At 64.4% G+C, this 57671-nt stretch carries 49 protein-coding genes (2 of these 49 running past the window's edge); 21 read left to right on the top strand and 28 right to left on the bottom strand.

Annotation, left to right across the window (positions count from 1 at the left end):
- The 12 genes from H5P29_RS21570 to H5P29_RS21515 form a co-directional block, all read right to left on the bottom strand.
- Nucleotides 1-540: the 5' portion of a carbohydrate ABC transporter permease gene (locus H5P29_RS21570; protein WP_115733878.1), read on the bottom strand. It extends 279 nt beyond the left edge of the window; only the first 540 of its 819 coding nucleotides appear in the window; the start codon lies at nt 538-540; its stop codon lies beyond the left edge, outside the window.
- Between the two features lie 118 nt (nt 541-658).
- Nucleotides 659-1525 (bottom strand): carbohydrate ABC transporter permease, encoded by an 867-nt coding sequence (locus H5P29_RS21565; RefSeq protein ID WP_067963210.1) that lies wholly within the window; start codon nt 1523-1525, stop codon nt 659-661.
- A gap of 3 nt (nt 1526-1528) precedes the next feature.
- Entirely contained in the window at nt 1529-2596 is a 1068-nt protein-coding gene (locus H5P29_RS21560) for an ABC transporter ATP-binding protein (RefSeq protein WP_067963207.1), read from the bottom strand.
- A 9-nt stretch (nt 2597-2605) separates the two neighbouring features.
- Nucleotides 2606-3688, bottom strand: a complete 1083-nt coding sequence (locus tag H5P29_RS21555) for an ABC transporter ATP-binding protein (protein ID WP_067963204.1) — start codon at nt 3686-3688, stop codon at nt 2606-2608.
- A 37-nt stretch (nt 3689-3725) separates the two neighbouring features.
- Nucleotides 3726-5255 carry a glycerol-3-phosphate dehydrogenase gene (gene glpD, locus H5P29_RS21550; RefSeq protein ID WP_067966742.1) on the bottom strand — a complete coding sequence of 510 codons (1530 nt, stop codon included), beginning with the start codon at nt 5253-5255 and terminating at the stop codon, nt 3726-3728.
- 406 nt (nt 5256-5661) lie between these two features.
- Nucleotides 5662-6954: an NCS2 family permease gene (locus tag H5P29_RS21545; RefSeq protein WP_067963201.1), complete on the bottom strand. Its 1293-nt coding sequence runs from the start codon at nt 6952-6954 to the stop codon at nt 5662-5664.
- Nucleotides 6955-7257: 303 nt separating this feature from the next.
- Nucleotides 7258-8367, bottom strand: a complete 1110-nt coding sequence (locus H5P29_RS21540; RefSeq protein WP_154385418.1) for an ABC transporter ATP-binding protein — start codon at nt 8365-8367, stop codon at nt 7258-7260.
- Entirely contained in the window at nt 8364-9293 is a 930-nt protein-coding gene (locus H5P29_RS21535) for a PfkB family carbohydrate kinase (RefSeq protein ID WP_154385417.1), read from the bottom strand. Before H5P29_RS21535 ends, H5P29_RS21540 begins: the two co-directional genes overlap by 4 nt.
- A complete protein-coding gene (locus tag H5P29_RS21530) occupies nt 9294-10310 on the bottom strand; it encodes an SIS domain-containing protein (RefSeq protein WP_154385416.1) in 1017 nt (338 codons plus the stop codon).
- A gap of 5 nt (nt 10311-10315) precedes the next feature.
- On the bottom strand, nt 10316-11161 hold the full coding sequence (locus tag H5P29_RS21525) for a carbohydrate ABC transporter permease (RefSeq protein WP_154385415.1): 846 nt from the start codon (nt 11159-11161) through the stop codon (nt 10316-10318).
- Nucleotides 11161-12045, bottom strand: a complete 885-nt coding sequence (locus H5P29_RS21520) for a carbohydrate ABC transporter permease (protein WP_154385414.1) — start codon at nt 12043-12045, stop codon at nt 11161-11163. Before H5P29_RS21520 ends, H5P29_RS21525 begins: the two co-directional genes overlap by 1 nt.
- Before the next feature lie 70 nt (nt 12046-12115).
- Nucleotides 12116-13351 (bottom strand): extracellular solute-binding protein, encoded by a 1236-nt coding sequence (locus H5P29_RS21515; RefSeq protein ID WP_154385413.1) that lies wholly within the window; start codon nt 13349-13351, stop codon nt 12116-12118.
- 239 nt (nt 13352-13590) lie between these two features.
- Here H5P29_RS21515 and H5P29_RS21510 point away from each other — a divergent pair, with 239 nt between their 5' ends.
- The 3 genes from H5P29_RS21510 (at nt 13591) to H5P29_RS21500 (ending at nt 17836) form a co-directional block, all read left to right on the top strand.
- Nucleotides 13591-14805: an ROK family transcriptional regulator gene (locus H5P29_RS21510; protein WP_154385412.1), complete on the top strand. Its 1215-nt coding sequence runs from the start codon at nt 13591-13593 to the stop codon at nt 14803-14805.
- 278 nt (nt 14806-15083) lie between these two features.
- Nucleotides 15084-16436, top strand: coding sequence for an 8-oxoguanine deaminase (locus H5P29_RS21505; protein ID WP_154385411.1), 1353 nt, complete (start codon nt 15084-15086; stop codon nt 16434-16436).
- Between the two features lie 65 nt (nt 16437-16501).
- Nucleotides 16502-17836, top strand: coding sequence for a uracil-xanthine permease family protein (locus tag H5P29_RS21500; protein ID WP_246670784.1), 1335 nt, complete (start codon nt 16502-16504; stop codon nt 17834-17836).
- 74 nt (nt 17837-17910) lie between these two features.
- Here H5P29_RS21500 and H5P29_RS21495 read toward each other — a convergent pair whose 3' ends face one another.
- Together H5P29_RS21495 and gabT are read right to left on the bottom strand one after the other, a co-directional pair.
- Nucleotides 17911-19368, bottom strand: coding sequence for an NAD-dependent succinate-semialdehyde dehydrogenase (locus H5P29_RS21495; protein WP_154385410.1), 1458 nt, complete (start codon nt 19366-19368; stop codon nt 17911-17913).
- 8 nt (nt 19369-19376) lie between these two features.
- Entirely contained in the window at nt 19377-20663 is a 1287-nt protein-coding gene (gene gabT / locus H5P29_RS21490; protein WP_154385409.1) for a 4-aminobutyrate--2-oxoglutarate transaminase, read from the bottom strand.
- A gap of 171 nt (nt 20664-20834) precedes the next feature.
- Between gabT and H5P29_RS21485 the strand changes: the two genes are divergently transcribed.
- Entirely contained in the window at nt 20835-21767 is a 933-nt protein-coding gene (locus tag H5P29_RS21485; protein ID WP_154385408.1) for a LysR substrate-binding domain-containing protein, read from the top strand.
- A gap of 185 nt (nt 21768-21952) precedes the next feature.
- Here the strand turns inward: H5P29_RS21485 and H5P29_RS21480 are convergent, their stop codons facing one another.
- The 5 genes from H5P29_RS21480 to H5P29_RS21460 all read right to left on the bottom strand — a co-directional run bounded on the left by H5P29_RS21480 (nt 21953) and on the right by H5P29_RS21460 (nt 27563).
- The gene (locus H5P29_RS21480; protein ID WP_154385407.1) at nt 21953-24187 is read right to left on the bottom strand and encodes an arylsulfatase; all 2235 of its coding nucleotides are present in this window, start codon (nt 24185-24187) and stop codon (nt 21953-21955) included.
- A gap of 64 nt (nt 24188-24251) precedes the next feature.
- Nucleotides 24252-25010: an ABC transporter permease gene (locus tag H5P29_RS21475; protein WP_067963167.1), complete on the bottom strand. Its 759-nt coding sequence runs from the start codon at nt 25008-25010 to the stop codon at nt 24252-24254.
- Nucleotides 25010-25834, bottom strand: a complete 825-nt coding sequence (locus H5P29_RS21470) for an ABC transporter ATP-binding protein (protein ID WP_154385406.1) — start codon at nt 25832-25834, stop codon at nt 25010-25012. The genes H5P29_RS21475 and H5P29_RS21470 overlap by 1 nt, the downstream gene beginning before the upstream one ends.
- 11 nt (nt 25835-25845) lie before the next feature.
- Nucleotides 25846-26817 carry an ABC transporter substrate-binding protein gene (locus H5P29_RS21465; RefSeq protein ID WP_154385405.1) on the bottom strand — a complete coding sequence of 324 codons (972 nt, stop codon included), beginning with the start codon at nt 26815-26817 and terminating at the stop codon, nt 25846-25848.
- Entirely contained in the window at nt 26814-27563 is a 750-nt protein-coding gene (locus tag H5P29_RS21460; RefSeq protein WP_185910159.1) for a GntR family transcriptional regulator, read from the bottom strand. The genes H5P29_RS21465 and H5P29_RS21460 overlap by 4 nt, the downstream gene beginning before the upstream one ends.
- Nucleotides 27564-27656: 93 nt before the next feature.
- Here H5P29_RS21460 and H5P29_RS21455 point away from each other — a divergent pair, with 93 nt between their 5' ends.
- The 5 genes from H5P29_RS21455 (at nt 27657) to H5P29_RS21435 (ending at nt 33732) form a co-directional block, all read left to right on the top strand.
- Nucleotides 27657-28562: a formylglycine-generating enzyme family protein gene (locus tag H5P29_RS21455; protein ID WP_348640617.1), complete on the top strand. Its 906-nt coding sequence runs from the start codon at nt 27657-27659 to the stop codon at nt 28560-28562.
- A 138-nt stretch (nt 28563-28700) separates the two neighbouring features.
- Nucleotides 28701-29705 (top strand): ABC transporter substrate-binding protein, encoded by a 1005-nt coding sequence (locus H5P29_RS21450; RefSeq protein WP_154385403.1) that lies wholly within the window; start codon nt 28701-28703, stop codon nt 29703-29705.
- Entirely contained in the window at nt 29702-30550 is an 849-nt protein-coding gene (locus tag H5P29_RS21445; protein WP_185910158.1) for an ABC transporter ATP-binding protein, read from the top strand. The genes H5P29_RS21450 and H5P29_RS21445 overlap by 4 nt, the downstream gene beginning before the upstream one ends.
- Before the next feature lie 3 nt (nt 30551-30553).
- Nucleotides 30554-31378 carry an ABC transporter permease gene (locus tag H5P29_RS21440; RefSeq protein ID WP_154385401.1) on the top strand — a complete coding sequence of 275 codons (825 nt, stop codon included), beginning with the start codon at nt 30554-30556 and terminating at the stop codon, nt 31376-31378.
- A gap of 122 nt (nt 31379-31500) precedes the next feature.
- Nucleotides 31501-33732, top strand: a complete 2232-nt coding sequence (locus H5P29_RS21435; protein WP_154385400.1) for an arylsulfatase — start codon at nt 31501-31503, stop codon at nt 33730-33732.
- A 111-nt stretch (nt 33733-33843) separates the two neighbouring features.
- Here the strand turns inward: H5P29_RS21435 and H5P29_RS21430 are convergent, their stop codons facing one another.
- Nucleotides 33844-34788: a LysR family transcriptional regulator gene (locus tag H5P29_RS21430; protein WP_169808341.1), complete on the bottom strand. Its 945-nt coding sequence runs from the start codon at nt 34786-34788 to the stop codon at nt 33844-33846.
- A gap of 237 nt (nt 34789-35025) precedes the next feature.
- Here H5P29_RS21430 and H5P29_RS21425 point away from each other — a divergent pair, with 237 nt between their 5' ends.
- The 3 genes from H5P29_RS21425 to H5P29_RS21415 are packed head-to-tail and all read left to right on the top strand — an operon-like array spanning nt 35026 to nt 39067.
- On the top strand, nt 35026-35856 hold the full coding sequence (locus H5P29_RS21425; RefSeq protein ID WP_067963137.1) for a formylglycine-generating enzyme family protein: 831 nt from the start codon (nt 35026-35028) through the stop codon (nt 35854-35856).
- A gap of 15 nt (nt 35857-35871) precedes the next feature.
- Complete coding sequence (locus H5P29_RS21420; protein ID WP_154385399.1) at nt 35872-38091, top strand: arylsulfatase; 2220 nt, start codon at nt 35872-35874, stop codon at nt 38089-38091.
- Nucleotide 38092: 1 nt separating this feature from the next.
- A complete protein-coding gene (locus H5P29_RS21415) occupies nt 38093-39067 on the top strand; it encodes a nucleoside hydrolase (RefSeq protein ID WP_067963131.1) in 975 nt (324 codons plus the stop codon).
- 67 nt (nt 39068-39134) lie between these two features.
- On the opposite strand, the gene H5P29_RS21410 is transcribed toward H5P29_RS21415, so the two are convergent.
- Nucleotides 39135-39881, bottom strand: a complete 747-nt coding sequence (locus tag H5P29_RS21410) for a DeoR/GlpR family DNA-binding transcription regulator (protein ID WP_246786993.1) — start codon at nt 39879-39881, stop codon at nt 39135-39137.
- A 266-nt stretch (nt 39882-40147) separates the two neighbouring features.
- Between H5P29_RS21410 and deoC the strand changes: the two genes are divergently transcribed.
- From deoC to rbsK, 4 genes are all read left to right on the top strand, one after another.
- A complete protein-coding gene (gene deoC / locus H5P29_RS21405) occupies nt 40148-41137 on the top strand; it encodes a deoxyribose-phosphate aldolase (protein WP_169808387.1) in 990 nt (329 codons plus the stop codon).
- 268 nt (nt 41138-41405) lie between these two features.
- Nucleotides 41406-43775: an aldehyde dehydrogenase family protein gene (locus H5P29_RS21400; RefSeq protein ID WP_067963125.1), complete on the top strand. Its 2370-nt coding sequence runs from the start codon at nt 41406-41408 to the stop codon at nt 43773-43775.
- 154 nt (nt 43776-43929) lie between these two features.
- Nucleotides 43930-44496, top strand: a complete 567-nt coding sequence (locus H5P29_RS21395) for a nucleoside 2-deoxyribosyltransferase (RefSeq protein ID WP_067963122.1) — start codon at nt 43930-43932, stop codon at nt 44494-44496.
- 29 nt (nt 44497-44525) lie between these two features.
- Nucleotides 44526-45458: a ribokinase gene (gene rbsK / locus H5P29_RS21390; protein ID WP_067966732.1), complete on the top strand. Its 933-nt coding sequence runs from the start codon at nt 44526-44528 to the stop codon at nt 45456-45458.
- A 119-nt stretch (nt 45459-45577) separates the two neighbouring features.
- On the opposite strand, the gene H5P29_RS21385 is transcribed toward rbsK, so the two are convergent.
- The 3 genes from H5P29_RS21385 to H5P29_RS21375 form a co-directional block, all read right to left on the bottom strand.
- Nucleotides 45578-46360 (bottom strand): TIGR02186 family protein, encoded by a 783-nt coding sequence (locus H5P29_RS21385; protein ID WP_067963119.1) that lies wholly within the window; start codon nt 46358-46360, stop codon nt 45578-45580.
- Complete coding sequence (locus tag H5P29_RS21380; protein ID WP_067963116.1) at nt 46360-47286, bottom strand: sulfite exporter TauE/SafE family protein; 927 nt, start codon at nt 47284-47286, stop codon at nt 46360-46362. Before H5P29_RS21380 ends, H5P29_RS21385 begins: the two co-directional genes overlap by 1 nt.
- Before the next feature lie 62 nt (nt 47287-47348).
- The gene (locus H5P29_RS21375; RefSeq protein ID WP_067963113.1) at nt 47349-47534 is read right to left on the bottom strand and encodes a hypothetical protein; all 186 of its coding nucleotides are present in this window, start codon (nt 47532-47534) and stop codon (nt 47349-47351) included.
- Between the two features lie 290 nt (nt 47535-47824).
- Here H5P29_RS21375 and recQ point away from each other — a divergent pair, with 290 nt between their 5' ends.
- The gene (recQ, locus tag H5P29_RS21370) at nt 47825-49624 is read left to right on the top strand and encodes a DNA helicase RecQ (protein WP_154385607.1); all 1800 of its coding nucleotides are present in this window, start codon (nt 47825-47827) and stop codon (nt 49622-49624) included.
- A 47-nt stretch (nt 49625-49671) separates the two neighbouring features.
- Here the strand turns inward: recQ and H5P29_RS21365 are convergent, their stop codons facing one another.
- The 4 genes from H5P29_RS21365 to H5P29_RS21350 form a co-directional block, all read right to left on the bottom strand.
- The gene (locus H5P29_RS21365; RefSeq protein WP_185910415.1) at nt 49672-50160 is read right to left on the bottom strand and encodes an SRPBCC family protein; all 489 of its coding nucleotides are present in this window, start codon (nt 50158-50160) and stop codon (nt 49672-49674) included.
- On the bottom strand, nt 50160-50489 hold the full coding sequence (locus H5P29_RS21360) for a helix-turn-helix transcriptional regulator (RefSeq protein ID WP_115732507.1): 330 nt from the start codon (nt 50487-50489) through the stop codon (nt 50160-50162). Before H5P29_RS21360 ends, H5P29_RS21365 begins: the two co-directional genes overlap by 1 nt.
- 239 nt (nt 50490-50728) lie before the next feature.
- A complete protein-coding gene (locus H5P29_RS21355) occupies nt 50729-51763 on the bottom strand; it encodes a porin (RefSeq protein ID WP_154385605.1) in 1035 nt (344 codons plus the stop codon).
- 287 nt (nt 51764-52050) lie between these two features.
- Nucleotides 52051-52887 carry a helix-turn-helix transcriptional regulator gene (locus tag H5P29_RS21350; protein ID WP_154385604.1) on the bottom strand — a complete coding sequence of 279 codons (837 nt, stop codon included), beginning with the start codon at nt 52885-52887 and terminating at the stop codon, nt 52051-52053.
- 156 nt (nt 52888-53043) lie between these two features.
- Between H5P29_RS21350 and H5P29_RS21345 the strand changes: the two genes are divergently transcribed.
- The 4 genes from H5P29_RS21345 to H5P29_RS21330 form a co-directional block, all read left to right on the top strand.
- Nucleotides 53044-54258: an aminomethyltransferase family protein gene (locus H5P29_RS21345; protein WP_185910157.1), complete on the top strand. Its 1215-nt coding sequence runs from the start codon at nt 53044-53046 to the stop codon at nt 54256-54258.
- A gap of 73 nt (nt 54259-54331) precedes the next feature.
- Complete coding sequence (locus H5P29_RS21340) at nt 54332-55345, top strand: BMP family protein (RefSeq protein WP_246670792.1); 1014 nt, start codon at nt 54332-54334, stop codon at nt 55343-55345.
- Nucleotides 55346-55426: 81 nt separating this feature from the next.
- The gene (locus H5P29_RS21335; protein WP_154385601.1) at nt 55427-56953 is read left to right on the top strand and encodes an ABC transporter ATP-binding protein; all 1527 of its coding nucleotides are present in this window, start codon (nt 55427-55429) and stop codon (nt 56951-56953) included.
- Nucleotides 56943-57671, top strand: the 5' portion of a protein-coding gene (locus H5P29_RS21330) for an ABC transporter permease (protein ID WP_067963092.1). Its footprint extends 336 nt past the window's final position; only the first 729 of its 1065 coding nucleotides appear in the window; the start codon lies at nt 56943-56945; its stop codon lies beyond the right edge, outside the window. The genes H5P29_RS21335 and H5P29_RS21330 overlap by 11 nt, the downstream gene beginning before the upstream one ends.

Raw genomic sequence — 57671 nt, 5'->3', positions numbered from 1 at the left:
GCGCGGGAACGAGTAGCCGTCGATATAGGCGGTCTCGTCGATCTCCTTCGGCACGCCCGACATGAAGCCTTCGAGGATCCACACCGCCAGCGGCACGTTGAACAGGCAGTGCGCCAGTGCGACGGCAATGTGGGTGTCGATCAGGCCGAAGGCCGAATAGAGCTGGAAGAAGGGCAGGGCGAACACCGCCGGCGGCGCCATGCGGTTGGTCAGCAGCCAGAAGAACAGGTGCTTGTCGCCCAGGAACCTGTAGCGCGAGAAGGCGTAAGCCGCGGGCAGGGCGACGGCGATCGAAATCACCGTGTTCATCACCACGTAGATGATCGAGTTGATGTAGCCCTTGTACCAGGACGGATCGGTGAAGATCACGCCGTAATTGCGCAGTGTCGGGTTCTGCGGCCAGAGCGAAAATGTGCCCAGGATCTCCTGGTTCGACTTAAAGCTCATATTGATCAGCCAGTAGATCGGCAGCATCAGGAAGATGATGTAGACCGTCGGCACCACCCACCAGAAGCGCGATTCCTCGCCGCGCCGCCGCATCCTGCGCGCCAGAGCCTCGTCTGGAGCACCGCTATGGACAACGCCCGTCGTGGTCCCGGCATTGCGCATCATCTTGTCCTTGTCGGTGTCCGCCACTGCTTGCCTTGTCCCCGCCATCTCACTTCTCCACGTCGTAATTTGTCATGACGGTGTAGAAGACCCATGACAGCAGCAGCACGATAAGGAAGTAGATGATCGACATCGCCGCCGCCGGGCCGAGGTCGAACTGGCCGACAGCCATCTTGACGAGGTCGATCGACAGGAAGGTCGTGGAATTGCCGGGGCCACCGCCGGTGACGACGAAGGGTTCGGTGTAGATCATGAAACTGTCCATGAAGCGCAGCAGCACGGCGATCAAAAGCACGCGCTGCATCTTGGGCAGTTGGATGTAGCGGAACACCGCCCAGCGCGAGGCGCCGTCGATCTTGGCCGCCTGGTAGAAGGCATCGGGGATCGACACCAGGCCGGCATAGCAGAGCAGCACGACAAGGCTGGTCCAGTGCCAGACATCCATGACGATGACCGTCACCCAGGCGTCGAACGGGTCGTTGACGTAGTTGTAGTCGAAGCCGAGCGCGTGCAGCGTGTAGCCGAGCAGGCCGATGTCGATGCGCCCGAAAACCTGCCAGATGGTGCCGACGACATTCCACGGAATGAGCAGCGGCAGCGCCATCAGCACCAGGCAGACGGGTACGCCCCAGCCTTTCCTCGGCATGTTGAGCGCAATGAAGATGCCGAGCGGAATCTGGATCGCCAGGATGATCGCCGAAAAGATCAGGTTACGGCCCATCGCCGCCCAGAAGCGGTCGGAGTGCAACATCTCCTCGAACCATTCGGCGCCGGCCCAGAAGAACTGGTTGCCGCCGAACGTGTCCTGCACCGAGTAATTGACCACTGTCATCAGCGGGATGACCGCCGAGAAGGCCACCAGCACCAGCACCGGCAGCACCATGAACCAGGCCTTGTTGTTCCAGGTCTTTTCCACGGGTTACGCTCCCATCTCGACGCGCCAGGACTTGTCGTAGAGGTTGATGCCGGCAGGATCGAAGCTGACATGCGGATCGGCCGGCACGTGATCGTCCTCGCCGAGGATCGCCGCGATCTCGCGGCCTTCGAGGCTGGCGCGCACCACCTTGTGGCGGCCGATATCCTCGACCTTGCGTATGGTGACGGGCATGCCCTTGGCGCCGAGCCTGACATATTCGGGCCGGATGCCGAGTTCGATGCTTGCGCCTTCGGCCTTGGGCGTGCCGGGCAGCTCGATGGTCTGGCCGCCGAGCCGGGCGCGCCGGCCTTCGACCGCCACCGGCATGACGTTCATGCCGGGCGAGCCGATGAAATAGCCGACGAAGGTGTGCTTGGGGCGCTCGAACAGCTCGGCCGGCGTGCCGATCTGGACGATCTCGCCGTCATACATCACCACCACCTTCTCGGCGAAGGTCAAAGCCTCCGTCTGGTCGTGGGTGACATAGATCATGGTGTAGCCGAAGCGCCGGTGAAGCTGCTTGAGCTGCGAGCGCAGCACCCATTTCATATGCGGGTCGATGACGGTCAGCGGCTCGTCGAACAGGATCGCATTGACGTCGGAGCGGACGAGGCCGCGGCCGAGCGAGATCTTCTGCTTCTGGTCGGCGGTGAGCCCCCGCGCCTTGCGTTTGGCCCAGCTGGCGAGGTCGATCATGTCGAGCGTCTCGCGCACCTTGCGGTCGACATCGGCTTCTCCGACGCCGCGGTTGCGCAGCGGGAAGGCGAGATTGTCGTAGACCGTCATGGTGTCGTAGATGACCGGGAACTGGAACACCTGGGCGATGTTGCGCTCCTGGGTGGACAGCCGGGTCACGTCCTTGCCGTCGAACAGAAGCTGGCCGTGCGAGGCATGCAGCAGGCCGGAAATGATGTTGAGCAGCGTGGTCTTGCCGCAGCCGGACGGGCCGAGCAGGGCATAGGCGCCGCCGTCCTCGAAGCCGTAATGGACTTCGCGCAGCGCATAGTCCTTGTCGGACTTCGGGTTGGCGCCATAGGCGTGGCGGATGTGGTTCAGGTCGATGCGTGCCATCTTCCCCTCCTATGCGGCGCGTGACGAGGGTGCGCCAGCGGCGCGACCGGTGGCATCGAAGACCATGACGTGGCGCGGATCGATGAACACCTCGATGGTCTCGTCCGGCTCGAACTGCCGGATGCCATGGGTCAGCATCACCCAGCGCGCGTCGGCGTAGTTGAGGTGGACAAAGCTCTCCGAGCCGGTGATCTCGGTGACCGACACCTTGGCCTTGACGCCGACGGCGTCGGTCGTGCGCTTCTCAAAAGAAAGATGGTGGGGCTGGAAGCCGATCGTATAGCTGGCGTCGGCAATGCCGGCGAGGTCCGCCGGCACCGGGAGGTCCACCCCACCATCAAGCTGGAAATTGCGGCCGCTCTTCTTCAACACGATGGTGTTGAGCGGCGGGTCGGCGAAGGTCCGCGCCGTGATCAGGTCGTCCGGCTTGCGGAACACCTCGATCGTCGGGCCGAACTGGGTGATGCGGCCTTCCGACAGCGTGGCGACATTGCCGCCAAGCAGAAGCGCTTCATGCGGCTCGGTCGTGGCATAGACGAAGATCGCGCCGGTTTCGGCGAAGATCCTCGGCAGTTCGGCGCGCAGTTCCTCGCGCAATTTGTAATCGAGATTGGCGAGCGGCTCGTCGAGCAGCACGAGCCGGGCATTCTTGACGATGGCACGGGCGAGCGCTGTGCGCTGCTGCTGGCCGCCCGACAGGTTGAGCGGGGTGCGGTCGAGATAGGGTGTCAGCTTGAGCAGGTCGGCGGCGCGCTTGACCTCCTGTTCGATCCTGGCCTTGTCGGCGCCGGCGACACGCAGCGGCGATGCGATGTTCTCATAGACCGTCATCGCCGGGTAGTTGATGAACTGCTGGTAGACCATGGCGATGTTGCGCTTCTGCACCGGCACGCCGGTGACGTCGACACCGTCGAACCAGACCGAGCCCGCGGTTGGCTTGTCGAGCCCGGCCATCAGCCGCATCAGGCTGGTCTTGCCCGACAGCGTCGGTCCCAGAAGGACATTGAGGCTGCCGTGCTGAAGCGCCAGCGAGACGTCGCGGATATGATCCGTGCCGGCCACCGTCTTGGTTACGTTGCGCAGTTCGAGCATAAATCCTCCTCCCAGAGGCAGATGCAGGCGGGCAGGCCTATTCTGCCGCGGCGTTGTGCACGCCTGGGCTCATTCCATGCAGAAATTCGTCGAGTGCCGCGGCCTGCTCTTTGCTGAGCTTCAGCCCCCGCTTGGTGCGCCGCCACAACACGTCCTCGCCGCTCACCGCCCATTCATGGGCGACGAGATAGCGGACCTCGGCCTCGTAGAGATCGGCGCCGAAATTGCGCCCGAGATCGGCTTCCGACTTCGCCAGGCCGAGCAGCGTCCTGGCGCGTGTGCCGTAGAGCCTGGTCAGGCGGCGGGCGAGGCGCATATCGAGGAAGGGGTAGGCAGCCTTGAGCTTGACCACTTCGGCGTCGAAGCCGGTCGCCTCGAACTCGCCGCCCGGCAGGGCGGCGGTTGCCGTCCAGGCCTTGCCCCTCTTGCCCAGCTGCTTCTCGATGATCTCGAGCATGGATTCGGCAAGGCGGCGATAGGTGGTGATCTTTCCGCCGAAGATATTGACGATCGGCGCGCGGCCTTCGCCGCCATCTGATTTCAGCACATAGTCGCGTGTCGCTTCCTGGGCCTTGCTGGCGCCGTCGTCATAAAGCGGGCGGACGCCGGAATAGGTCCAGACGATGTGTTCGGGTTTCACCGGCTCGGCGAAATATTCGCTTGCCGCCTCGCAGAGATAGGTGATCTCGGCCTGGCTGATCCTGGCGGTGTGGGGGTCGCCTTGATAATCCTGGTCGGTGGTGCCGATCAGGGTGAAGTCTTCCTCGTAAGGAATGGCGAAGATGATGCGCCCGTCCTTGTTCTGGAAGAAATAGGCGCGCGGATCGTCGAACTTCTTCGCCACCACGATGTGGCTGCCCTGGACGAGGCGGACATTGTGGACGTTGTTCTGGCCGACGGTTTCGGTCAGCACATGGTCGATCCAGGGTCCGGCGGCATTGACGATGAGCCGCGCCTTGACCTCTTCGACCTGGCCGCTGCGCAGGTCCTCGACGCGGATGTTCCAATGGCCGTTGTCGCGGCGCGCGCTCGTCACCTTGGCCCGGGTGCGGATGACGGCACCCCTGTCGGCGGCGTCGCGGGCATTGAGCACGACCAGCCGTGCATCGTTGACCCAGCCGTCGGAATATTCGAAGGCGCGCGCAAACATCGGCTTCAGCGGCTTGCCGGCGACGTCGCTGTGCATGTCGAGCGTGCGTGTCGGCGGCAACAGCTTGCGGCCGCCAATATGGTCGTAGAGGAACAGGCCGAGCCGGATCAGCCATGCCGGGCGCAGGCCCTTGGCATAGGGCAACACGAAGCGCATCGGCCAGATGATGTGAGGCGCGTTCTTCCACAGCACCTCGCGTTCCATCAGCGCTTCGCGCACCAGGCGGAATTCGTAATGCTCGAGATAGCGCAGCCCGCCATGGATCAGCTTGGTCGAATAGGACGAGGTGCCGGAGGCGAGATCGTTCATTTCGGCAAGGTAGACGGAGTAGCCGCGGCCGACCGCGTCGCGGGCGATTCCGCAGCCATTGATGCCGCCGCCGATAACGAAGATGTCGTGGATTTCTGGTCTGCTCACGCCTTCGCCGCCTTTTCGCACTGCAGCAATTTAAGCACCATTCGAAGCTCGATTTGGATTATTTCGAACTGAAAGTGAATGTCAAACGAAATATATCGCTGATCGCAGGCTGACGTGCTGACGTTGTGTCAGGGGCAGGGGCTTGGCGTGTATCCGTCAGTTTAGACGGCTAAAAGCCTACAAATGGGCGGAATCTTCTGTTTTTTGCCAGGCGAAACACTGTTGCCTCGGGCAATACAGGACAATTCCCGGTTGTGATCTTCGTTTTCAGCCTTCATTGACCAAAACGAAGGCGGAATTTCCGGTGCATGTCGCGGCGGCAGGCGGCGTCTGTGCGGCCGGCTGTGGACAACAAAAAAGCCGGGGCCGCGTCGGCGGCCCCGGCTGCAGATGGGGTTCGGGAAAGTCAGTGGGGGAAGAAGGCGAAGCGAATGACGAACAGGATCGCCACCAGCCAGGTCGCGGCATGGACTTCACCGGGACGGCCGGTGAGCAGCTTGAGCGCGGCATAGCTGATGAAGCCGAAGGCAAGGCCGTTGGCGATCGAGTAGGTGAAGGGCATCATCAGCGCGGTCAGCGCCGCCGGTGCTGCCTCGGTGATATCGGCCCATTCGACCTCGACCAGCTCGCGCATCATCAGGCCGGCGACATAGAGCAGGGCAGGCGCCGTCGCATAGGCAGGCACCGAGCCGGCCAGCGGCGAGAAGAACAGCGCGGCGAGGAAGAGCACGCCGATGACCAAAGCGGTCAGGCCGGTGCGGCCGCCTGCCTGCACGCCCGAGGCGCTTTCGACATAGGCCGTCGTGCTCGAGGTGCCGAGCAGGGAGCCCGCGACGATGGCCGTGCTGTCGGCCAGAAGGGCGCGGCCGAGGCGGTTGGGCTTGCCCGGCTCGATCAGCCCGGCGCGCTTGGCGACGCCGATCAGCGTGCCGGTGGCGTCGAAGACCTCGACCAGCACGAACACCAGGATGACATGGACCAGGCCGGCATGCAGGGCGCCGAAGACGTCGAGCTGCAGGAAGGTCGGCAGGATCGACGGCGGCATCGAGACGATGCCGTTGAACTGGCTGACGCCGAGCGCCATCGAGGCGATGGTGATCACCAGAATGCCGATCAGGATCGCGCCGCGCACCTTGAGCGCGTCAAGGGCCGCGATGATGAAGAAGCCGGCGATGGCAAGCAGCGTCCCGGTCTGGCTGACGTCGCCCAGCGTCACCAGCGTTGCCGGGCTGGCCACGACGATACCGGAGCTTTTCAGCGCGATGATGCCGAGGAACAGGCCGATACCGGCGGCAATGGCGCTGCGCATCGAGTGCGGGATGCCGGCGATCAGCCAGCTGCGCACGCCGCTGACGGTCAGGATCAGGAAGATCACGCCTGAAATGAACACCGCGCCCAGCGCCTGCTGCCAGGAAAAGCCCATGGCGCCGACGACGGTAAAGGCGAAGAAGGCGTTCAGGCCCATGCCCGGCGCCATGCCGATCGGCCATTTCGCCACCAGGCCCATGACCAGCGAGCCGATCGCTGCGGCAAGGCAGGTGGCAACGAACACGGCGTTGCGGTCCATGCCCGTCGACGACAGGATCTCCGGGTTGACGAAGATGATGTAGGCCATGGTCAGGAAGGTCGTGACACCGGCGATCACTTCGGTCCGGACCGATGTCCCTTGTTCCTTCAGGTTGAAATACTTCTCAAGCACTCTTTGCTTCCTCCCAGACGGTTAGGGGGCAGCCTGGTCCTGGCGCAGGCTTGCCGACGCACCCATGCTTTCCCCGCATGGCCGCCGGCGTTTTCCTGCCGAACTCCTGCTGCCCTCTCGTGCCGACCCAGGACGCGTCTTGCGTCTCCACCCCGGACCGGCTTCCGCCAACAAATGGCGCAAGGCATGATTGCCTGCGCAAACGTGGCCTAAATTCTGCCTGATGCAGCCATCGCACAAGTGGCGGTTGCTTTAAGCAGTTTCGCGTTTTTGTTGATGGATTGCGCCCGTTCGGACGATGCCTCAGGCGAGCAGCGCCTGGCCGGTTGCCGGGTCGAACAGGTGCAGCGCGTCGTCGTCGACGGCAAATGCCGCCACGTCACCCTGGCCGACCCTGGCTCTTGGCGCAAGACATGCGGTGAGCTTTTGCGGGCCGATGCGGGCGGTGGCTACCAGTTCGGGTCCGGTCAGTTCGACGACCTCGATTCGCACCGGCAGGGCATGGCTGCCGGCCCGGTCGCCAGCCTTGTCGCCAGCGCCGTCGAGGGAGGCCAGCCGCAGCGCCTCCGGCCTGATGCCGAGCGCCAGCCGCGCCTTGTTTTGGACAAGCGGCCTGAAGCGGTCGGGCAAAGGCAGGCGAACCTCGGATCCGACGATTCGTAGCGCGCCATTGTCGACCTCGACGTCGAGGATGTTCATCGGCGGCGCGCCGACGAAGCCCGCGACATAGAGCGTGGCGGGCTGGTTGTAGATCTCTTCCGGCGTGCCGAGCTGCTCGATACGCCCGTCCTTCATGACAGCGATGCGTGTCGCCAGTGTCATCGCCTCGATCTGGTCGTGGGTGACATAGACCACTGTCGTCTTTAGCATCTGGTGCAGGCGCTTGAGTTCGGTGCGCATTTCGAGCCTGAGCTTGGCATCGAGATTGGACAGAGGCTCGTCGAACAGGAACACCTGAGGCTTGCGCACCAAGGCCCGGCCGATGGCGACGCGCTGGCGCTGGCCGCCCGAGAGCTGGCTCGGCTTGCGGTCGAGCAAGGGCTCGATCTGCAGCAGCCGCGACGCCTCCGCGACGGCTTTCTCACGTTCGGCAAGCGGCACCTTGCGCATCTCCAGGCCGAAGCCGATGTTCCGGCGCACGCTGAGATTGGGATAGAGCGCATAGGACTGGAACACCATGGCGATGTCTCGGTCCTTGGGATGGATGCCGAGGATAGATTTGCCGGCGATGCGGATGTCGCCGCTGGTCGCCTCGGCAAGCCCGGCGATGATGTTGAGCAGCGTCGACTTCCCGCAACCCGACGAGCCGAGCAGCACCAGGAACTCGCCGCTCTGCAAGGCGATGTCGATGCCTTTCAGCGTCTCGACCGCGCCGTAGCTCTTGCGGATGTTCTGGATGTCGAGCGCACTCATGCAAATTCGTCCCTGATCTCGGGCAGCCCGCCATAGAGGCGGGGCAAGGTGGAAATGGCGCGCGAGGCAACCTGCACGCCGGCCGTCAGGCAGGCAGCGAGCGGCCGGTCGCCGGCAAGGGCCGCCAGGAAGGCGGCATTGAAGACGTCGCCGGCGCCGATCGTGTCGATGACAGTGACGACGGGGGCTGCCACCGACACCAGGGCGCCGTCGGGACCGATGGCGACCGCGCCGTCCGGACCGCATTTGATGACAAGGATGGCGCCTTTGGGCATGCTGCGCCACAGGGCGACGGCGGCTGCGGCCGGACTGTCGAGGCCGGCAAGCGTCGTTGCCTCGACTTCGTTCAGCAGCGCACAGTCGCAATGCGCAAGCCATGTCCGCGTCAGGGCGCAGTTCTCGTCCGTCCAGCCGGCGGGCGGCCAGCCGGTGTCGAGCACGACCGAAATGCCGTGGCCATGCGCCCAGTCGAAGAAGGCGTCGTAGTCGCGCGTGAAATCGGTGGTCAGGAACGCGCCGCACAACAAGGCATAGCCGCCGGAAAGCTGCGCCCCGTCGAGCACCGAAAGCACATCGGCCAGGCTGAAGCGGGGCAGGTGGCCATGAGTGGTGAAGAAGGTGCGTTCGCCGTCAGGATGGGTGATGCCGACTGACAGAGTCGTGCTCTCGGCAGCGATGGGCCATCTGGCTGCACGATCGCCGAAGGCATCGCGCAGCCACAGGCCGAACTGGTCGTTGCCGACATTGGCTGCGATCTCGAAGTCGACGCCGAGCGCCTCCCAGGCAAGGGCGCTGTTGCCGGCCTGGCCGCCGACACGCAATTCGTCATGGTCGACGATGATCTCCGTTCCCGCCCTCGGCCAGGGTGCTGTCGGCCCGAGGATGAGGTCGACATTGACGTTGCCGATGACAGCAAGCGGCCGCATTCATTCGCTCCGCGTGATCTTGGTCGAACGCACCGGCGTGCCGGCGTCGTCGACACGGGCATCGGCAAAGGCGATCATCAGGCGCTGGGCTGTCGGCAGCATGGCAAAAATGGCATCCATGCCGGTTGCAGGCCTGAAGCCAAGCGTGGTTGCTCCCGCCACCGGCGCCGCGCCGGAGGAATCGAAGATCACGACGGCAGCACCGGTCTCGACGGCCGAGACCGCCATGGCGGTGACGAGCGCCGCCGTCGGGTCCTTGCCGCGGAACAGCACGACCCCGATTCTGGGTCCGAGCATCTCCATCGGCCCATGCCGCAGTTGCCCGCCTTCGAGCGAAAAGCACGGGCGCCGCGACAGCTCGGTCAGGCCGAGCGCCAGCGCCTCGGCAACACCCTGCAGGCGCCGCCCCGAGGTGACGACGGTGTCGACATCGGCCAAAGCCTTGAGTGCTGGCCCGACATCGACGATTTCGGGCATCTGCAGGGCGACAAGCGCCCCACCAGGATGTTCGCCAAGGGCGGCGAGAATGGCGAGGTGAAGCGAAAGCGTCACCGTCAGGCTGCGGGTCGCGGCAAAAGCCAGCTCGGTGCCGCCGACGCCGACCAGCGAGGGTGCCGTCCGGGCGAGGAACGAGCCGGCCTCCAGCGTCAGCCCGAAGGTCTCGCCATTGCCGCCCGTCTCGGTGAACCAGCGCAGCACCTCGGCGCTTTCGCCCGACTGCGACGTCATGATGACAGTGCGGCCATCGAGTGAAAGCCCCTGGCCGAGCTGCTCCGACAGCGGCAGGGCAATGGCGTCGATGCCCAGTGCGCGATAGAGCGGCTCGACCGCCCGGCCGACCGCGTGCGAGCCGCCCATGCCGAGGAGTAGCAGCCTGCCGGTCCTTTCAAGCGAGGCGGCGACCCGGGCCGCCATGCCTGCGTTTTCGGCAAAGGAGGCCAGTGCGTCGCCATTCTGCCGTGCCATTTCGCGGTCGATGGCCACGAGGCCTAGAGGTCTGGGCTTCGGTGAGGTCATTGTCGTCATCCTTTCACGCCGCCGCTGGTCAGGCCTGAAATCAAAGCGCGCTGCATGACGAGCCCGATCAAAACAGGCGGCAGGGCCGCCAGCACGCCCGCGGTGGCAATCAGACCGTAATCCGAGACGCGGCCTCCGGCGAGGTCGGCGATGGCGACCGTCAGGGTCTTGGCGCGCAGGTCGGAGGTAAACAGAAGCGCATAGAAGAACTCGTCCCAGGCCAAGAGCAGCGCAAACAGGGCCGACGTCGCGACAACGGGTGCTGCCAGCGGCAAGGTGATGATGCGCAGCGTCTGGAACAGGCTGGCGCCGTCGATCATCGCGGCTGCTTCGATCTCGCGCGGGATGGCGTCGAAGCCCGATTTCATCAGCCAGGTGGTGAAGGGGGCGAGGATGGTGAGATAGACCAGCGCCAGGCCGAAGATGTTGTTGAGCATGCCGAAATAGGCCAGGCCCATATAGAGCGGCACGGCGAGCGCCACCGGCGGCAACATGTAGGTGGCGATCACCACCGACAGCGACCAGCCGATCTGAGGCGTGCGCGACACCGCCCAGCCGGCCGGGATGGCCAGCGCGATCGCCGCAATCGTCGCCATGGCGGCGATCCTCAGGCTGTTCCACAGCGAGGCCGTGAAGGCAGCACCCGCGCTGTTTTCGACGGTCGACAGCAGCAAGGCGTAGCGTGAAAAGTCGACCTGTTGCGGCCACCAGCGCAACGGCTTGGCGGAGAGGTCGGCGGCGGGCGAGATGCTCATGACGAACAGCCACAGCACCGGAGCCATGATGACGAGCGCCAGAAGCAGTGCGGCGGCATGGATGAAGATGGTGAAAGCCAGGCTCCTGCGTTCCATCAGCTTGTGCTCCCCGCGGCTTTGCTGACAAGGGCCGCATAGGCGACGGCCAGCACGGTGACCAGCAAGGTGACGATCAGCGCCAGCGAGGCGCCCGAGCCGGCGCGCTGGAACGAAAACGCTTCCTGGTAGACCAGGATCGACAGTGTCCTGGTCGAATTGGCCGGCCCGCCACGGGTCATCACCCAGATCAGGTCGAACACCTTGAACGCCTCGATGGTGCGCAGCACCAGCGCCACCAGAAGTGGGCCGACGAGATAGGGCAGGATGACGAAGCGGAAGCGCGCGAGCGGTCCGGCGCCGTCGACCATCGACGCCGCGGTGATGTCGCGCGGCACGGCCTGCAGGGCGGCAAGGGCAATGAGGGCGACGAGCGGAAAGTTCTTCCAGCAGTCGGCGACGATCAGCGCCGCAAGTGCGGCGTTGGGCTCGCCGAGCCAGGAGCGGTAGGCGTCGAGCAGGCCGGCCTGGGTCAGTGCCGCGTTCAACGCGCCATATTCAGGATTGTAGATCAGCCGCCACAGCGTGGCGTTGACGACCGTCGGCAGCGCCCAGGGCAGGATCATCAGCGCGCGCAGCATGGTTCGGCCGTAGAACTGCTGGTTCAACAGCAGCGCCGCAAGCACGCCGAGCACCATCTCGGCTGCCACCGAGACGACCGCGAACCATGTCGTGGTGACAAGCGTGCGCTGGAAGTTCGCGCCGGTCAGAATCTTCACGTAGTTGTCGAGGCCGACGAAACTGCCCTCGGTGCCGACGAGTTTGGCGTCGGTAAACGACAGGCGGATCGTGTCGACGAGGGGCCAGCCGATGACTGATATCATGACCGCGAGCAGCGGCAGCATCAGCAGCCATGCCCGGGTCGTCATCCATGAGCCCGACATGAGGCGCCTTTTGACTTGATACGACGGGGCCGGGCGGCCGCAGCCGCCCGGAAAATTGGGGCAGTAAAGCTTAGAGACCGCTGTTTTCGGCAGCGCTCTTGAGCGCGTCTTCGGGTTTTGCCTGGCCGAGCAGCGATTCCTGGATCGCCTGCTGCAGCGCCGTCGACAGCTCCTGGTATTTCGGCGTGGTCGGGCGCGGATACATCGCGGCGAGCCCGAGTTTGGCGGCGGCGATCAGCTCTTCCTGGCCCTTGGTCACAGCTGGATCGTCATAGGACGAGGCCCAGATCGGCAGGGAGAGCTTGGCATACTGGTTCTGGGTTTGCTGCGAGGTCATGAAGGTGATGAACTTCCAGGCTTCCTCGGGATGCTTGCTGGCCGTGGTGATGCCGAGGCCCATCGAGCCGTTGACCGCCGAGACCTCGCTCTTGCCCGCAACGCCAGGTGCCGGCACGACGCCGACCTTGCCCGCGACCTTGCTGTCCTTGGGGTCGTTGGCCATGTTGTACATGTAGGTCCAGTTGAGCGCGAAAGCCGCTTCGCCGTTCTGGAACACCTTGCGCACGTCTTCTTCGAGGAACTCCTTGGAGTTCGGGTTGGTCAGGCCCGAACTGTAGCTCGTCACCATGTAGTTCAGCGCGTCGAGACCGCCGCCGCTCTGGAAGGCCGGCTTGCCGTCCTTGATGAACTCGCCGCCATAGGCGCTGACCAAGGTGGTGTAGTCGCAGATCGCTGCTTCCGCCTGCGACCAGCTCCACGAGATCGGCGTTGCCAGCAGCCCCTTGTCCTTGATGATCTTGGCCTGCTCGGCCAGTTCGTCCCAGGTCTTGGGCGGGCTCTTGATGCCCGCCTTCTCGAGGATTTCCTTGTTGTAGAACAGGTATTTGGTGTCGAGAATCCAGGGCATGCCGTAAGACTTGCCGTCATAGGTGACGGTGGTCCAGGCGCCTGGAAGCACGCCCTTCTTCATGTCGTCGGTGATGCGCGCGGAGACGTCGACGAGCACGTTGTTGGAGGCATATTCGGCCGGCCAGATGACGTCGAACAGCACCACGTCGTAGCCGCCCGAACCCTGGGCCAGCACTGTCTTGTCGTGCAGGCCTTCGTAAGGCACGAATTCGAGATTGACCTTGATGTCGGGATTGGCCTTGGTGAAGGCTTCAGTCATCGCCCGCACGTCGGCCTCGCTATAGGCGGCCTGGGCCATGAACAGCGCGTTGATCGAGGTTTCGGCAAAGGCATGAGGCATGAAGGCGCCACTGATGAAAGCCGCGCCGAGCAATGTCCTGCTAATCGATTTCAACATTTGATCCTCCATTTCTAGCTTATGCAAATCCGTCCGGCGGCGCGCTTCACGCTGCCGTCTCGCCTGGGAAAGGCACGGGGCCTCGGCCTCGCGATCTGTCGCAAGCGGCTGTCCTGATCGAAAAATGCGGCGGCTCCAGCCGCCGTTGGTTCCCTGGAACTCTCGCGGCTCCTTATTAAGTCAACTGACTTGACTTATTACTTCTGCAATTATCTAGTGGAGTCAAGAGGGGAAAACAGTTGAGCGACATCAGCCCGATCCGCGCCACCAGCGGCACCAACCAGGAGGGCACCAGCGCCCACAACCGCCGTGTGATGATGGACGCGTTGCGGCTCAACGGGGCGCTGTCGCGGGCCGACCTGGCGCGGGCGACACAGCTGACCAAGCAGGCTGTGTCCAACATCGTCGAGGAACTGGAGCGCGACGGTTTCGTCGTCTCGCTCGACGCGGTGAGAAAGGGCAGGGGCCAGCCCTCGACGCCCTACCGTCTGGTGCCCGAAGGCGCCTTTGCCATCGGCCTGCAGATCGACCGCCACCTGACCCGCGCCGTCGCCGTCGACCTCGTCGGCACCGTCCTGGTGCGCGCCGAGGCCAAGCTGCCGCCCGACGATCCGCATGGCGGCGTGAAGATCATTCTCGGCGTGGTCGAGGGCATCAGGCGCGACCTCGCCGCGATCTCGCAGCAGTCGGAAAAGCGCATCGTCGGCCTTGGCGTCGCCATGCCCGGCCCGTTCGGGCTGGAGGAGTTCGGCGACAACAAATGGATGATGCCGGCCTGGCAGAAATATCCGCTGCTGGAGACGCTGGCCGCTGGCACCGGCCTCGACGTCAGCCTGCAGAACGACTCTGCCGCCTGTGCCATCGCCGAGCGCATGGTGGGGGCGGCGCACGGGCTCGATCACGCCGTCTGCCTCTATGTCGGCTACGGCATCGGCGCCGGCCTCATCCTCAATGGCGAGCTCTACCGGGGCGGCAACGGCAATTCAGGCGAAATCGGCATGGCGCTGCTGTCGCCGCGCGGCAGTGATGGTGCCGTGCTCGAGCACCGAGCCTCGCTGGCCTCGCTCTACCAGCACCTCGAACTCGACCCCTCCGAAACGGGCCTCTACCAGCATGTCGAGGCGCTGGCCCTGGCCGAAGACCCGGCACTGATCGCCTGGGTCAGGGACGCCGCCATGGACTTGCGCTGGAGCGTCCAGCTCATCGAGACGCTTTTCGACCCTGAGACCGTGATCCTGACCAGCGGCGCGCCCGAGGCGCTGGCGCGGCTGATCCTCGCGGCGATGCTGCCGCTGCCGCTGTCGATCGCCAACCGGCCGGGACGGACCTTGCCGCGCCTGCAGCTCGGCATCACCGACCCCTGGTCGATCGCCCTTGGCGCTGCCGCCGAGCCGATCGGCCGCGCCTTCGACCCGCGCTTTTCGGCGATCCTCAAGACGCGTTCGGGCGGCTAGCGATTTCGCGCGTCGGTTCCTGATGTGAAAATAATTTGACAGAGAGGCAAAACTGCGTTTGCATCGGCAGGCCTGATGATGCGAGCGCGAGCTTTCGCTCAGGCGGGGAGAGATGCCGTGACAAGGCCGATCTCCCGCACAGCAATGATCAGAGCAGCCCGCTCAACCTACCAGTCGATGACGATCCGGAACTCGCAATTCCAGGGACAGGGCTCATAGCGCGACGAAGCTGAAACCAGCTGCGTCGGAGTGAATGAGAACCGACCTGGAGAAGCTGCATGTCCGTAGACCTGCTCGTCCGTGACGCATATGTGTATGTCGATCGCGGCTGGGAAATCGCCGACGGCTGGATCGCCGTCAAAGACAAGAGAGTTCATTCCCTGGGCAAGGCCGGCGACGAGCCGGTCGCCGCAAGGACCATCTCGGCGCATGGCCGGCTGGTCACGCCGGGACTGATCAACGCCCACCACCACATGTACCAGAACCTGACGCGGTCCTACGCGCCGGTGACCAACGGTTCGCTGTTCGAGTGGCTGACCGGGCTCTACCCGATGTGGGCCGGACTGACCGAGGACTCGGTCTATGCCTCCACCTATGTCGCGATGACCGAGCTTTTGATGGGCGGCTGCACCACCTCGATGGACCACATGTATGTCCATCCCAGGCCGAGGCTGATCGACGCCCAGATCCGCGCCAGCACCGACATCGGCTTCCGTTTTTATGCGACACGCGGTTCGATGACGCGTTCGGTCGAGCATGGCGGCCTGCCACCGGCCTCGGTCGTGCAGCGCGAGGACGACATCCTCGAAGACAGCGTGCGGCTGGTGGAGCGCTACCATGATGCCGGGCCGGGCGCGATGACGCGCGTGGCGCTGGCGCCGTGCTCGCTGTTCTCGGTGACCGAGCGGATCATGTCGGAATCGGCTGGGCTTGCCGACAAATACGATCTCAGGCTGCACACCCACCTCGCCGAGGACCCCGAGGAGGACAGATATTGCGCCGAGGTCTATGGCTGCACGCCGACCGAATATTTCGAGCGCGTCGGCTGGGCCAGCAAGCGCTCCTGGGTCGCGCATTTCATCTATCCCAGTGATGCCGAGATCGGACGCCTCGCACATGCCGGCGTCTGTGCCACCCAGTGCCCCTGTTCGAACATGCTGATCGGCGGCGGCTCAGCCGACGCCATGGGGCTGCGCGCCCGCGGCATGCGTGTCGGCCTTGGCTGCGACGGCTCGGCTTCCACCGACCATGCCTCGATGTGGCTGGAGGCGCGCACAGCGCTGTTGCTCGGACGCTATCGCAACGGCCCGCATTCGATGTCGGCGCGCGATGCGCTCGACATCGCCACGCGCGGCGGCGGCGCCTGTCTCGGCTGGGAGGATGAGATCGGCCATCTCAGGCCGGGCGCCTGTGCCGACCTCGTCGTCTGGAGCATGTCGGATGTGGCGCTTGCCGGCGCCCATAGCGATCCGGTCGAGGCCTGGCTGCGCTGCGGCCCGGCGGTCGCCGGCACGACAGTCGTCGCAGGCAAGGTGCTGGTCGAGGACTGCCGTCCGGTCATGACCGAACTCGGCGACGTGCTGCGCGAGCATGCCCGCCATTCGCGCCGCATGCAGTGCCTCGAGGCCTGACCGTCACCAGCTCATTTCACCTGATGCCGCGCAGGCGGCTCATGCTTCTGGGAGGAGGTATATCAATGACGGATCATGTTCATGCCCATATGGGCGAGCTTGAAGCGGTCGACGGCGTGGTCGGGGACGTCGAGGAGGTCATCCCTGCCAAGCGTCGTTTCGCATTGGGACTGCAGCAGGCGCTGGTGTCCAACGCCTGGCTCGATCCCATATTCATCGCCTCGGTGGCCGGGTTCTCCGCCACGCTGGCGACAAATCTGGTGACCGCGACCTTCCTTGCCGCGGGCGTGGTCACCGTCATCCAGAGCACCAGGCTGGTCCGTTTGCCGGTGGTGCAGGGGCCGTCCTCGGCCTTTTCGCCATTGGCCATCGGTTATTACAAGGCGGGAACGATTTCCGCGGCGAGCCTCGGCCTGATCATCGGCGCGGCACTCGTCTTCCTGGCCGCCATCTGCGGCCAGTTCGCCAGGCTCCGGCGCCTGCTGTCGCCGGCCGTCTCCGGAACCATCATCACTTTGGTGGGCGTGGCGCTGGCGGGTTTCACCTTCATGGAGTTCTTCGGCGGCATCGGCTCGCCGAGTTTTGCCACGGGATCGAGCCTGTTGCTGGCCTGTGTCACGACGGCGGTGGTGCTGGTCAGCGCCGCCTTCGGTGGCAGCTTGCGCATGTTCGGCTTCCTGACGGCGCTGATCGTCGGCGACCTGCTGGCTCTTGGTCTCGGGCTGCTCGATTTCTCCGCCGTCGGCCAGGCACCCTGGCTGGCCTTCCCGAAGCTTCTGCCTTATGGCGCACTGAGCTTCGATCCGGCGATCACCATCACCATGTGCATCGTCTTCGTCGTTGCCGTCGTCGAGGCCATGGGCATGTATGAGGCGACCGCGCGGCTGACCGGCACGGAACTCGACGACCGCCGCGTCAACGCCGGCATAGCAGGTGAAGCCGGCGGTTCGATGCTGGCTGCCCTGATCGGCGGCTTCGGCACCACCGCATATGCCCAGAATCTCGGCGTCATCAGGTTGACCGGCGTTGCCAGCCGGCATGTCGTCCGCGTCGCCGGCTTCATCTTCATCGCTTTGGCATTCCTGCCCAAGGTCGCGGCCGTGCTGGTGGCGACACCGGCGGCGGTTGTCGGCGGGCTGTTCCTGCCTGCGGCGGCAACAGTGGTCATGACCGGCATCCAGATGGCGAGCCAGGACCGGGGTTCGCCCGTTAAGAACATGGTGGCCCCCCTCGGCCTGATGGCGGGCCTGGGCATTCCCGCGCTGGCTGGCGCCCTGTCGGGCGGGCTGCCGCAGATCCTGGGCGAGATGCTTGCGCATTCCATCGTCGTCGGTGCGGTGACCGTCATGGTCGCCGAGATCGTCCTGGTGCGGCTTCCCGAGTTTTTCCGCTCGCGCTGAAGCCGAACCAGCTCGTCTCGACGGCGACATCCTCAGGACGCATGCGTCCTGAGGACTACAGGGCGTTGTCCGTCTCAGCCCTCCGCAGCGATGCCGCCGATGCAGGCATATTTGAGCTCGGTGAATTCGAGGATGCCGTGATGCGAACCCTCGCGCGAATTGCCGCTTTCCTTGACGCCGCCGAAGGGCGCCAGTTCCGTCGAGATCAGCCCGGTGTTGACGCCGACCATGCCGAATTCGAGCCGCTCCACCATGCGGAAGACCCGCGCCGAATCCCTGGTGAAGACATAGGCGGCGAGCCCGGTCTCGGTGGCGTTTGCCGCTTGCAGCACCTCGGCCTCGGTTTCGAAACGGAACACCGGCGCCAGCGGGCCGAAGGTTTCGTCCTGCGCCAAAAGCATGTCCGAAGCAGCACCTGTTATAACAGTCGGCTCGAAGAAGGTGCCGCCAAGCGCGTGGCGCTTGCCGCCGGTTGCGATCTCAGCACCCTTGGCGACGGCGTCGGCGATATGCGCCTCGACCTTGGCGACGGCGCGTTCCGAGATCAGCGGTCCCTGGACGACGCCGTCGTCGAAACCGCAGCCGATGCGCAGCTGCTTCACTCGCTCCGTCAGCCCGGCGACGAAGACGTCATGGACGGCCGACTGGACATAGATGCGGTTGGTGCAGACGCAGGTCTGGCCGGAGTTCCTGAATTTGGAGGCCATCGCGCCGTCGACCGCTGCGTCGACATCGGCGTCGTCGAAGACGATGAAGGGGGCGTTGCCGCCAAGCTCCAGCGCCACACGTTTGACCGTGCCGGCCGCCTGCCGCATCAAGAGCTTGCCCGTTGGCGTCGAGCCCGTGAAGCCGACGAGCCGGACCGTCGGATGCGAGGTCAGCACGCCGCCAATGGCGACAGCATCGCCTGTCACGACGTTGAAGCTGCCTGATGGAAAGCCGGCGCGGCGGCCCAGCTCGGCCAGGGCAAGGGCGGTCAGCGGCGTTTCCGGCGCCGGCTTGACCACCACGGTACAGCCTGCGGCAAGTGCCGGGGCGACCTTGCGGGTGATCATCGCGGCGGGAAAATTCCACGGCGTGATCGCGGCGATCACGCCGAGCGGCTGGCGCTGCACCAGGATACGCGCGTCGGCGCGGTGCGACGGCAGGATCTCGCCGGCGATGCGCTTGGCCTCCTCGGCATAGAATTCGACATAGGACGCGGCATAGTCGATCTCGCCGAGCGCCTCGGCCAGCGGCTTGCCCTGTTCGCTGGTCAGGATGGTCGCAAGATCGGTGCGTGCCGCCACGATCAGCTCGAACCAGCGGCGAAGGATAACCGAACGCTCCTTGGCCGTTCGGGCTGCCCAGGGCCTGAATGCCCTGGAAGCGGCTTCGACAGCATGGGTTGCCGCATCAGCGCCAAGGTTGGGGACGCGGGCGATGACGGCGCCGGAAGCGGGATCGGTGACAGGCGTGTCGGCAGATCCGACATAGTTGCCGTCGATGAAGGCCTGCGTCTTGAGCAGGCCCTTGTCTTCGAGAGTGCGCATGACGGCTCCTAGGCGTTGGCGGAGACAAGCGCGCGCTCGAGCAGCTCGAGCCCTTCGCCAAGCTGCGCATCGGAAATCGTCAGCGGGCAGAGCAGGCGGATGGTGTTGCCGAACACGCCGCAGGACAATAGCACCAGCCCGTGGCCGAGTGCTGCCTGCACGACCTTCTTCGTCGTTTCGGCATCCGGCGTGTTGGTGCCGCGCTGCGTCACGATGTCGAAGGCGACCATCGCGCCAGGGCCGCGGATCGACGCCATCGCCACCGCGTCGTTGCGCTGCGACATCCGCTCCAGCGCAGCGCGCATCGTCGTGCCGATCTCATTGGCGCGGGCGACAAGGCCTTCGTCCTGGATGATGTCGAGCACGGCGAGGGCGGCCGCACAGGCGATCGGATTGCCGGCATAGGTGCCGCCCAGCCCGCCCGGTTCGGCAGCGTCCATGATCGCCGCGCGCCCGACGACGCCAGCCAGCGGAAAGCCGCCGCCGAGCGCCTTGGCGACGGTGATGATGTCTGGCTCGACGCCGGAATGTTCGATGCCGAACATCTTTCCGGTGCGCGCAAATCCCGTCTGCACCTCGTCGGCGATCAGCACGATGCCGTGCGCGTCGCAAATCTTGCGGAGTTCGGCCAGAAGCTCGATGGGAGCCGGCCAGAAGCCGCCTTCACCCTGAACCGGCTCGACGATGATCGCAGCCACGTCGGACGGCGCGATGTCGGTGCGGAACAGAATCTGCAGCGCCCGCACGGAATCCGCGACGTCGATATCGAGCGGCGTTGCCGGGAACGGGACGTGATAGATGCCGGCCGGCGAAATGCCGAACTTCTGCTTGTAGGGCGCAACCTTGCCGGTCAGCGCCATGGTCATCGCCGTGCGTCCGTGAAAGCTGCCGGCAAAGGCGATGACGCCGGAACGCCCGGTCGCCGCCTTGGCGATCTTGACGGCGTTTTCGACGGCTTCGGCGCCGGTCGAAAACAGCAGCGACTTTGCCTCGCCGGAGAACGGCGCCAGCGCATTCAGGCGCTCACACAGCGCGACATAGGGTTCGTAGGGCAGCACCTGGAAGGCGGTATGGGTGTAGGCGTCGAGCTGCTGCTTCGCGGCGGCGATCACTCTGGGGTGGCGGTGGCCGGTGTTGAGAACCGCGATGCCGGCGGCGAAATCGATGTAGCGGCGGCCCTCTATATCCCAGATCTCGGCGCCTTCGGCCTTGCCGGCAAAGACGGGGAAGGCTGTGGCGACGCCGCGCGCAACTGCCGCGGTCCGACGGGCCTGCAAGGTGGTGTTATTGGTCATGGGGTAGATGCTCCGCAAGATTTTCGCCGGCAACCTAGCGACAGTTCTTTGCAAGCAGTGCGCGATTGATTTAGATGCGGTGGTGCTCTCTGTGCACCACTCAATTTCGAAAGACAGCCATTGGCTACCGAACCTCGCCGACGCCGCCCCGCCGAACCGAGCGAACAGCTCATGCCGCCATTGCAGATGGTCCGCGCCTTCGAGGCGGCGGGACGCATGGGCTCGATGCGGAAGGCAGCCGACGACCTGGGCATCAGCCACTCGGTGGTCAGCCGCCATGTCAGGAATCTCGAATTCTGGATGGCGGTCAAACTCGTCACGTCCAGCCCGCGCGGCCTTCGCCTCACCCGTGAGGGTGAAATCTTCCATTCTGCCGTTTCAAAGGCTTTCGAGCTCATCGCGACGACGACCGAGGAGCTTCGCCCGCCGTCGCATCGGCGCAGTCTGCGGCTATGGTGCATGCCCGGCCTCGCCACGCGCTGGCTCGGGCCGAGGCTGCCTGAGATGCAGCATCTGCTCGGCGACACGGAACTGGTGTTTCGCGCCATCGACCGCCTGCCGGATTTCTCGGTCGGCGAGGCCGATGTGATGGTCGGCTTCGGCGACCCCGACGACCTTCCTGTCGGAGCGACCTTGCTCGTTCATCCCAGGATGTTTCCGGTGGCCAGCCGGCAATGGCTGGATGCGGCAGGTCCCCTGGAAAGCATTGCTGCACTTGTGCGGGCACCGCTGATCCACGAGGAAAACCGCCAGCAATGGGCCGACTGGTTTCGCAAGGCCGGCGTGGCGCATGACGCGCTGCAGGGTCCGCGCCTTTGGGATGCCAGCCTTGGCTTCGAAGCCGCTCTGGCCGGGCAGGGTGTCGCGCTGGCGACACGGCTGACGACAGGCGACGAAATGGCCAGGGGTCGCCTCGTCGAGCTGTTCGACACTGACATCCGGCTCGGCGCCTATTATTTCATCGCCGCACCGGCCCGCCGCAAGGACAGGGCGATCCGCAAGCTGCATGACTGGCTGGCCGGCGAACTGATGCGATCGGAGGCTGCCGCAGCGTCTTCCAGCGATAGGTCGGCAGCAACTGGAGCTGTCGGCCCGACGCTTTGAACCATACCGCGAAAGAAGGACCAGCAGCCCGGTGATGCCGCGCTGCTACCGAGCTTTCAGGATGCGCGCACACATCTGATCGAAGCCGGCGTTTGATCAAGCGCCGGAACGAGCGGCGACAGTCGAAACGGATGTCGCTGGTCAACGGAGCGACAGTCCTTCGACCGGTCTGCGCGACATGCTGGTCAGTCCACGTCGAGGTTGACCGGGCCGACCTCGCGATCATCTGCGATGGCGTAGTCGATGCGCAGGATACGGCCCGAAAAATCCGGGTTCGTCTGCCTGTCCGGATCGACCGGTTCGGCGTTGCTGCGTCCAAAGGTAAGCGGCGACAGCGACAACCTGAGCAGGGTGCGTTCGAACACATGTTCGCCGGCCGGCTCGCCGTCGACCGTCAGGCGGCCGCGTCCCTTCAGCGTGCCGGTCTTTTCGAAGTCGAACACGACGGTCGTCTTGCCGAGCGGGATCTCCCGGTCGGAGACGAGGCGGGTGACCTCGAAGCCGGCATAGTTGTAGGTGTAGACCAGCCGGTTCGCGACGATGTCGAGCGCGTAGCCGCCATGGCAGCTGCCGAAGCAGACAAGCGCGCCGCCCTGGTTTTTGTCCGTGCGCTCGATCTCGATCGATATGCGGTGCGAGACGTCCTGCGTCATCGGCGCCGCTTCCGCGGGGATAGACGAGATCGGCGGGAAAAAGCTGCATTCGTTGCGCCAGCGTGGTGCGCCGGGCCGGTAGGGCGGCTTGAACAGCACGTCGCTGTCGTCGAGCGGCATGACGCCGTAGCGGCCGGCTTCCGCCCACCAGCGTTCCTTCATCTCGGCGAGCTTTTCCGGCTTTTCCCCGGAGAGGTCGCGCAGCTCGGAAAAATCCTCGTCGAGATGGTAGAGCTCCCAGCGTTCGCTGTCGAAATCGTCGCCGGCTTTGTGCTGCGTCACCGCTTTCCAGCCGCGATGCCAGATGCTGCGATGGCCGTACATCTCGAAATATTGCGACTGCTTGGCGGTCGCCGCATCGGGCGCGTCGAAGGAATAGGCAAAGCTCTCGCCATGGATCGGCATCTGCGCCACGCCGTTGATGCTTTCGGGCGCGGTGACGCCGCAAAGCTGCATGATTGTCGGCGTGATGTCGGTGACATGGGTGAACTGGCTGCGCACCTCGCCCTTGTCGGCTATGCCAGAAGGCCAGGAGAAGATCATCGGGTCGCGCACGCCGCCGCCATGGGTGAAGCTCTTGTAGAGCTTGAGTGGCGTGTTGGACGCCTGCGCCCAGCCCCAGGGATAGTTGCCCGAGCTGCGCGCCGTGCCGATCTCGGCCAGGCGATCGCGCGACACGGCATAGTCTTCAGGCAGGCGGTTGAACCAGCGCAGCACGTTTGTCGTACCGTCCGGATCGCAGTCGGTGGAGGCGCCATTGTCCGAAATCAGCACGATGATGGTGTTGTCGCGGATGCCGGTGCGGTCGAGGAAGTCGAGCAGCCTGCCGAAGGCGGCGTCGGTGTGGCCCAGAAGCGCGGCATAAGCCTCCTGCATATGCTCCGAGACCTCGCGCTCTTCGGGAGAAAGCTCGGCCCAGGCGCGCACGCCGGGATTTGGCGGCGGCAGTTCGGTGCTTTCCGGCACGAGGCCCATCGCCTTCTGCCTGGCCAGCCTCTGTACGCGTTCTTCGTCCCAGCCATGGCCGAAGCGGCCGCGATATTTGGCCAGCGTCGATGCGGGCGCCTGGTGCGGGAAATGTCCGGCACCGTAGCAGAGATAGAGGAAGAACGGCTTGTCGGGCCAGATCGCCATCTTGTCGGCGATGTAGCGCACGGCGCGGTCCGACAGGTCGTCGGACAGATGGTAGCCCTGTTCAGGCGTCGCCGGCGGCGGAATCTGCTGGTTGTCCTGGCAGAGCTCCGGGTGGAACTGGTCGGTGCTGCCATTCATGAAGCCGTAGAAGCGTTCGAAGCCGCGGCCGAGCGGCCACTGGTCGAAGGGGCCGGCGGCATTGGCGTTTTCTGTCGGTGCAAGGTGCCATTTGCCGACCGCATAGGTCGCATAACCATTGAGCTTGAGCATTTCGGCGAGCGTGCCGGCGCGATGGCTGATCGCGCCGCGGCCGGAGGGCCAGCCCATGTCGGCATTGGCCAGATAGCGCATGCCGACCGAGTGGTGGTTACGCCCGGTCAGCAGGCAGGCGCGTGTCGGGGAACACAAGGTGGTGGTGTGGAAATTGCTGTAGCGCAGGCCGGTGTCGGCGAGGGAATCGAAGTTCGGCGTGTCGATCGACGAGCCGAAACAGCCGAGGTCGGAGTAGCCGACGTCGTCGAGAACGACATAGATGACGTTCGGCTTGCCGGCAGGGCCGCTGGGGATGTCGGCATAGTCGCGCTCGGATTCGTGGTGCGTGCGGCCGATATGGCCGCGAAATTCGGAAGTCATGCTCTGTCCCGATCTTGTGAGATGGTCGCCGGGCCGCAACAGGAGGGCGGCCCGGCCGATTGGATCAATAGCCGGTGACGCCGCGCAGATAACGCTTGAGCAGCGTCCGCCCGAGCAGCCGCCACAGCCGGTCGGTGGCAAAGCCGAGAAGGCCGAGCGCGATGATGGCCGCGAACATCCAGTCGACCTGGAAGTAGAGGCGCGAGGTCCAGATGATGTAGCCGAGCCCGGCATCGGCGGCGAGCATTTCGGCGGCCGCGATGACCAGGAAGGACGAGGCGAGCGCCAGCCGCATGCCGACATAGATCGAGGGCAGGGAGGCCGGGATCATCACCTTGAAGAACACCTGCCGCTCATTGGCGCCGAGGCAGCGGGCGGCGTTCAGCTTGTCCTGCGAGATCGAGGACACGCCGCTGGCCGTGTTGACCATGACGATGAAGGCCGTCGCATAAGCGATCAGGATGATCTTCGACATCTCGCCGACGCCGAACCAGATGATGAACAAGGTCACCAGCGCAATGGCCGGAACGAAGCGGAAGAAGTGGATGAACGGGTCGACCAAGTGACGCGCCACCGGCGAGACGCCGACGGCGAGCCCGATCGGAATGGCAATGGCGCTGCCGAGAAACCAGCCCGAGAGAATGCGCATCATCGACACCAGGATGGACTGGGTGAGGGTGCCCTCGGCCAGCATCTGTCCGGCGCCGTTGAGGACGGCGAGCGGTGCAGGCAGGAACATCGGGTCGACCAGCCAGGTCGAGGCCATCTGCCAGAAGATCACGACGACAGCGACGCTGAGCGCCGACCACGCGTAGGATGGCATCAGTTTTGCTCCCATTGCGAAGCCGCCTCCCTTTCGATGTCGCCCTCGATCGCCTTGACCGCATCGGCGAAACGGCTGTCGAGGTCATCGCGCGGATAGGGCAGGTCGATGTCGTAGATGCGGGTGATGTTGGCGCGCGGGCCCCGGCTCATCACCGCGACACGCTGGCCAAGCAGCACGGCCTCGCGAATGTCGTGGGTGACATAGACCATGGTGCAGCCTGTCTCGCGCCAGATCCGCGTCAGCTCCTTCTGCAGCACGCGGCGCGTCAGCGCGTCGAGTGCTGCAAACGGTTCGTCGAACAGGATCAGCTCAGGTTGGGCGGCCAGCGTGCGGGCGATCTGCACACGCTGCTTCATGCCGCCGGACAGCTCATGCGGAAATTTCTGCTCGTGGCCGCGCAGGCCGACGAGGTCGACGTAGCGCTGCGCCATTTCAAGGCATTCGGCGCGCGGCTTGCCCGCGACGCTGGGGCCGAAGCCGATATTTTCGGCGACCGTCAGCCACTGGAACAGCGGCTCCTCGATCGACTGGAACACCATGCCGCGCCGCCGGTCGGGGCCGGCGATCGTCTCGCCATTGGCGAGCACGCGGCCTTCGGTCTGCTTTTCGGTCCCGGCAACGATCTTGAGCAAGGTCGACTTGCCCGAGCCGCTGGGGCCGACGAGCACGAAGAATTCGCCTTGCGCGACCGCGACGGAGAGGTCGGCCAGGATCAGCTCGCTGCCTGCCTTCTGGCCGGGATAGGCCATGCCGACCTTGTCGAAGACGACCGCAGGAATGGCAGCTCCGGGCGTGGCCGCGCTTGTTTGATTGTTTGTCATCGCAGGTCCGCTCAGTTGCCCAGCTTGACCAGGTCGGGGGCAGCTTGCTCAAGGAATTTCGGATTGACGCCCGTTTCGAAGCTGACCGGCTGTGCTTTCGTCTTGGCTAGGAAATCAGCGACTTCCTTGAAGCCGGCGCGCTCATAGTCAGTCAGCGCCAGGGCGAATTCATTGTAGTTGAGCAGGTCGCGCACCGTGTCGCGCGGGGCACGCGTGTTCTTGGCGATGAGGGCTGCCGCCTCGTCCTTGTTGGTTGCGATGAACTGGCTTGCCGCATTGAGCGCGCGCAGCGTCGCAACCGTCAGCTCCGGGTGCTTTTCGGTGAATTCGGTCTGGGCGGCGATGTAGGCGCTGCTGTTGCGCTTGGCCGCGGCATCGTCGGTCAGCACATAGTGGTCGCCGCCGTCGGTCGATTTCTCGGTGCCGTCGGCCCAGGTGAAAGCGGCATCGATGCGGCCGGAGCGGAGCGATGCGACGATCTCGAGCAGGCTGGTGAAACCGACGATCTCGACCTTGTCCTCGGCTATGCCGTTTTCCTCGAGATACTTCATGGTGATCAGGTGCTGGGCGGTGCCGGTGGCGATGCCGATTTTCTTGCCGACCAGATCCTTGGCGTCCTTGATGTCGTTGCTGACCACCAGCTTGTGGAAGCCGGGCTTGGAATGGAAGATGCCGGCAAGGACGGTCAGCTTGCCGCCCTGGATGCGCGAGACGATCGGGAAATCGAGCCCGACAGCCATATCGGCGCGGCCGATCAGCAGCGCATCGATCGCCTCGACGCCGGTGGCGAAGGTGGTGATCTGAGCGTCGATGCCTTCCTTTTCGAAGAAACCTTTTTCCTTGGCGACCCAGATCTGGGAGCCGGTGGTGTAGGCGTCGACACCGAAGCGCACAGGCTCCAGGGTCTGCGCCCCGGCCATCCCGGCCGAGAGGAGCATGAGGCTCGATGCGAGACTCAGGACAATTTTGGTGAAGCGGGTCATTTCGGTTCGTCCTCCGGCGAAAGGGCTGAACTGCCCTGAAAATGAACGGGTGAGAGCGCCATCATCTGATGGCTGGCGAGAAGCTGCGGCACCATCCAGGAGCGCGAGGCCAACGGCACGCTGCCATTGCCCGAATGCACGAGCGCCGTGCTCCACAAAAGCGCGTCGCCTTCGCTGACTTCGAGCAATTGGGCGACGTCGGCGGTGGCGTTGATCGCCGAGGTGCGGGTCGACAGCGATGCGCCATCGATGACGGTGAACGGGGCGATGGCGGCGAGCGCGTCGTGTTCCGTGCTCTCGTTGAAGGCGCCTGGTGGCACGCTGCGCGCGAGAAAATGGTCGACGAGAATGCAGGGCTGACCGTTGGCGAGAAACAGCCAGCGCAAACGATGGACTGGCTTTTCGGACGTCAGGCCCAGGATGACGGAGATCTCCTTCGGCGCGATGACCTGGTCGCGCTGGATCTCGCGGAAAGATGCCTTCATTCCGGCATTTTCGATCAGGTTCCAGAAGCCGGCGGAGCCGGTCAAGGCGTTGAGGATCGGCGGGTTGGCGATGAAGGTGCCGACGCCGTGCTTGTTCTTGAGCAAGCCCTTGGCCATCAGGTCGGCATAGGCTTCGCGCAGCGAATTGCGGCTGAGGCCGAGTATCCGGGAAATGTCGATTTCCGCCGGCAAGCGGTCGCCGGCAACCAGCTTTTGCTGGCGAATATACTGCAGGACACGTTCGGTGGCAGTTCCCGACATCGCTCTCTCCTCCAAGAGGTAGGACGTCCTACCTTTACGCAGGATCATGAAAGAGTCAAACTCCGCCGATCCATTTTTCGACAGGAAGGCGCCATGTCGTGTTGTTCTCCGGGCCGATCCCTAGGCGATCATGTTGCCGAGCCAGCTGCAGCGCCTGCGCCGCTCGATGCCGGCAGCCAGCCTGACATGGCGTTGATACCGGCTGGGCGCTGGCTTCTGGGGGAGGATCGCTCGATCGCCAATCCTGACGACGGCGAAGGTCCGGTGCTAGCAGTCGACCTTCCGGCGTTCCTGCTCGACAAGACCGCGGTGACCAATCAGGCCTTCGCTTCATTTGTCGGTGCCACCGGCTACGTGACGGAGGCCGAACGCCTGGGCTGGTCGTTCGTCTTCATGGCCCAGATCCATCCTGACGCGGTGATCGCAACCGACGCCGACGCCAGCGCGCCGGACTGGTGGGCGCCGGTTCGCGGCGCCTGCTGGCGCAAGCCCGATGGCACAGGTTCCAGCTGGCGTGACCGGCGCGACCATCCGGTCGTCCATGTCTCATGGAACGACGCCGTTGCCTTCGCAAACTTCGCCGGCAAGCGACTGCCCACGGAAGCCGAATGGGAAGCCGCGGCGCGCGGCGGGCTTGAGCGGGCGATCTATGCCTGGGGCGACGAACTCAATCCCGGCGGCCGTCACATGTGCAACATCTGGCAAGGGCGCTTTCCGCTCAGCAACAGCGCCGAAGACGGCTACCTCGCGACAGCGCCGGCGCGCAGCTTTCCGCCCAATGGCTTCGGCCTCTACAACATGCTCGGCAATGTCTGGGAATGGACCGCTTCGCCCTGGTCGGGCGAGCCGACCGGATTGATGGCCATGCGCGGCGGCTCCTATCTGTGCCACGCCAGCTACTGCAACCGATACCGGGTCGCGGCACGGACCGGCAACCACCAGGGCGCGACCTCGAGCCATCTCGGTTTTCGCTGCGCTGGCGACCTTGTCGGGCAGTGATCGACCATGCCTGATCCGAATGGAGGTCCATAACCACATGGAATGAGTTCGCCGAAGCATGTTATGGTGTGGAGCCGCGGAACGCGGTCTATCCTCGCAGAAACTAGGTCGTTGGGTTTGTCTGATTGGAGGATATAGATGATCAGCCGACGTTCACTTCTGGCAGCTGCCAGCATCATCTCGCTCGCCTCGCTGGGGCTTGCAGGCGTGGCTCCCGCTTATGCCCAGCAGAAGCAGGTCAAACTGCAACTCGCCTGGCTCTTCAATGGAGCCGCCGCCGGCGAAATCGTCGCCTTGAAGAAGGGGTTCTTCGCTGAAAAGGGCCTCGACGTCGAGATCCTTCCCGGTGGCCCGAACTCCAACACGGTGCAGGAGACGCTCTCCGGAGTGGCGCAGATCGCCACCGCCTATGCGCCCGAGATCATGTATGCCGCAAACCAGGGGCTGCCGATCAAGACCTTCGGCGCGGCCTTCCAGAAAGCGCCGCTGACCTTCTATTCGCTCGGCGAATCCAACATCAAGTCGGTGGCCGACTGGAAGGGCAAGCGCATCGGCGCGAGCCAGGGCGCGACCGCGCAGATCAAGGTCGTGCTCGACCATAACGGAATGAAGCTCGACGACATCACCTTCATCCAGGCCCAGATCCCCGGCCTGCTCCAGGGGCAGGTCGACGTCGTCGCCTCCTGGCCGACCAACGTTGCCCAGAACGTGCCGATCGTACAGAATCCGGCTGGCTACAACACCCAGAGTATCTGGGACAACGGGCTGCAGTTCCAGTCCAACTACTACATCGCCCGCACCGACCTGATCGGCTCCGACAGCGACATGCTGGTGAAGTTCCTCGAGGCCTGCGACAAGGGCTGGGCCTATGCCGCCGACCATCCCGAAGAGGCCATCGACATGGTTGCCTCGATGTCGAGCGCGATCGAGAAAGACAAGGAGCTCGCCTCGCTCAAGGTCATCGTGTCGGACTTCATCTACACCGACGAAACCCGCGAGCACGGCTTTGCCAACATCAGCAAGGACCGCTGGAATGCGACGCTGCAGACCTACGCCAAGATCGGCGAGATCAAATCCGAACTGACGGCGGACGACGTCTTCGACGGCAGCATCCTCGCCGCAGCACAGAGGACGAAGCGGTGAACATGATGGCGACAATCGCTGCTTCCGGGGCCGCCCGTTCCGGCGACGCCCACACTGGCGACCTCGGCGTCTCCTCGGCCCGCAACGCCATCGAGATCGACAATGTCGCCGTGACCTTCGGCGGCAGCTCGCGGGCGGTGCGGGCCATCGACAATGTCTCGCTGACCGTTCGCGAAGGCGAGTTCGTCTCGCTGATTGGGCATTCCGGCTGCGGCAAGTCCACCTTGCTGCGCACCATCGCCGACATCATCGCGCCGACCGAAGGCAAGGTTGCCATATTCGGCGGAACGCCGGCGGCGGCGCGCGCCTCGCGCACATTTTCCATGGTGTTCCAGCAATCGGTGCTGATGCCCTGGGCCAAGGTGATCGACAATGTCCGCCTGCCGTTCGAGGTGGGCGGGGCCAACCCGAAGGCCGGCAACTTCATGGACCCGCATGAGGCGCTGAAGCTTGTCGAGCTGGAAGGGTTCGAGGATGCCTTGCCGTCGGAGCTGTCCGGCGGCATGCGCCAGCGCGTCTCGATCGCGCGGGCGCTCGTCACAAGGCCGAAGGTCCTGCTCATGGACGAGCCTTTCGGCGCGCTCGACGAGCTGGTGCGCGACACGCTGAATGTCGAGCTGCTGCGGATCTGGAAGCAGAGCGGGATGACCATCGTCTTCGTCACCCATTCGCTGCATGAGGCGGTTTTCCTGTCGCAGCGTGTCGTGGTGATGAGCCGACGTCCGTCGCGGATCGGCGGAATTCTCGAAATCGACCTGCCGGAAGAGCGCGACCTTGCCCTGAAGGACGCCCCTGAACTGGGCCACCACGTCGCCAGGCTGCGCGACATGCTGGGAGCTGGATAAGCCATGAGCGTTGACCGTTCCATCGAAACCGCCGCCCCATTGCCTCGCATCTGGAGCATCCTCCCCGGCCCCGAAGTGATGCGTGCGCTCGGCATGGCAGTGCTCGGGCTGTCGCTGACGCTGGTCCTGTGGCAGCTCGTCGTCACGCTGTTCGGCGTGCCGTCATATCTGGTGCCCGCGCCGACCGACGTCGCCGGCGCGCTGTCGCGTGACCTGCCGCTGCTTGTCGAAGCAGCCGTTCCGACAATCACCGAAGCCTTTCTCGGCTTTCTCCTCGGCAACACCGTTGCCCTGCTGGTGGCGGTGTCTTTCGTCTACAACAAGGTCATCGAGGAGATGTTCTATCCCGTCGCGATCCTGATCAAGACGATCCCGATCGTCGCGATTGCGCCGGTGCTCAAGATCATCCTCGGCAACGGCATCGAGCCGAAGATCGTGATCGCAGCACTGATCTGCTTCTTCCCGACGCTGGTCAATTCGGTCCGCGGCTTCCGCGCCGTCAATCCGCAGTTGCTCGAACTGATGCATGTCCTGTCTGCGTCGAAGACCGAAGTGTTCCTCAGGATCCGCATCTACAGCGCGCTGCCCTACATCTTCTCGGCGCTCAAGATTTCGGTGACGATGTGTGTGCTCGGCGCGATCGTCGGCGAGTGGATCGGCGCCAACCAGGGCATCGGTTATCTCCTGCTGCAGAGCATGTTCGACTTCAACGCGCCGCGGCTGTTTGCGACGATCCTGACGGCGTCTGTCATCGCCATCACCGGTTTCGCCATCGTCTCGATGCTCGAGAAGTGGGTCATCCGCTGGGATCCCGGCGCCGCGATGTAGTCTCCGCAGCAGAAAGTCCATGGACCCGGCTTGCCCCAGGGCCGGCCGGGTTTCGATCGATGCGGCATGGTCGATGAACGCGATGCGGCATCTCCGGTTTGTCCGAATTCCGAGGCGCCCCAATGTCCAACGACCACAATCCAGGCCGTGTCGGCCGCACCTATCACGAGTCGGACAACTGGTTTGAAGCCAGGCCCATGCCGGCGCCGGGCAGCCCCAACGTCATCTATGTCATTCTCGACGATGTCGGTTTCGCCGACCTGGGCTGCTTCGGTTCGGAGGTCCGCACGCCCAATTTCGACCGGCTTGCCCAACAGGGGCTGCGCTACAGCAATTTCCACACCACCACCATGTGCTCGCCGACGCGGGCCAGCCTGCTGACCGGGCGCAACCATCATGCCGTCGGCATGCGCTGCCTGGCCAATTTCGATTTCGGCTACCGCAACGGCCGCGGCTCGATCTCGCATCGGGCAGCGACGGTCGCCGAAATGCTCGGAAGCGCCGGTTACGCCAATTTTGCCGTCGGCAAGTGGCACGTCGCGCAGACCGACGAAATCACCGCGGTCGGGCCGTTCGACCAATGGCCGCTCGGCCGCGGCTTTCATCGTTTCTACGGTTTCATGAATGGCAGCACCGACCAGTATTATCCCGAGCTGGTCGAGGACAATCACCCTGTTACCCAGCCGAAATCGCCCGAGGAAGGTTACCACCTCACCGCCGATCTGGTGGACAAGGCGATGGCGATGCTCGGTGCCCATGTCTCGCTCGCCCCTGATACGCCGTTCTTCCTCAACCTCGCCTTTTCATCAGGGCATTTTCCCCACCAGGTCGCCAGGGCCTATATGGACCGCTATGACGGAGTCTGGGACTGCGGCTGGGACGTTGTCAGGCAAAGGCGGCTCGAACGGCAGAAGGCGATGGGCCTGGTGCCTGAAAATACCGAATTGCCGCCCGATGCCCCCGGCGTCGAGAACTGGGACCTGCTTTCGGCCGACCGGAAGCGCGTCGCCGTCAGGCTGCAGCAGGCCTATGCCGGCTTCCTCGAATACACCGACGAGCAACTGGGCCGGCTGCTCGATTTCCTCGAGACGACAGGCAAGCTTGATAACACGCTGATCGTCGTCATCTCCGACAATGGCGCGTCCATCGACTGCGGCCCGGAGGGCACGACCAACGTGCTCAGGCGGTTCAACCAGATCCCGGAATCCTTCGAACGCAATTTGGCTGAGATCGACGAGATTGGCGGCCCCAGGAGCAACAGCAACTACCCCTGGGGCTGGGCCCAGGCCAGCAATACGCCGCTGCGCCTGTTCAAATCCTTCACCCATGGCGGCGGCGTGCGTGACCCGATGATCGTGTCATGGCCCCGGCGCATCGCCGACAAGGGGGCCATCCGCCATCAGTTCCACCACGTCGTCGACATCACGCCGACGGTGCTCGAGGTCTGCGGCGTCGCGGCCCCCGAAATCTACCGAGGTGTCGGCCAGATGCCGGTGCACGGCACCAGCTTTGCCTACACCTTCGATGCGCCCGACGCGGAGACGCGCAAGGACGTGCAATATTTCGAGATGTTCGGGCACCGCGGCATCTGGCACAAAGGCTGGAAGGCCGTCACCAAGCACCGGCGCGGCGACGACTTCGAACTCGACGACTGGGAGCTCTACAAGCTCGACGAGGATTTCAACGAGACCCGCGATCTGGCGAGCGAGAACCCGGCCAAGCTCCGCGAAATGACGGAACGCTGGTGGGCGGAAGCCGGCCGCTACGACGTCATGCCGCTCGACGACCGCGAGGTTCGTTTCCGCGCCAAGGCGAAGCCTGATTCCATCCGTTCGCGCAGCCGCTACGTCTTTTATCCGCAGCTCGAATCGATCCCGTCATCGGCAGCACCCCTGACCCAGGACACGTCGCACCGGATCACCGCCGAAGTGACAATCGATCCGCAGTCCGAAGGCACGCTGGTCAGCTACGGCAACAATGGCAGCGGTTATGTGCTCTACCTCAAGGATGGCAGGCTGATCTACAGCTACAACCATGTTGGCGAGATCACCCGCCTGGTGTCGGTGCCGCTGACCACGTCAGGCGCGATTTCCCTCGGTTTCGAGTACCGCAAAACAGGTCTGCTCAAGGGCATCGGTACCCTTCTCGTCAACGGAGAGCGGCAAGCCGGCGAGCGTGAGCACCAGACCCTGCTGCGCATTGCGCTGGCACCGATGTTCATCGGCCGCAGCGGCTTGCCGCCTGTCTGCGACGGCATCGACGGCGAATTCCGCTTCACCGGCACATTGCACCGGCTGGTGATCGAACTCGGCGATGACCGCGAGGTCGTGCCGCCAAGCGGCGAGATCGACTGACGCCTGACAGAGCGTTTCGGCTTAGGTGCTGAACGCTCTATCTTCCTGTTTTTGCACAATTTCCCGGGAAAACCGCTGCACGGTTTTCCTGGAATTGCTCCATGCTGCCGCCTATTCGGCGGCGTTCTGCGGGCTGCGCAGGCCTTTGTTTTCGAACACCTCGACCATCGCCTTCATCAGTCCGCTATGGGCGGGCAGCCGGTCCATGCCCTGGCGGAAGACGAAGCCCAGATCGTACTGGAAGATCTCCTTGTCGGTCTTGAGCACCTTCAGGCCTTGTCCGATTGGGCTGCCGGCCACCATCGTCGATTCGAAGAACAGATAGTCGCCAGAGCGCGCCAGCTCGGCGCAGGTGAAGAGCGAGCTGGTCTCGAGCAAATAGCGGGCAGGGGGCGCTCCCCGTTCCTTCAGCCAGTCGGACAGCATCTTCAGCACGTCCCGGTTCAGGTTGAACGAGACGAACGGGTATTTGACCAGCTCCATCGGGTCGACCGGGCCCTCCACCTTGGCGAGCGGGTGATGTTCGGCGCACATGATGCCGATCTGTGCCTTGGCGACCCGGCGCGAGGTGAAGCCGGGCAGCCGGCTCTTGGCAATGACAGCACCGGCAAAGATGTCGACCCGCCCAAGCCGCAAATCCTCGATCAGCTGGTCGACCGGTCCGGTCTGCACCGACAGCCGATGCCTGGGAAAACGCCGGTGAAAGCGTGACGCCGCCGGCGGCAGGATCGTCGACGACCAGACCGGGCCGGCCGCGACCCTGATGGTGGCGTCCTGCTCGGACAGGAGATTGCGGATCTCCTGCACCGCATGTTCGTATTCGAGCCCGATGATCTGCGCCCTGTTGAAGAAGGCCTGCCCGGTCGGCGTCAGGTCGGCGCCGCTGGAATGGCGTTCGAACAGGCGCGTGCCGAGCATCTCCTCCAGCCGCTTGACATTCTTGGAGAGCGCCGGCTGCGAGATGCGCAAGCGCTTGGCCGCCTTCGATATTCCCTTGTCTTCGGCGACGGTGACGAAGTGCTTGAGCAGCGTCAGATTGGGGACTTCGAACGACATGGCGGATGCCTGCCTCATAACCTATTGGAATTACCTTCAAGCCTAAATGTATTGGCCCCTGATGGAGCTTTGTCAAATAATCCTGTTATCGCCCGGAGCTGAAGTCACCAGCTGAAGCTCCTGCTATCACCAGGAAACGCCGCGATGTCGTGTTGTTCACCCGTCCGGGTAAGCGAGCCGCAACTGGCCCCTTCACACGAGGTCAGGCCAGCCGCTCGCAAGGCTGATCTCTCCGGCATGTCGGCTGTCCCCGCCGGCATCTGGCGCATCGGCCATGATGGTCCCGAGGCCTATGCCGAGGATCGCGAGGGGCCCCGGCGGATGGTCGCGAGCCCCGGCTTCCTGATCGACAGGACGGCAGTGACCAACAGCGCCTTCGCCCGTTTCGTGGCTGCGACCAACTATGTCACCGAGGCGGAGCGGATCGGCTGGTCCTTCGTCTTCTACGCCCAGCTTCATCCCAGCGCCGAAAAGGATGTGCTTGATCTCGAGACCGGATCGCCGGAATGGTGGCTGCCGGTGCGCGGCGCAAACTGGTCGAGGCCCGACGGCGCCGGCACCGACTGGCGCGACCGCGACGACCATCCGGTCGTGCATATTTCCTGGAACGACGCCGTTGCCTACGCGCTCTGGAGCGGCAAGCGGCTGCCGAGCGAGAGCGAATGGGAGATCGCAGCCAGGGGCGGGCTCGAAGACAGGATCTATCCCTGGGGCAACGATCTGCTGGAGCAGGGCAGGCACCGCTGCAACATCTGGCAGGGGCGTTTCCCCCGGGAGAATACGGCCGAGGACGGCTTCCTCTCGACCGCGCCTGCCGATGCCTTCGAGCCCAATGGCTACGGCCTGTTCAACATGGTCGGCAATGTCTGGGAATGGACGTCGGACAGCTGGTCGCAGAGCCAGCCCCAGCTGAAAGCGATGCGCGGCGGCTCCTATCTCTGCCACCGCAGCCACTGCAATCGTTATCGCGTCTCGGCGCGCACCTCCAACGCCGTCGATGCCGCCTCGAGCCACCTTGGCTTTCGATGCTCGGCCGACATGCCGGCGCCATCAGCCGGATCTTTCTGATTTCGAGGAACTGCAATGAAACATGACAAGTTTCCGGGCCATGTCGGCCGCACCGTCGCCGAGTCGACGCCCTGGTGGCCGACGAGCCGCAACCACAAGCAGCAGAAACCCAACATCGTGGTTGTCGTGCTTGACGACACCGGCTGGGCCGATTTCGGCTGCTTCGGCTCGGAGATCAACACGCCGACAATCGACCGGCTGGCGGCGCGCGGGCTGTGCTACACCAATTTTCACGTCACGCCGCTCTGCTCGCCGACGCGCACCTGCCTGCTCACCGGACGCAACCATCACGCCGTCGGCATGCGTTTTCTGTCCGATACCGACACCGGCTTCCCCAATTCGCGCGGCTCAATCGACCGCGACGTGGCGCTTTTGCCGGCCATGCTGCGCGAACAGGGGTATGGCAGCTATCTCGTCGGCAAGTGGCACCTGACGCCGTCGCATGAGATTTCGCCGGCCGGACCCTATCACAACTGGCCGCTCGGCCGCGGCTTCGACCGGTTCTATGGCTTCCTTCCCGGCTGCACCGACCAGATGACGCCCGAACTGTGCGAGGACAACCACCAGGTCGATCGCGAATTTCCCCAGAATTATCACCTCACCGAGGATCTGGTCGACCGGGCGATTTCTTACGTCCGCGACCACACCGTGTTCCGCGACGAGGAACCATTCTTCCTGCAACTGGCCTTCGGTGCCACGCACGCGCCGTTCCAGGCGCCGCGGTCCTTCATCGAACCTTATGTCGACGTCTTCGCCAAGGGCTGGGACGCGACGCGCCAGGACCGGCTGCTGCGCCAGAAGGCGCTTGGCATCGCACCTGAAGAGACCGAACTTGCGCCGCGCAACGAGGAGGTTTCGGCCTGGAACACGCTCTCCGACGATCAGAAACTGCTCTACACCCATCTTCAGGCGGCCTATGCCGGCTTCCTTGAGCACACCGACCTGCATCTCGGCCGCCTTGTAGATGAGCTCGCAAGATTGGGTGAACTCGACAACACGCTGATCATCGTGCTCTCCGACAATGGCGCCAGCCGCGAAGGCGGCAAGGATGGTGCCGTCGACACCAACGCACCCTATAGCGGACTGCCGCAGAGTGTCGACGAACAGCTCAAGCGCCTCGACCAGATCGGCACCCGTCACGGCGGCGCGCACTATCCGCAAGGCTGGGCCATGGCGGGCAACACGCCCTTCCGCCGCTACAAGCAGCATGTCGATCTTGGCGGCGTGCGCTCGCCGATGGTGGTGTCGTGGCCCGGCGGCATCGCCGCGACAGGCGAAGTCAGGACGCAGTTCTCGCATGTCATCGACCTCGCTCCGACAATCATGTCGCTTGCCGGCCTCGACCATCCGTTGCCTTGTGACGGCCGCAGCCTCGCATCGACCTTTGCCGATGCCGATGCACCGGCGCCGCGGTCCACGCAATATTGGGAGAACCTCGGTCATCGCGCGATCTGGCATGAAGGCTGGCGGGCGGTCACCGAGCATCGCCAGGGCGACGCCTATGAAGACGACGACTGGCGGCTCTACGACACCGAGGGCGATTTTTCGGAATCGCAGGATTGCGCCGGACAGGAGCCGGACCTGCTCAAGGAATTGATCGGCCGCTGGTGGCAGGAAGCCGAGGCCAACAACGTGCTGCCGCTCGACGACCGGACGCTGGTGCAATTGCTGCGCGCTCGGCCGCCCATCGGGCTGATGTCGCGCGACAGGTTGGTCTTCCGCCCGGGCCAGAGCCATGTGCCGATCAGCAGCATGATCGCGGGTTCGGAACGATCCATGGTCGTCACTGCATCGTTTCGCGATCGCGCCGCCGGCGAAGATGGCGTGCTGGTATCGAGTGGCGACGCGCAAGGCGGCTACGTGCTCTATGTTATGGACGGACGCCTGAGCTTCGAACATGTGCAACTCGGCCACCGTGTCGTCTGCGTCGCCGATGCCGTCCTGCCCTCGGGAACATGCGAGGCCGGATTTGCTCTCCATAACCGAAACGGCCATTCTGCCGAAATCGTCTTGCTGCATGGCCGCCGAAGGGTAGGGGCGGCACGTATCCCGGTGACCGCCGCACATCTGTCGTTCTGGGGCATCGATGTCGGCACAGATGCGGCGGACAGGGTCTCCAGCGCCTATCCCGCCGACTTCGCTTACCCAAAGCGGTCGTTCGAGACCTTGACCATAGACTTCCTCGACCAGCCGCTGATCGAGGACGTCGCAGAAGCAATGGAAAGCACCGAGTGATATGGCACACGTCGAAGTTCTGATCGATGTCGATACCGGTGTCGATGACGCGCTGGCGCTGTCATTTGCGGCACTGCACCCTGATATCAACCTGCGGGCGGTGACCTGCGTTGCCGGCAACGCCTCGCTCGACAACGTCTACCGCAACACCCGTGCCGTCCTTTCCATTGCCGGCGCGGGACATGTTCCCGTCGCCCGCGGCGCCTCGCGTCCGTTGATTGCCGCCCCGCGCGACGCCGCCCATGTCCATGGCCATAACGGTCTCGCCGGGCTGGAGCTCGCCGTTCCTGAAGCGGACGGCAGCGACATCCATGCGGTCGAGCTCATGCGCCGGGAGATACTGGCCAGCCCGACATCGCCGACGCTGATCGCGCTGGCGCCGCTGACCAATGTGGCGCTGCTGCTGCGCATGTATCCTGAGGTGGCGGCTCGGCTCGAGCGGATCGTCTTCATGGGCGGCAGCGCCAGCATCGGCAACGCCACGCCGGTCGCCGAATTCAACAGCTGGGCCGACCCGGAAGCGGTGGCGATCGTCGTCGACAGCAGCATTCCGACTGTCATGTACGGGCTCGACGTCTTCTACAGCGCGGCCGTGTCGGAGGATGATGTCGCGGCACTCGAAAGGTCGAGCCGGCCGGTGGCGCAGTTGTGCGCCAAGCTGTTCCGGCACATGGCGGTCAAGGATTCCGACCAGAAACGCATCCCTGCCGGTACCATCGCAGCCCTGGGCGATGCCGGCACGGTCTGCGCCGTTGTCGACCCCGCCGGCCTGACGACGCACAGGTTTCCGGTCAGCGTCTGCACGGATGGATCGCGGTCGCGCGGCCAGACGATCGTCGACCGTCGTTCCCATCGCGGCGAATCCGAGCTGAATGGCGCAAGCCTGGGGCAACCTGTCGATGTCGCGCTGGCGGTCGATGGCGCCCGTCTTGCGCAGCTGTTCCGCCGCACGATCCTGGGCAGCTCTGGAGGCTGACGGTGCAGATGGTCGGCGCAATCCCCGTGTCAGGGCAATGGCCGGCGCCGGCACGAGCCCGGCTGTCTCATGTGGAGCGCTGCGAGGTCTCATCCTCACTGCGTTCTGTGACAACCGCGTCGAAGCTGCTGCTTTCGGCGAACAGGACGGAGCGCAGTCTGCCTACCTTGCTTGTGTCGATGACTAGGATATTGCGGCTGGCAGTGGCCATGACCTTTCGCTTTATCTCGGCCTCGTGGAAATGTGCGCAGGTCGCGCCTCGCGCCCAGTCGAAACCGGCGGCCGACAACAAGGCCACGTTGATGCCCAGCGATGCGATGGTGGCCAGCGCCTCTGGGCCGAAGAAGGTGGCCGAAGCGGGATAATAGACGCCGCCGAGCATCACCAGCGTCACATTCGGTTTGTGTGCCAGCCGCTCGGCAACGTTGAGCGCGTAACAGACAACGGTAAGCGGCATGTCGTTGGGGATGAGGTCGACCAATTCGATGAGCGTCGTGCCGCAGTCGATGAAGATTGTCTCTTCGGCCTTGACGTAACGCAGGGCGGCTTCACAGGCGCGTCGTTTGGCGTCGCGCTGCTGATCGGCAGCCATATCAAGAGTGTAGGAGTTCTCCGGATCGAACATGCCGCGCGGCACGACATAACCGCCCAGATAGCCCAGTTTGTCCGGGTTCTGCTGGATGTCGCGACGCACTGTCATTTCGGAGACGTCAAGGAGTTTCGCGACGGCGCTGATGTGCAGCGCCCGGCCTTGTGCCAGCTCTGCCTGGAGGCGCTCCATACGCTGCGCTTTTGCTGAGCCGGCTTTCGCCACGGGAGACTCCCATCGTTGAATTTCAGAGACGTAACAAGTTGGTCCAGGCAGTACAAGTTTGCAGGATGTCGTCAAACTTCTTGTGAGAATTATAACATTATGATGTTGACATTCTCACAAATATAATGCCCTTTTCAGTCGCGGCGGCTCCATGATCGTGCTCTCGATCGAAGCACAAACATCGTGGTGGCCGCTTGTCCGGTAGCGCTTTGATGGATCTTGTCGTGGGATTGGCAATGGAAATGAATGAGGGCAGCGGCGCGGTCATGCGCGTGGTGCGTGCTGCGTCAGATGCCGATGTCGGCCTGCCGCGCAATCCCGGCATGGCGCTGGATCTGGGCTTTCTGGAATCGATGCGCAGCGTCAACCGCTCGGCGCTGGAGCGCAGGGTCGGCACGCTGATCAAACGGCGCTCGATCAAGGCCGACAACCAGGCGGCCTGGCTGCTCAGGTCGATCTCGCTGATGGATCTGACGACGCTCAACTCCAACGACACCGACGAGCGTGTGCGCCGGCTCTGTGCCAAGGCGCTGAACCCGCTGCGCCGCGACCTGACCGAGGCTCTGGGACTGGGTGAGGTGCTGATCCGGCCGGCGGCGGTCTGCGTCTATCATCCGTTCGTGGCCACCGCCGTGGAAGTGGTGAAGGGCTCGGGCATCCATGTCGCTGCGGTGTCGACGGCCTTTCCGCATGGCCTGGCCCCCCTGTCGACACGCCTTGCCGAGATCGAGGCGTCGGTATCGGACGGCGCCGACGAGATCGACGTCGTCATCCCGCGCGGACTGGTATTCGGTGCGAAGTGGCGGGAGCTTTACGACGAGATCAGGCAGATGCGTGCTGCCTGCGGCGAGGCCCATCTCAAGGTCATCCTCGGCACCGGCGATCTGGCGACTTTGCGCAATGTCACGCTGGCCTCGATGGTGGCGATGATGGCGGGTGCCGACTTCATCAAGACCTCGACCGGCAAGGAAAGCGTCAATGCGACGCTGCCCGTCGGCCTCGCCATGGTCAGGGCCATCAGCGCCTATCACGAGCAGACCGGCTACCTCATCGGCTTCAAGCCGGCCGGCGGCATCTCGACGGCCAAGGTCTCGCTCGACTGGCTGGTGCTGATGAAGGAAGAGCTTGGCCGGCCCTGGCTCGAACCGGAGCTGTTCCGCTTCGGCGCGTCGAGCCTTTTGACCGACATCGAGCGCCAGCTCGAACACCACATCAGCGGCCGCTACTCGGCCAACCACCGCCACGCCATGGCGTGAGGGGCGACCTGGCCATGCCGCGTTCCTTCGCGCCCCCCTCTGGCCTGCCGGCCATCTCCCCCACAAGGGGGGAGATCGGCAGTTCGTCAGTTAGCGGCCACTCGGCAATGCCGACCTCGATTTCTTTGAACCGACTGCATGTCAACTTGGAGAAGGCCGCGATGACAGCTGATCTCCCCCCTTGTGGGGGAGATGGCCGGCAGGCCAGAGGGGGGCAACGTAGAGCGCTCCCCGCCCGATCCTCGCGCCGCAAAGTCCGGAGCCTCTCATGAACATTCTCGAACGATACCACGCCATGGATTATGCCCCAGCCCCCGAGGCCCGCTCAGAAGCCGATGCCTGGCTTGGGGCCCGCGATTTCTCGAAGGCGCTGTTCATCGCAGGCGACTGGCGCGCCGGCATTGACGGCAAGAGCTTCGACACATCCGATCCCTCAACCGGCAAGCTTCTGGCCAAGGTGTCGGACGCCTCTGCCGCCGACATCGAGACGGCGGTGGCCGCAGCCCGCAAGGCGCTGCCGAAGTGGAGTGCTGCCTCGGGTTATGAGCGCGCAAAAGTGCTTTATGCCATCGGCCGCGCCATGCAGCGCCACCAGCGCCTGTTTGCGGTGCTGGAAAGCCTCGACAACGGCAAGCCGATCCGCGAGAGCCGCGACATCGACGTGCCGCTGGCGATCCGCCACTTCATCCACCATGCCGGCTGGGCCCAGTCGCTGGACCGGGAATTCCCAGGCCGCAAGCCAGCCGGTGTCGTCGGCCAGATCATCCCGTGGAACTTTCCGCTGCTGATGCTGGCCTGGAAGATCGCACCGGCCCTCGCCACCGGCTGCACCGTTGTCCTGAAGCCGGCCGAGTTCACGCCGCTGACGGCAATCTTGTTTGCCGAGATCTGCGAACGCGCCGGTGTGCCCAAGGGCGTGGTCAACATCGTCCAGGGCGGACCCGAGGCAGGGGTGGCGATCGTCAACCATCCCGGCATCGACAAGATCGCGTTTACCGGCTCGTCGGAGGTCGGCAAGATCATCCGCAAGGCAACTGCGGGCTCTGGCAAGAAGCTGTCGCTGGAACTCGGCGGCAAGTCGGCCTTCATCGTCTTCGAAGACGCCGATCTCGACAGCGCCGTCGAGGGACTTGTCGACGGCATCTGGTTCAACCAGGGCCAGGTCTGCTGTGCCGGCTCGCGGCTTCTGGTGCAGGAGAGCGTAGCCGAAGCCTTCATCGCCAAGGTCAAGACACGGATGAGCCGGCTGCGGGTCGGTTCTCCGCTCGACAAGAACACCGACATCGGCCCGCTGGTCGACAAGACCCAGCTCGACCGCGTCAGGCGCCTTGTCGAGGAAGGTGCAAGACAGGGTGCCGTCTGCTGGCAGCCCGACCAGGATGTGCCATCATCAGGCTATTATCACCTGCCGACGCTGGCGACGGGTGTTGCGCCCGCCAACATCCTTGCCCAGGAAGAGGTGTTCGGCCCGGTGCTCGCCACCATGAGCTTCCGCAACACCGAAGAGGCGGTCGAACTCGCCAACAACACCCGTTATGGCCTTGCCGCCTCGGTGTGGAGCGAAAACGTCAATCTCGCCTTGCATGTCGCCCCGCAGCTCAAGGCCGGCGTGGTCTGGATCAACGGCACCAACATGTTCGATGCTGCCTGCGGCTTCGGCGGCTACCGCGAGAGTGGCTTTGGCCGCGAGGGCGGGCGCGAGGGGCTGGAGGAATATCTGGCGCCGGGCGAGCCGCATGGCCCGGTCATCAAGCCGTCGACGGCGCCGAAACAGGCCGCCCGCGACACCAGCGAGAACCAGGCCATCGACCGCACGGCAAAGCTGTTCATCGCAGGCAAGCAGGTGCGCCCCGACGGTAACTATTCGCTGCCGATTCTCACCTCCAAGGGCAAGCTCGCGGGCGAGGTCGGCTTGGGCAGCCGCAAGGACATCCGCGATGCGGTCTCGGCGGCGCGCGCCTGCAAGGCCTGGCCCGAAGCGACCGCCTACAACAGGGCCCAGGTGCTCTATTATCTCGCCGAGAACCTGTCCGGCCGCACGGAAGAGTTCGCGACCCGCATCGTCGAACTGACCGGTGCTGCCCACAAGGCTGCCAAGTCAGAAGTCGAGGCCTCGATCGAGCGGCTGTTCTATTATGCCGGCATGGCCGACAAGTTCGAGGGCAGGGTGCACCAGCCGCCGGCGCGCACCGTCACGCTTGCCCTGCACGAGCCTGTCGGCGTCATCGGCATCGTTGCCCCTGACGAAGCGCCGCTGCTCGGCCTGATCTCGCTGCTCGCCCCGGCACTTGCCATGGGCAACACCACGGTCGTGGTGCCCTCGGCCGCCGCCCCGCTCGTGGCCACCGACCTCTACCAGGTGCTCGAGTATTCAGACGTCCCTGCCGGTGCGATCAACATCGTCACCGGGCATACGGCGGAACTCACAGCCGTGCTTGCCAAGCATGACGACGTCGACGGCCTCTGGGTCGTCGCCGAGGCCGAGATCTGCGCCAAAGCGGAGGCTGAATCTGTCGGCAATCTCAAGCGCGTCTGGACCGGGCACGGCCGCAGCCTCGACTGGCCGACCGCCCAGGGCGAAGACTTCCTCCGCCGCGCCGTCGAGGTCAAGAACGTCTGGGTCCCATACGGGGACTGAGGGAAATAGGGGAATAGGGGAATAGGGGAATAGGGGAATAGGGGAATAGGGGAATAGGGGAATAGGGTTATCGCCTTCCCTTACTCCCTTACTCCCTTACTTCCCTGCAGCCCTGGCCCTCCGCAAATAACGTCCAGTCCGAGAGCACGCATTCATGAAAATCTATCTTGCCGGCCCCGAAGTCTTCCTGCCCAATGCGCGCGAGGTGCTTGATCGCAAGATCGAATTGACCAGGCGCTACGGCTTCGTTCCGGTTTCTCCCGGCGATCTCGAGGTGCCGGCGACCGATACCAAAAGGGCGAAAGGGCTTGCCATCAGCTCGATCAACGAACGCCTGATGATGAGCGCCGACATGATCATCGCCAATCTGACGCCATTCCGTGGCATCGCGGCGGATATCGGTACGGCATTCGAACTCGGCTTCATGTGTGCCCGCGGCTGCCCCGCCTATGCGTTTTCCAACACGGTTGGCGATCACTATGCTCGGGTAGCTGTGCTCTATGAGGGGCGCATCGAGGCCGACGCGCAGGGCAGGCCGCGGGGGCCGGATGGACTGGCCGTCGAAGATTTCGAGATGATCGACAATCTCATGCTCGACGGCGGCATCGAGGCGCGTGGCGGCACGATCGTCACGCGCGAGGTTGCGGCCGAGGCGCTGTACACCGACCATCAGGCCTTCGAGCAATGCCTGCGGCTGGCTGCGGCCAGATTCCCGCGCTGATTTTCATGTTCGGAATGGGAGACAATGTGATGGATCGTGCCGATATCGTCGTGCTTGGAACCTTTGTCGCCGACCTGGCCTTCAAGGCCGAGCGGCTGCCGGTTGTCGGCGAGACACTGCTTGGCCAGGGTTTTGCCATGGGTCCCGGCGGCAAGGGTTCCAACCAGGTGATCGCAGCCGCACGCGCCGGTGCGCGTTCCGCCATGATCACCCGGGTCGGGCAGGATTCGTTCGGTGACATGGCCAGGCAGACCTGGTCGCGGGATGGGGTCGACACCTCGCACGTCCTGATCGACGAGGCCGCCCCGACGGGGGCGGCGTTCATCTTCGTTTCCTCGAGGACAGGCGACAATGCGATCATCATCGAGAGCGGCGCTGCGGCCAATCTGAGCCCTGCCGATGTCCGTGCCGCGGAAGGGCTGATCAGCGGCGCCAGGGTCTTCGTCACCCAGTTCGAGCAGCCCATCGAGACGGCCATCGAAGGCCTTCGCCTGGCACGCGGCCATGGCGTCACCACCATCCTCAACCCGGCGCCGGCGCTGCCGGTCGACGACGCCATCTACGTCAATTGCGATTTCGTCACCCCCAACGAAACCGAGGCCGCGACATTGACCGGGATCGACACGGCAACGGACGAGGGCGCCCTGCAGGCGGCAGCCAGCCTGGTCAGGCGTGGCGCCCGCAATGCGCTCATCACACTGGGTGCCAAGGGCGCGCTGCTGCACGGCGAGGCCGGCACGCATTTCGTCCCGGCCTTCAAGGTAACCAAGGTCGTCGACACGACGGGGGCGGGAGACGCGTTCAACGGCGGCTTCGCCGTTGCGATTGCCGAAGGCCGCAACCCGGTCGATGCCGTCCGTTTTGGCGCTGCGGTGGCCGCCCTTTCGGTGCAGAAGCCGGGTACCGCGCCCTCCATGCCGACGCGGGCCGACATCGACGCCTTCATCCGCGCCAACGGCTAGGGAAGCCACTTCAAGCCAAGCAGAAACAATAGGATAGATAGGTTTCTTGATTCAATAAAAAGCGCAGGCGCGTTAAGAGCGATTGTGCCACGGCGCGCGGCGCCCGACATGTGCCCCCGTCAATCCTTCCTGAAGATGATCCTGCCGAGCCAACCTGTGAGCATGGCCAGCCCGATGGCAAAGAGGCCGTAGCCGAAGCCGTGGTCGGTGGCGAAGCGAAAGATGGTCTGCTCGAAGCCCGACTTGACGATGGCCAGCTGGGCCGAGGTTTCCTTGATGAAGATGCCGTTGCGAAACAGGAAGGCACGCGCCTTGTGGGTGCCGACCGGCACGTTGGGGGCAAGGTGCAGCGTGGCGCGGAACAGGCTCTGCGACAGGAACTGCACGCCGCCGATATTGTCGGAGTAGAGCCCGGTCGCCAGCTTGCGCTCGCGCAGCGCCTCGGTGAACTCCTGGATGGTCAGCGGGCTGTCGCGCTTGTCCTCGGGCTCCATGTAGATGTTGTTGGCGCCCAGTGAGAGCTGGCGGTAGTTGTTGGGATCGGTGATGTCCTGCGGCTGGCGGGTGGTCGCCACCGAATAGGACATCGGCACGTTGACGAAGGTCTCGGACTGGGTGTTGATCCACATGCCGAGCACGCGGCTCTTGCGCCGCACCACCACCGGCCGCGCCGGACCCTCGAGCACGACATAGACGTCGTAGCGGCCCTGGCGGTTGATCAGCGGGTCGGCGTTTTCGAGCGCCCCGAAGATGGTGAGGTCGGCACCGGCGAAGTCGGCGGTGATGGCGACGCGGTCGGTCGAAAGCCCGATCTGGATGCTTTCGGGATGCGCCGGCTCCTGGGCGCGCACTGGCCCCGCTGCCGCGAGCATCAGGGCTGCGAGACATGCCGCGACCCGCATCACAACAGCCCGCTCACGCCGGTCAGCGAATAGAGGTTCTGCGGCTTGACGAACAGGTCGAAGCCGAGGCGCAAGGCAACCGCCAGCACCAGCAGTGCGAGCAGCGCGCGCAGCTGTTCGCCGCGCAGCTTCTGGCCGGCCTTGGCGCCGTATTGGGCGCCGGCAACGCCGCCGACCATCAGGACCAGCGCCAGGATGATGTCGACGGTCTGGTTGGTCGAGGAGTGCACCAAGGTGGTGAAGGCCGAGACGACGACGATCTGGAACAGCGAGGTGCCGACGACGACGTTGGTCGGCACCTTGAGCAGATAGATCAGCGCCGGCACCATGATGAAGCCGCCGCCGACGCCCATGATGGCGGAGAGGAAGCCGATACCGGCGCCGATGCCGAGCACCGGGATGACCGAGACGAACAGCTTCGAGGTGCGGAAGCGCATCTTGAAGGGCAGGCGGTGGATCCAGTTGTGCTGGCCCGACTTCTTCAGGGCCGGCGGCACGCCGCCCTTGGTGAGCCGCAGCGCATTGACGCTTTCGATCAGCATCAGCCCGCCGACGGTGCCCAAGAAGACGACGTAGAGCAAAGAGATGAACAGGTCGAGCTGGCCTATGGCGCGCAGCAGCGCAAAGACGAAGCCGCCGGCCGCCGAGCCGGCGATACCGCCGATCAAAAGCACCGTGCCGAGCTTGAAGTCGAGCGTGCCGCGCTTGAGATGGGCGAGCGCGCCGGAGAAGGACGAGGCGATGACCTGGTTGGCGCCGGTGGCGACAGCGATGGCAGGCGGGATGTTGTAGAAGATCAGAAGCGGCGTGATCAGGAAACCGCCGCCGACCCCGAACATACCAGACAGAAAGCCGACCGCCGCACCCATCGCCAGGAGCACGAACACATTGACCGACATCTCAGCAATCGGGAGATAAATGCCCACCCGCGATACTTCTCATGAAATGGCTGCTCGGGGTTCGGCTGGAAGCCCGCTATTTAAGGCTGCTAGGCCTGCTCGGCTTGTCGCGGACCACCTCGAAGCCGCATGTCGGCGGACATCGCCTTGCTCAGCGTGGCGGGGCCGGGGCCGCGCATATAGTGCCGTTCCGGGTGATACCGTTCGCGCATGCACGCGCCGAGCAATTCGGCGAAGATCCTCTTCAGGACGATCAGTTTGTGAAGCGATGGCATCGGACTTTGTCGATCAGTTTGGGTCGATCAGTTGGGTCGATCGGTTGAGAGTGGGGACACGCTATCAGCATCGAGGGTGCATCACGCATAGCGACTGGGACTAACGGTATTCCAGGAAGGAATGGGAACCGGGGGAAAAGGCCGGTGCCTGGGGTGGCGGCTTGCCCTGCGGTACAGATGGACAGGTTGAGGACACCACCAACAGGCAGACCGACAAAAAGGCGCAGCGATGATCGTCAGGGCGGCGAAGCTGCTATGAACGAGGTCAAGATGATTCTCCGTGCTGCCCGATGACCGCCACCGCTCTCGACATCCTCAAGACCGTCTACGGCTATGATGCGTTCAGGGGACCGCAGGCGCGGATCGTCGAGCATGTCATCGCCGGCAACAATGCCTTCGTGCTGATGCCGACGGGCGGCGGCAAGTCGCTCTGCTATCAGATTCCCGCGATCGTCCGTCCCGGCATGGGGCTCGTCGTGTCGCCGCTGCTGGCGCTGATGGCCGATCAGGTGACAGCGCTCAGGCAGGCAGGGGTGCGGGCGGCCGGGCTGAACTCCGACCTGTCGCCCGACGACCGCCGCGCGCTGTGGCGCGATATCCGTTCCGGTGCGCTCGACCTGCTTTATGTCTCGCCTGAAACCTTGCTGCGGCCCGATGTGCTGGAGCTGCTGGAGAGCGTGAAGCTGTCGCTGATCGCCATCGACGAGGCGCACTGCCTGTCGCAGTGGGGGCACGACTTCCGTCCCTCTTATCGCCAGCTCGACGCGATCGTCTCGCGCTTTGCCGGCACCCCGCGCATGGCGCTGACCGCCACCGCCGACGAGCCGACGCGCGCGGAAATCCTGTCGCATCTCGAAATCGACGAGCTAGACGCCTTCATCGCCGGTTTCGACCGGCCCAACATCCGCTACGCCATCGAGGAAAAGGACAATCCGCGCGCCCAGCTCAAGGAGTTCCTCAAGCGCTACGAGGGCGAGAGCGGCATCGTCTATTGCCTGTCGAAACGCCGGACCGAAGAAACCGCCGCCTGGCTCAAGGGCCTCGGTTATGATGCGCTGGCCTATCACGCCGGCATGGACAAGGCGGCGCGCGAGGCCAACCAGATGCGCTTCCAGCATGGCGAGGCGGTGATCATGGTCGCCACCGTCGCCTTCGGCATGGGCATCGACAAGCCGGATGTGCGCTTCGTCGCCCATATCGACCTGCCCGGCAGCATCGAGGCCTATTATCAGGAGACCGGTCGCGCCGGCCGCGACGGCCTGCCGTCCGAGACGCTGATGCTCTATGGCTATGACGATATCGCGCTGCGCAGCCGCTTCATCGAGGAGTCTGATGCACCCGACCAGCGCAAGCGCATGGAGCGGCAGAAGCTCGATGCGCTATTGGGCCTGGCCGAGACGGCAAGCTGCCGGCGGCAGGTTTTGCTGTCCTATTTCGGCGACGAGTGCGAACCGTGCGGCAATTGCGACACCTGTGCCGAGCCGCCGAAATTGTTCGACGGCGCCATTTCGGCGCAAAAGGCGCTGTCATGCATCTACCGCACCGGCGAGCGTTTCGGACAGGCCTATGTCGTCGACGTGCTTCTGGGCGTCGACAACGAGCGCATCGCCCAGTTCGGCCATGACAGGATTTCCACCTTCGGCATCGGCACCGAACATGACAACCGCACCTGGCGGGCGATCCTGCGCCAGCTGATCGCGCTGCGCCTCGTCGACGTCGACCTTTCCGGCCATGGCGGCCTGTCGATTGCATCAGCCGGCCGCGAATTCCTGCGCGACAAGCCAACGCTGATGCTGCGCGTGCCGGCTCCAGTGCGCGCCAGGCGCGGCAAGGTCGCGCGCGGTGCGGCCCAGGCTGCCGTCAGCGATGCGGACCAGGACCTGTTCCAGGCGCTCAGGCGGAAGCGCACCGAGATCGCGCGGGCCCAGAACGTGCCGCCCTATGTCATCTTCCACGACAAGACGTTGATCGAGCTGGCCGCAGCCAGGCCGGCCTCACGCGCTGAGATGGCCAGCGTGCCCGGTGTCGGCGAAGCCAAGCTCGACCGCTATGGCCCCGCCTTTCTCGAGGTGATCGCCGCACACGAATGACGAGGCGGGCTCACCGTCGTCGACAGATGCACCGCGCCGTCAAAGGCCTAGCGGTCCAGCCAGGCGGCGAGGCCGTCCAGCGTCTGCAGCCCGTATTCGACCGCGCCGAAGCCGATGACCTCCTGACGCCGCTTGGCGCTGGGGTGGAGCTGGCGCATGGTCAGCACGGTCTTGCCGTCGCTCTGTTCGTCGAAGGTCACCGTGACGCGGAAACGCTCGGGGTCCTCTGAAGCGGGCGTACCGTAGTCCATCACGATGCGCTCGTTCGGCACGATCTCCAGGAAGCGCATCAGGTTGGGGAAGCGCTGCTGCTTGCCCTCGAAGACGCCGACCATGTCGAAGCGCCAGAGCCCGCCCTCGCGGATATCGGCCTCGTGGCTCTCGATGGCGAGGCCGGCCGGCCCGTACCATTGGGCCAGCGCCTTGGGGTCCATCCAGGCGGCAAAGACCTTTTCGCGCGGGTGGTTGAGCAGCTTGACCAGCACGATTTCGCGGTCGAGCGACCAGGTTTCAAACAGCTTTTCCATGTTCTTCATCATCCTTCCGTCTTGTCCAGATAGGTTTCCAGCCGATCCAGGCGCTCGGCCCAGCGCCGGCGCTCCGCTTCCATCCAGTCCGCCGCCTCGTCGAAGCGCTGTGGCACCAGCCGGCACCAGCGGCTGCGCCCGCGCTTTTCGCTGACGATCAGCCCGCACTCTTCCAGCACCTTGAGATGCTGCGCGAAGGAGGGCAGCGCCATGTCGAAAGGTTCGGCCAGGGCGCTGACCGGCACTTCGCCCGCGGCCAGCCGCGACACCACCGCACGGCGGGTTGGGTCGCTGAGCGCGTGAAAGGCAAGATCGAGTGGCGTTGAATGGTAAGGCATGTGCCTTAGTAATCGAACCGAAAACGCCGGTCAAGGAAAATAAGGTACATGCCTTAGTATTTGCCTGCAGGCCGGCAGCGGACCGGCAGCTTCAAGCTGCGGCGACAGGAGAGACGCAACGTCTGGAGCCTGGCATATCCGTCAGCAAGGCCGGCAGACCGCTCTCCAGGGACTGAACGAAAACGGCGTCCGGTGCAGGAACCGGACGCCGTGAGAGACAGCCTGGGACGATGCTGCCGTCAGAAGTCGGCCTGCATGCGGACAAAACCGCCGATGGCGTCGGCGTCGGGCATGTCGAAATTGTCGTAATAGCCAATCTCGGGCGAGACGGTCAGGCCGTCGACCACCTTCCAGGCGATGTTGGCGACGGCGGCGAAATTCTCCTGTGCGTCGTAGCCGAGCTGCAGGTTGAAGGTCGCCTTGTCGGTTAGCTTGGCCGCGCCGCCGCCCCAGACGGCCCAGCGCCCGCCCCAGACGCCGTAGAACTGGGAGTAGGGGTCGCTGTCGTCGGTCTTGGCGCCGGCCATCGCCCAGAGAGAGATTCTGTCGTTGACGGTTACGTCGAGCCTGAGCTTGCCGGCCCATTCCTCGGTGACGGAATCGTAGCCGACAACCGCGGTGATGCCGCCCCAGTCCCTGGCGTAGCCGCCGCCGAGCACGACGCGCGGCATGTAGCTGTCGATGACGTCGCCGTTCCAGCCGCCTTCGAGCGCAAGCGCCAGCGACAGCCCGTTGGAGCCGGCCCATTTGTAGCCGAGCGTGGTGGTGGTGAACGGGCCGTAGCCGACGATGGCGTCGTTGGAGACTCCGCCGGCATAATAGGTCTGGGTGATGAACAAGGAATCGTTGACGCCGGCGAAGAAACCGCCGAGCTCGATCATCGCCATCTCGATTTCGGCGCTCTGCACGGCGTCGGCGGCGTCGCGCTTGTGCTGGAAATTGATGTAGGCATAGGTCCGGAACGTGCCGAACTCGGTTTCGGCTCGCGCGTCGGCCTGCAACTGGAAACGGGCGAGTGTGTAATAGGTGTCGCGGTCGCCATCACTGTCGACATCGACGCCGAACAGCGGACCGAAGCCGGTTTCAAGGCGGAGGTAGCCGCCGACCCTGAGGCAGGTCTCGGTGCCGGGAATGTGGTAGAAGCCGGTGCCGTAAACGTCGCAGACACGGACATAGTCAACGCTTTCGGCATCGACGGCCAGTGCAGCTGACGTGCTGGAGGCAGCCAGAAGGGTGGCGCCGGCAAGCGCGGGCGCAAGTCTGTTCAATCGCATTCCAGTCCCCTCGTTTTGGTTGTCGGGCCGGCTGCAGCAGCCGGCACCGCACCTCCGGTCCTCGCCTGGTGCAACCCGAACGAAGGGTTCGACCCCCGCGACGTGGCGAGGGAGGTGCAGGGCGGGTTCGGGACGCCACCTGTTTGTCTGGGCTTATTAGGCGCGGCTTTTGTACGCTAGGTGATCGCCTGTCCGTGTGACATGCCGGGAAGGCATGAATACATGTCTAGAAGTAAGATCGGCCAGCCGGGCACAATCAGCAGGCGCGCAGAGCGTGCCATACAAGGTCAGAAGCTGGTGCTCTCCATCTCCTCGGCGTCGAGCGACGACATGCGGAAACCCTTGCCGCTCCTGAGCTCGCGCGGTGTCTGGCCGAAAGCCTTGCGGATATGGCGCGAGAAATGGAACGGGTCCTGGTAGCCGCATTCATAGGCGATCCGAGCGATCGGCGTGCCGCTGTTCATCAGCATGGCAGCGCCCTGCGAGGCCCTGACATGCCAGATGTAGCGGGCAGGGGTCAGCCCCATATGCCTGACGAACAGCAAGGTCAGGTGCTGGCGGCTGACGATGGCCGCTTCAGCGACATCGGCTACGGTGATCTGGGTCTTGAAATTGGCGTCGACAAAGGCTCTGGCGCGCTGCACGACATCGGGCAGGGCGCCGAGCTTTTCCTTGTCCTGCACGGCAAGGGTGAAGGAGCTGCAAAGCGCCTGACCGATGGTGTTGCGCACCTCGTTGACGCCGCTGCGCGATGATCCCCCAAGTTCCACGCCGAGCAGCATCAGCTGGTGGATGCGGTTGTCGAGCGGCACGATGTCGGGTCCGCTGCGCCAGGATTTCATGATCAGGCTCGAGACCGCCGACGGCGCAGTTTCGCACCAGGCGACGCGTGTGTGCCTGTCGCGTGGATAGAGGAAGGAAATCGGCGTGCGATTGAGGATCAGCGCCGCTTCGCCGGCATTGACCTCGAAGTCCCCATCATCGCTGCCGACCTTGGCCTGGCCCTCGAACACGGCAAGGATCTGCAGATAGGCGAGCTTCATCGGACCGAAGAAGCCGCCGTTTTCGTAAGTTTCCTCACCGAACGAGAAGGTCTGCCCGCCGGCGAAAACGATCGAACTCATGCAAGCCTCCCGGTCTGAAATCGCTGGCGGTGATGGCTCTCTGGCCCAAGGTTATCTGACATAGAGACATGTTTCTAGGTCTCAAAGTCATTCACGGTCAGCCCCCGCTTTCATATCGTCCGGCCAATGAACGGACCACAGAGGGCAGGAGCCACCATGGAATTCAAGGGTACCCCGTTTCACAGCCATTCGAGTGCGAACAATGCGACGCGCTGGTGGTACGCATGGGACCGCTACCTCGTGCCGGACATGTTCAGCGGCGTCGAGGAGGAGATCCGGGCGATCCGCACGACGGGCGCGATGATCGACATGTCGCCGCTGCCCAAGGCCGAGATTGCCGGCGCCGGTGCTGCTGCCTTGCTCGATCGGCTGATTACCCGCTCGGTCGCCAGCATGGAGATCGGTCATGCCATCTACACGCCGCTCTGCGCCGAGAGCGGGCACGTCGTCTCCGACGGGCTGGTGCTGCGCATCGCCGAGAATGTCTATCGCCTGTCGGGTGACTCGGCCGTCGAATGGTGCGAGCGCCATGCAAAGGGTTTCGACGTCACGATCCGCGATGTGACCGACGAGGTCGGCATCCTGTCGCTGCAGGGGCCGAATTCGACGCTGACGCTGGAAAAGGCGACCGGCGAGAGCTGGGACAAATTCCGCTTCTCCCGCATCCGCAAGGCGATCATCGGCGGTGCCGAGGTCGACGTGGTCAGGCAGGGCTTCACCGGCGAACTTGGCTACGAGATCTGGCTGAACCGCGAGGATGGCGCCGCGGTCTGGGCAGCGGTGCGCCGGGCAGGGCAGGATTTCGGCATCGTGCCGGCGGGCGAATACGCCGCCGACATCGCCCGTGTCGAGGCCGGCATCATCCTGATCCGCGCCGACTACACCGGCGCAGGCCCACAGTTGCAGTTCGCCCATGGCGTTCTCGACGGCGAGAACCTGGTCACGCCAGGCGAGCTTGGGCTTGAACGCCTCGTCGATCTCGGCAAGGCCGACTTCGTCGGCAAGGCAGCGCTTGAAGTGCAGGGGGCCAATGGTCACGCCGCCAACGGCTTTACCGGACTGGTCTTCGACACCGACGAGATCTACGCGCTCTATCGCCGCGCCAACGCCTCGCCGAATCTGTGCCCGCGTGTCCGCTGGCAGGCGATGAAGCTTGTCCACGAGGGACGCGTCGTCGGCCGCGCCACCAGCGTCACCTGGAGCCCGACGGTTGGCGCCATCATCGGCTTTGCCTGCCTCGGCGCGGAGCTGATCGAGGTCGGGCGCAACGACATCCAGGTTGAATGGACCGACGAGACCGGGCGCGTGCTCGGGCTGGTGTCGACCCGCCAGGTGGCCACGCCGTTCACCGCGCTGAAGCGCTCCGCCTGAGCCTGCACAGTTCGGCCGGAGCCCAGAACGGGCCCGGCCGCGAACGACAAAGGGAGGAACCTTGGAAATGTCTATGCTTCGCAAAGCAACAATTGCGGCGGTCACTGCGGTCTGCGCCATCGCAACCGGCCCGGCCTTCGCCGATGAGCCGACAAAGGTGAAGATCGCGCTGGTGCTGACCGGCGGCGTCGAGTCGTCGTGGCAGAGCAGCCTGATCGCGGCGCTCGAACGGGTGAAGGCCGCACGGCCGCACGGCCTCGACGTTGAATGGACCGTCGGCGACCCGGTGTTCGACGACGACGCCGCAGAAGCGATGCGCATCTATGCCGAGTCCGGCGACTACCAGATCATCTGGGGACACGGGCCCTATTCGGATCAGGTCGCCAAGGTGAAGGACGAATTCCCCGACATGGCTTTCGCCGTCGTCGGCTCGGGCAACCAGCCTCTGGGCGGCAACCAGTACTGGATCTACAAGCGTGTCCACGAGGCATCCTACCTCGGCGGCATGCTTGCCGGCGGCATGAGCAAGTCGGGATCGCTCGGGGTGGTCGGTACTTTCCCCGGCGACGACATCAATGACGAGATCAATGCGTTCTTTGCCGGTGCGCGGCAGATGCACGCCGACATCAAGCAGCGCGTCGCTTTCGTCGAGTCCTGGTACGACCCTGGCAAGGCGGCCGAATACACCAATGCCCAGGTGGCGACCGGCGTCGACGGCATCCTCCAGCTCACCGGCAATTTCGAAGCCTGCAAGCTCAACAAGATCTATTGCTTCGGCAGCAAGGCCGACGAGAACTACTTCGCGCCTGAGAACGTGATGACCAGCGCGGTGGCCCTCTGGGATCCCGACATCAACTGGGTGATCGACGAATGGTGGAACCACGCCACCATGGGCGCGCCCTACAAGGGCAATGCCGAGCCGCGCTGGTTTTCCATGGCCGAAGGCGGCGTGACGCTTGCGCCCTACCACGCGCTCGACGCCAAGGTGCCGGCCGAGGTCAAGGCGAAGGTTGCCGAAACCGAGAAATCCATTCGCGACGGCATCTTCAAGGTGCCGCTCGATACTGCCTTGCCGGTTTCGCAATAGGCGGACCTGGGGCGCCCCGCCGGTGAGGAGACCGGCGGGGCGCGACGAACTGCACTGATGCGCCGGAGGAGTTCTAGGCAAATGACTGTTGCGTTGCAGGCCAGCGGATTGAGCAAGAGATATGGCGACGTCGTTGCGCTGGACGACGTGTCGCTCGACATACATGCCGGCGAGATCCATTGCCTGTTCGGCGAGAACGGCGCCGGCAAATCCACGCTGTCCGGTTGCCTTTACGGCTATGTCCAGCCCGATAGCGGCGCGCTCGCCATCGACGGCAGGCCGATGCGGCTGCGTTCGCCGGCCGAAGCGCTGCGCCTCGGCATCGGCATGATCCACCAGCATTTCAAGCTCGTTGGACGGCTGAGCGTCATCGAAAACATTCTGGTTGGTGCCGGCGGCCGGGGGCTGTTCCTGGACACCAGGGCAGCGCGGCGGCGGCTGGCAGCTTTGTGCGCCGACTACGGCGTCGCGCTTTCTCCTGACGCCATCGTCGAGGAACTGCCGGTCGGCCTGCAGCAGTGGGTCGAGATCATCAAGGTTCTGTTCCTGGGCGTGCGGGTCCTGATCCTCGACGAACCGACGGCGGTTCTGACGCCACAGGAATCCGACCGCCTGATGGCGGCACTGGAGCGCATGCGCGACGCCGGCATGGCGATCGTGCTGATCTCCCACAAGCTGCGCGAGGTGATGCGTTCGGACCGTGTCACCGTCCTGCGCGCCGGCAAGCTGGTCGCATCCCTCAAGACCGCCGAGACATCTCCTGAAGAACTTTCGGTGCTGATGGTCGGACGCAAGGTTTCGCCGTCCTACGACCACAACAGGGAGACGCCGGGCGAGATCGTGCTCGATCTGAGCGACGTCTACGTCAATGGCGAGCGCGGCCACCGCGTCCTCGACGGATTGAGCATCCAGGTGCGCGCGCACGAGATCGTCGGCCTCGCCGGTGTTGCCGGCAACGGCCAGCGCGAGCTGTTCGAGACCATCATGAGGGTGCGTCCGCTCGAGGCCGGGCGCATCAGCATCGACGGCAAGGACGTAACTGCGGGATCGACAAGGGACGTCATCGATCTCGGTGTCGGCCATATTCCTGACGACCGCTATCTGCAGGGGCTGATCGGCAGCTTCACCATCGCCGACAACATCGTGCTCGGCAGGCACCACGACTGCGCCTTTCGCAAGGGGCCGTTCCTCGACCGCAAGGCGATCAGTTCCTTTGCCGCCGACAGCATGTCCGAGTACCGCGTCGCGGCGAGGGACAGCGGCACTCGTGTCGACCGCCTGTCCGGCGGCAATGCGCAGAAGGTGATCCTGGCGCGCGAGCTGCAGCGCAGCACGTCGCTGCTGCTTGCCAACCAGCCGACGCGCGGCCTCGACATCGGCGTCATCGACTATGTCTACCGCCAGCTTCTGGCCAAGAAGGCCGAGGGGTTCGGCATCCTCCTGGCTTCGGAAGAGCTCGACGACCTGATGACCCTCTGCGACCGCATCGCCGTGATCCACCGCGGCAAGATCGTCGGCGTGGTCGACCCTTCAGGCACCACTCCGCAGCATCTCGGCCTGATGATGGCCGGCCAGGCAGTTTCGGGAGGAGACGCCCATGCACATTAAGCTCGAACAACGCCATGGTTCCAGCCTGCTCTGGCAGGGCGCTTCGTATGGCCTGGCGATACTGGCGGGTTTCGTCGCCACCGCAATGTTGCTGAAACTGTCCTCGGCCGACGTGACGACCGCCTTCGAGGCGCTTTTTCGCGGCGCCCTTGGCAGCCAGCGCGCCATGCTGCGCACGCTCGTCGCCGCCACGCCGCTGATCCTCACCGGGCTCGCCGCTGTCGTCGTCTTCCGCGCCCGGATCTGGAGCATCGGCCAGGAAGGCCAGGTCTATGCCGGCGCGATGGGGGCCTATTGGGTCGCGTCGTCGCTGGCCGATGCGCCGCTTGTTGTCGTCGGGCCGCTGGCGATTGCCGGCGCCATGCTCGGCGGCGCGACGATGTCCGGCATCGCAGCGCTTCTGCGCAACCGCTACGAGGTCAACGAGATTTTCTCGACGGTGATGCTGAACTACATCATCGTCTATCTGCTGTCCTTTCTGCTGTCGGGCGGACCATGGACGGAAGCGGGCACCACGGTCGCCTACCACCAGACGCCGCTGCTGGCGCAGACGGCCTGGCTGCCGCATCTGGCCGGACCATTGCATGCCGGCATCCTGATTGCGCTTCTGGCTGCGATTGCCGTCCATCTCCTGCTCGAACGCACGTCATCGGGATATGACATGCGGGCGCTCGGCGCCAACCAGACCGCCTTGCGCTTCATGGGCATGGATGTGCCG

The sequence above is a fragment of the Aminobacter sp. MDW-2 genome, from assembly GCF_014250155.1.
Taxonomy (GTDB): domain Bacteria; phylum Pseudomonadota; class Alphaproteobacteria; order Rhizobiales; family Rhizobiaceae; genus Aminobacter; species Aminobacter ciceronei.
This window is presented reverse-complemented; position numbering and strand designations above follow the sequence as displayed.

Excerpts from the sequence above, each read along its gene's own strand:
- H5P29_RS21460 (WP_185910159.1), bottom strand. The coding sequence starts at position 27,563 with ATGTCGGGAACTGCCACCGAACGTGTCCTGCAGTATATTCGCCAGCAA.
- H5P29_RS21435 (WP_154385400.1), top strand. The coding sequence starts at position 31,501 with ATGTCCAACGACCACAATCCAGGCCGTGTCGGCCGCACCTATCACGAG.
- H5P29_RS21375 (WP_067963113.1), bottom strand. The coding sequence starts at position 47,534 with ATGCCATCGCTTCACAAACTGATCGTCCTGAAGAGGATCTTCGCCGAA.
- H5P29_RS21555 (WP_067963204.1), bottom strand. The coding sequence starts at position 3,688 with ATGCTCGAACTGCGCAACGTAACCAAGACGGTGGCCGGCACGGATCAT.
- H5P29_RS21450 (WP_154385403.1), top strand. The coding sequence starts at position 28,701 with ATGATCAGCCGACGTTCACTTCTGGCAGCTGCCAGCATCATCTCGCTC.
- rbsK (WP_067966732.1), top strand. The coding sequence starts at position 44,526 with ATGGATCGTGCCGATATCGTCGTGCTTGGAACCTTTGTCGCCGACCTG.
- H5P29_RS21470 (WP_154385406.1), bottom strand. The coding sequence starts at position 25,834 with ATGACAAACAATCAAACAAGCGCGGCCACGCCCGGAGCTGCCATTCCT.
- gabT (WP_154385409.1), bottom strand. The coding sequence starts at position 20,663 with ATGACCAATAACACCACCTTGCAGGCCCGTCGGACCGCGGCAGTTGCG.
- H5P29_RS21400 (WP_067963125.1), top strand. The coding sequence starts at position 41,406 with ATGAACATTCTCGAACGATACCACGCCATGGATTATGCCCCAGCCCCC.
- H5P29_RS21365 (WP_185910415.1), bottom strand. The coding sequence starts at position 50,160 with ATGAAGAACATGGAAAAGCTGTTTGAAACCTGGTCGCTCGACCGCGAA.
- H5P29_RS21355 (WP_154385605.1), bottom strand. The coding sequence starts at position 51,763 with ATGCGATTGAACAGACTTGCGCCCGCGCTTGCCGGCGCCACCCTTCTG.
- H5P29_RS21465 (WP_154385405.1), bottom strand. The coding sequence starts at position 26,817 with ATGACCCGCTTCACCAAAATTGTCCTGAGTCTCGCATCGAGCCTCATG.
- H5P29_RS21415 (WP_067963131.1), top strand. The coding sequence starts at position 38,093 with ATGGCACACGTCGAAGTTCTGATCGATGTCGATACCGGTGTCGATGAC.
- H5P29_RS21420 (WP_154385399.1), top strand. The coding sequence starts at position 35,872 with ATGAAACATGACAAGTTTCCGGGCCATGTCGGCCGCACCGTCGCCGAG.
- recQ (WP_154385607.1), top strand. The coding sequence starts at position 47,825 with ATGACCGCCACCGCTCTCGACATCCTCAAGACCGTCTACGGCTATGAT.
- H5P29_RS21430 (WP_169808341.1), bottom strand. The coding sequence starts at position 34,788 with ATGTCGTTCGAAGTCCCCAATCTGACGCTGCTCAAGCACTTCGTCACC.
- deoC (WP_169808387.1), top strand. The coding sequence starts at position 40,148 with ATGCGCGTGGTGCGTGCTGCGTCAGATGCCGATGTCGGCCTGCCGCGC.
- H5P29_RS21475 (WP_067963167.1), bottom strand. The coding sequence starts at position 25,010 with ATGCCATCCTACGCGTGGTCGGCGCTCAGCGTCGCTGTCGTCGTGATC.
- H5P29_RS21525 (WP_154385415.1), bottom strand. The coding sequence starts at position 11,161 with ATGGAACGCAGGAGCCTGGCTTTCACCATCTTCATCCATGCCGCCGCA.
- H5P29_RS21480 (WP_154385407.1), bottom strand. The coding sequence starts at position 24,187 with ATGACTTCCGAATTTCGCGGCCATATCGGCCGCACGCACCACGAATCC.
- H5P29_RS21395 (WP_067963122.1), top strand. The coding sequence starts at position 43,930 with ATGAAAATCTATCTTGCCGGCCCCGAAGTCTTCCTGCCCAATGCGCGC.
- H5P29_RS21520 (WP_154385414.1), bottom strand. The coding sequence starts at position 12,045 with ATGTCGGGCTCATGGATGACGACCCGGGCATGGCTGCTGATGCTGCCG.
- H5P29_RS21425 (WP_067963137.1), top strand. The coding sequence starts at position 35,026 with ATGTCGGCTGTCCCCGCCGGCATCTGGCGCATCGGCCATGATGGTCCC.
- H5P29_RS21560 (WP_067963207.1), bottom strand. The coding sequence starts at position 2,596 with ATGGCACGCATCGACCTGAACCACATCCGCCACGCCTATGGCGCCAAC.
- H5P29_RS21495 (WP_154385410.1), bottom strand. The coding sequence starts at position 19,368 with ATGCGCACTCTCGAAGACAAGGGCCTGCTCAAGACGCAGGCCTTCATC.
- H5P29_RS21345 (WP_185910157.1), top strand. The coding sequence starts at position 53,044 with ATGGAATTCAAGGGTACCCCGTTTCACAGCCATTCGAGTGCGAACAAT.
- H5P29_RS21485 (WP_154385408.1), top strand. The coding sequence starts at position 20,835 with ATGCCGCCATTGCAGATGGTCCGCGCCTTCGAGGCGGCGGGACGCATG.
- H5P29_RS21515 (WP_154385413.1), bottom strand. The coding sequence starts at position 13,351 with ATGTTGAAATCGATTAGCAGGACATTGCTCGGCGCGGCTTTCATCAGT.
- H5P29_RS21360 (WP_115732507.1), bottom strand. The coding sequence starts at position 50,489 with ATGCCTTACCATTCAACGCCACTCGATCTTGCCTTTCACGCGCTCAGC.
- H5P29_RS21535 (WP_154385417.1), bottom strand. The coding sequence starts at position 9,293 with ATGCGGCCGCTTGCTGTCATCGGCAACGTCAATGTCGACCTCATCCTC.
- H5P29_RS21335 (WP_154385601.1), top strand. The coding sequence starts at position 55,427 with ATGACTGTTGCGTTGCAGGCCAGCGGATTGAGCAAGAGATATGGCGAC.
- H5P29_RS21540 (WP_154385418.1), bottom strand. The coding sequence starts at position 8,367 with ATGAGTGCGCTCGACATCCAGAACATCCGCAAGAGCTACGGCGCGGTC.
- H5P29_RS21505 (WP_154385411.1), top strand. The coding sequence starts at position 15,084 with ATGTCCGTAGACCTGCTCGTCCGTGACGCATATGTGTATGTCGATCGC.
- H5P29_RS21530 (WP_154385416.1), bottom strand. The coding sequence starts at position 10,310 with ATGACCTCACCGAAGCCCAGACCTCTAGGCCTCGTGGCCATCGACCGC.
- H5P29_RS21340 (WP_246670792.1), top strand. The coding sequence starts at position 54,332 with ATGCTTCGCAAAGCAACAATTGCGGCGGTCACTGCGGTCTGCGCCATC.
- H5P29_RS21455 (WP_348640617.1), top strand. The coding sequence starts at position 27,657 with ATGTCGTGTTGTTCTCCGGGCCGATCCCTAGGCGATCATGTTGCCGAG.
- H5P29_RS21350 (WP_154385604.1), bottom strand. The coding sequence starts at position 52,887 with ATGAGTTCGATCGTTTTCGCCGGCGGGCAGACCTTCTCGTTCGGTGAG.
- H5P29_RS21500 (WP_246670784.1), top strand. The coding sequence starts at position 16,502 with ATGACGGATCATGTTCATGCCCATATGGGCGAGCTTGAAGCGGTCGAC.
- H5P29_RS21440 (WP_154385401.1), top strand. The coding sequence starts at position 30,554 with ATGAGCGTTGACCGTTCCATCGAAACCGCCGCCCCATTGCCTCGCATC.
- H5P29_RS21385 (WP_067963119.1), bottom strand. The coding sequence starts at position 46,360 with ATGCGGGTCGCGGCATGTCTCGCAGCCCTGATGCTCGCGGCAGCGGGG.